Below are 57,671 nucleotides of genomic sequence, written 5' to 3' on the forward strand. Positions count from 1 at the left end.
CGAACGCGACCTCGCCCGCCAGCGCGAGCTGGAACGCTGCGGCTGGACCTTCCACCGCATCCGGGAATCCTCGTTCTACGTGGACCAGGCCCGCGAACTCGAAGCGCTGTGGAAGGCCCTGCACGAGCAGGGCATCCACCCCAGGGGTGCCGAGCCCGAGACCGTGGACCAGCCCGACCGGTTCGTGGAGGCGGCACTGGCCGAGGCCACCCCCGCGGCACCGTCCACAGCGCAGACCACACCGCAGGTCGTGACCGAGCCGCACCGCGCGACGGTCGGCGAGACCGCGGCCGCACCGACCGCGGTGGAGACACCGGAGGTGGCAACCACGGCGGAGACCGTGGACACCGTGGATGCCGTGGACACCGTGGATGCCGTGGACACCGGGGACACAGTGGGTGCCGGGGACACAGTGGGTGCCGGGGACACAGTGGGTGCCGGGGATGCCGGGCACGACGGGGACGGTGCCGGGCTCGACGAGCACCCGAGCACGCCCGCCGAGTCCGAGTCCGAGTCCGAATCCGACTCCGGTCCCGAGCCCGAGTCCGAGGTGCGTGCCGAGGCCCGTGCCGAGGAGCCGGAGCTCACCGACGAGGGCGTCGTTGCCGAGCACGCCGAGCACGTGGAGTACAGCGGCACGCTGGCGCACCCGCAGAGCCTCACGCGCAAGCAGCTCGCCGAAGGGATGTGCGAGATCGTGGCCGTCGAGGGGCCGCTACTCGGCGACAGGCTGGGCAAGCTCTACGCCCGCGCCTACGGCGGGCGACGCACCAAGGAGATCACCAAAGCCCTCCACGCCGCCATCTCCACGGCCGTGCAGGAGGGCATGCTGGTGCAGGACACGCCACTGGAGGAAAGCGGCATCAAGGACCGCACCTTCCGGCTGCCCGAACAGCCACCGGTCCACGTGCGCACCGCCGGGCAGCGCTCCATCGAGGAGATCCCGCCCGCGGAACTGGCGACCGTGCTGGCCCAGCAGGCCCGCCAACACGGCTGGCAGGACGAGAAACGGCTGTTCCGAGCCGTGCTGCAGCGGTTCGGCCGGCGACAGCTGACCGCCAAGGCGGAGCAGCGGCTGCGCACGGTCAAACCGCTGGCCACCACCGAGGAAATCTAGCCGCTCGTCGGCACGGACAAGCACACGAAAACGCCCCGCGGTTCCGGTTGTGCGGAACCGCGGGGCGTTTTCGTGCCTTCGCGGTCGGAATCCCGGTCAGAAACCGGTGCTGCCGTTGCTGGTGTTCGCGGCCAGGATCAAGAGGGCACCCCGATCGCCGCCGGAGCCTGCCCCGTCCTGGTTGGTCCGGGACGGAGAACTCGACTGATCAGCACCCGGCCCCCAGTTCCTCTCGTTGAAATGCTTGTCCACCTGGTTGACCAACGCCACGAACACGACGATGGAGACGATGACGGCGATCACTCCGGTCACGAGCCCGACGTAGCTGACGATCATGTTCGTGGCCGTGCCCTTGTGCGCGCGCACCACCGCGATGATCCCGAAGATGATCGCCAACGCCCCCAGGATGAATCCCAGGAAACCGATGATCGGAATCCAGGCAAGGCAGATCCCGACGATCCCCAGAACCAGGGCGGTGACGCCCATGCCGTTCTTCGGCGCCGCAGCCGGCTCCCCCGGCTGCTGGTTCATGTCCGTCACTATCGCTCCTCACCAAAACGCCACAGCCTCCCCAGGAACATCGGCTCGATCAGCACCCACCTTTCGAGGCATGGAGTCACGAAAAAGGCACGATCGAAACGCGCGTGCCTCCACCAGCACCGGGACACCCCGACCGCGGTGAAGGCCGGAACGCGACAACACCCCTGGCCGGAAGCAGGCGGCGCACCCCGTGGCCGTGACGACTGGAGAACCTCACCTCAGTGGAGTCCGCTCACCATGACGAACTCGCGCTGGAGGTGGTTTTCGCTGACAAGCGCTTGACCGCGGCGAAGTAGCGGTTCGCGCTCCGCGTGAACATCAGCACCGTGGCACCAACCACGCACGCGATGTGGGTCAGCCGCACGACGAGGAACATCCAGCCCCACGTGCCGCCACCGCTGAACGCCCGCACGAAAGTTTGCCCGTTGACCATGGCAACGGCCGCCGGAACGACGAGCGAAGCGAGACCGATGACGGAGAGCAGGATAGTCAGGGCAACACGGGCCCACCGTCGTCCCCTCCAGAGGCTCACGACCAGGACCGTGGCCAGCGCGTAGACGACGAGACGCACGGCTGTGCCGATCCACACGCCCGGGCCGAGCTCTCCCGCGTGCACGGCCCGGCTGACGGCGAGGATCGATTCGAAGACGCCGGCCGCCACCGCGAGCGCCCAGAGGATCGCCGCTCGCCGCACGTTGGCGGGAATGTCCATGACACCGAACTCTGCCATCTCACGTTCGAGATGGCAGGAAAACACCAAAATCCGCGCTCCGGTCACACCTTCCCGACCTGAGCACCCCGTCCCCGGCCCACGGGATCAGCCCGTTCTCACTCGCCGATTCCCTTCGTGCAGCGGTTCAGAGCTCCTCGCCGGGATCGGGGGGTCAGTGGGCGAGAGCCCCCGCCTGGTGGGCTGCTGGTGAAGACGCAGCGACCCCGGAGGTTGATGTGCTGCCACCCGAGCGGAGGCAGGCGAGCCAGTTCCCCGCCGCGGAAGGGATCGCCCTGGCGGCGGAGGTGCTCGATACGGACGCGTCTGGTGTTGCCTCATTCGTCACGGGCGGCCTGGGACCGTGCGTCCGGCTCTTCGGAGTCATTTCGAGAGCATGCGCGCAATACGCTTGCCAAAACCTCCGGAAATCGCCGCAGCGTCTCCTCTCGGAGTGACACGAAGCAGCGGGTGCCCTCAAGCCGATGCCGAGTCAACCCCGCCTCGCGAAGCGTTTTCATGTGATGACTCAAGGTGGACGGTCCTACCTCGACCTCGAAGTCCTCGCGCGGGTGCTCCCCGTGGTCGGCCAGCACCGTCACGAGCTGCAGCCGGACGGGATCGCCCAAGGCCGACAGCAGACCGGCCAGCGAGACGTCTTGCGGATCGGGGTGATGCAGCTTGCGAGGCATGGCACCATCGTAACATCGATATTCGTCGAATATCGATGTATGGTTGACCGGAGACGACCACAGACCTGACGCCGGAGGGCAGGATGGACTTTCTCGTCCGCATCGACACAGCACGCGTCCACGAGCTGCCGACCGACGAGCTCGAGGACATCACCACCCGCGAGCGCGCACGAGGTCGCGAGCTCATGGCCGAGGGCGTGCTGCGACACCTCTGGAGCGTGCCCGGCCGGAGCGCCAACATCGGCATCTGGAGCGCGGCCGATGCCGATGCCCTCAACGAGGCACTGGCGAGCCTGCCGATCCGGCCCTACGTCGACATCGACGTGACACCACTGGCCACCCACCCCATGACGGCCGAGAACCCGGCGACGTAGTGCACGACGCCGTGGCCCGGCCAGTCGGCGTGCGAACCACTGAACGCCGCACGCTCAGCCACCCGAACACCGCCCACCGCCGCCTGAAGGAGCAAACATTGACCCGCACCGCAACGCCGACCACCCCGCCGCCAGAGTGGGCGGATGCAGCCGCAACGCCCTGGACAGGCATGCAGTTGCGGGACCTGACCCTGCCCAACCGCGTGTGGCTCTCGCCGATGTGCCAGTACTCGGCCGACGAGCGCGGCGCTCCCACCAGCTGGCACCTGGCCCACTACGGCGCGAGAGCTGCCGGGGGAGTCGGAATGGTGATGGTCGAGGCCACCGCTGTCGCACCGGACATGCGCACCACTGCTGGCGACCTGGGGCTGTGGAGCAAGCACCAGGTCGACGCGCACCGGCGACTGGCCGAACTCATCCGCTCAGTCGGTTCCGTCCCGGCGGTTCAGCTGGGTCTCGCGGGGCGGAAGAGCTCGCACGGCATCCCGTGGGACAACACGGGCACACGTCACCCCGTCTCGCCCGCCGACGGTGGATGGCAGCCGCTCGCCCCCTCACCGCTGCCGTTCTCCGGACTCACAACACCCCGGTCGATGAGCGCAGCGGACATCGACCGAGTGCTCGGAGACGTCGAACGCGCGGCCCGCAACGCCCACCGAGCCGGCTACGAGGCCCTCGGGCTGCAGGGGTCGAACGGCTACCTGTTCCATCAGTTCCTCTCCCCACTGGCCAACGAGCGCACCGACGCATGGGGTGGTGACCTCGAGAGGCGACTGCGATTCCCGCTCGCGGTGGTGTCCGCCCTGCGGGCAGGGTGGCCTGCGGAGAAGCCCCTCGTGATCCGCACGCCGGTCACCGACCTGCTCGACGGAGGGGTGACCACCGACGACACCGAGGTCCTCGTCGCTCGCATGGCCGAGCTCGGCGTGGACCTGGTCGACATCAACTCCGGCGTTCTCGTCCCCGAAGCACCCCGCCCCTCCGAGCCGCTCGAGAACACCCGGTTCGCGCCACGCCTTCGGAAGCTCGGCATGCTGACCGCCACCTCCGGCTCGATCACCGAAGCACACCAACTCCACGAGGCCGTCCCGAACTCGGTGGACGCTCTGCTGGTCGGCCGGGCGATGCTCCGCGACCCCTACTGGGCGCTCCGCGCCCGCGGTGAGCCACCTGCCGACGTGTGGCCCAAGCAGTACCACTGGGCGTTCTGACCTGCTCGGCAAGCCCGCTGCCCACCGGAAACACCCCGAAACCATGCTGGAGGACCGACAGCAGACCCCGCCCCGAGCAGGAGAACGACTCAGCACCGCCCGACCGCGGCCCAGAAGGCGTTGCGGGCGCCCTCCGGCACCACCTCCGTGTCCGGCCGCCACTCGGTGGCGTGCACCAGCCCCGGCTCGACCAGCTCGAGATCGCCGAGCAGCGCGGTGAACTCCTCCACCGAACGATGGTTGGCCATGTGGGTGGTGTCGCGGTACAGCTTCGAGATCCCCTCGACCCGGTCCGGCTCGTCGTAGTGATCGGTGATGTGCGAAACCACCAGGTAACTGCCCGGAGCCACCGCCCGGCGGTAGGCCTCCACGATCTCGGCGGGCCCCTCCTCGTCACCGATGAAGTGCAGCACCGCCGCGGCCAGCACGGCCACCGGCTCCTCGAAGTCGAGCAGCCCGGCCACACCCGGCGCGGCCAGCACCTCCGCGGGACGACGCAGATCGGCCTGGGTGATCGTGGCCGTGTCGACGCCCTCGAGGATCTGACGCGTGTGGGCCACCGCGACGTGCTCGTTGTCGACGTAAGCCACCCGGGCCGACGGGTCCTGCGCGTGGGCGATCTCGTGCACGTGGCCCACCGTGGGAATTCCCGACCCCAGATCCAGGAACTGGCGAATCCCCTGCTCCAGGCAGAACCGCACCGCCCGCTGCAGGAACGCCCGATTGCCCCGCGCCCCCGGGATCATCGTCGGGGTGATCCCCACCGCCCGCTCGGCGGCCTGCCGATCCGCGGCGAAGTTGTGCGACCCGCCGAGGTAGTAGTCGTACATCCGCGCCGCGTTCGGCGTCTCCACGTCGATCCCCTCGGACCGCACCGGCTCCCCGATGTTCATGCCCCACTCCCCACTAGCGCGCTCAATCACCGTCCGGGAGCGTACACACACACCTCGCCACAGCGAAGAGCGCGCGTGAGCGGACCACCCGCGGCGGCCCGCTCACGACCGAACTCACGCCCGGATCATATGTAGGGGCGGCGATCCAGAACCGGGCGCAGCGGGCGTTCGGTCCGCACGCGTTCGGTGCCGAACAGGTGCCGCTGCACGTGGGCGAACGCCGAGACCGCACCGGTGAGCGTGTGCGTACCCATCCAGCTGTCGACGAAGTCCCGTTCGCGTTGCCCGGAATCCAGCGCCCGGGCGACGAGCACGTCAACAGCTCTGCCCACGGCCCGCCGGGTCCGCTCCGCCAGGTCGTCGTCCAGGTGCAGCAGGGCGCGGCCGAGCATGTAGACCGCGTCGAAGGTCAACCACCACGGGTTGTGCTCGTCCCACAGCCCGTCCGAACGCTGCAAACCCAGCAGCGCTTCGGCCCGCTCCTGCGGATGCCCGAGGGTGCGGTCGAGCGCCGCCCACAGGAAGTCGAAGTGGAACGTTCCCCCGATCTGGTCGAGATCACCCGTGGAGGGTTTGCCGATGCCGACCATGCCGGTGGCGGGGTCGAGTTTGCCGTTCTCGACGTAGTCGACCAGCCACTGGAACCAGTGCCGCTCGACGAGCCCGGAAACGTTGTACACCGTCGACGCCAGCCCGGTGACGATCTCACCGGCCTCGTAGCACCGCGAGCGCCAGTCGAGCACGTCGAAGAAGCGCTCGCACCAGGAGGTGTCCCGCATCGCCTCGGCGAAGGACAGCCGGTGCTTCGGCAGCACCCCGTTGTGCAGCTCCGGGCAGAACAACTGCAGCGCCCCCACCGCGAAACCGGTGTTGTGGGCGGTGGCCAGCACCGGCGTGTCATCGACGAAGTAGCCGGAACGGCAGTCCTGGTAGCGCCCGATCTCCCGCAGCCACACCTCGGCCGGACGCAACTCGTCCAGCCTGTCCACGGTGTACAGAATGCACGCGGCGTCCGCGGTGCCGTACAGCCCCGGACGCGTGGACCCCGGCGACTGCCCGTACTCGGCGATTCCCGGACCCGCCTTCGCCTCGGGCAGGAACACCTCGTTGATCCAGGAGACGAAGGGACGCAGGTCCCACGAGCGACCGGTCACCATCCTGCCACGTCCCTGATGTACTCCCGGGACAACCTGGAGTACAGGTAGGGGTCCGCCGTCCCCGGATTCTGCTCGGCCTCCACCACGATCCAACCCCGGTAGTCGTGCTCGCGCAGGGTCCGAAAGATCGGCTCGAATTCGAGACCACCGTCGCCCGGCACGGTGAACAACCCCTCGATGATCGCGAACTCGAAGCCCGTTCGCTCCTTCCTGACCTTGTCGACCACCGCGGGGCGGATGTTCTTGACATGCAGGTGCGTGACCTGTTTGACGTACTTGTCCAACGTCCGCAGCGGATCGTCGCCTGCCAGCGCCAGATGCCCCGTGTCCAGCGTGATCGGCAGGTGCACCTTGCCGCCGGACCGCTCGTCCACCCGCCGCGCGAGCTCGTCGAGATCGGCGGTGTTCTCGACGACCGTCTGGATGTGGGGGTGGTAGCCGAGACTCAACCCGTGCCGGTGCGCGATGCCGTCGAACTCCACCATCCCCCGGGCGAGCGTGTCCCACTCCCCCTCGTCGGGGGCGGGGACCGCCCGCGGGAACAGCTGCTTGGTGACCGCGGAGAAGTGCTGGGTGTACGGGTCGTCGTCGAACTTCTTGAACGGACAGCGCGTGCACTCCGCCGTGTTCACGTGCTTGGCCCCCGCCGCGGCGAGGAAGGCGCAGTAGCGGTCGAACCGCTCGTACTCCTGGTCGACGGACCTGCTCAGCAGGAAGGCGCTGAACCAGCCCGCGGCAGGCTCCAGGCCGTAACGCCGCAGCACCGCGGAGAGCCGGGCGGGATCACCGGGAAACACCGCCCCCAGCTCCGTGCCGTCGAACCCGGCGCGCGCGATCTCCCGCAGAATGGTGTCCACCCCGGTGTCGGCGCCGAGCACGGGGAAGTCGTCGTTGCGCCAGTTGATCGGCGCCCCGGCCACCTTGACGTTCCTGTCCGATGTCATCGTCACGCCGTGCCCTCCGCGTTCGCCTCGGTCTCGGTGAGCTTCTGGTACTCCTCGCCGGTGGCGTCGCGGCCCAGGGCCATGTGCGCCGCCGACTTCACCGCGATCGCCACCCCGGTGGGCGTGGGGTTGCACGCCGTGGCCGTGGGAATGACGTTGATCCCGCCCACCGCGAGGTTCTCGAAACCCCAGTGCCGCGAGTTCACGTCGACCACCGAGTCGCCGTGGTCGTTGGCCCCCATGCGAGTGGTCGACTGCAGGTGCAGCGACGACCCCGGCGGCTCGAACTGGGGCAGCTGCCCCGGCAACCAGCCGCCCAGGGACAGGGAGGCCTCCGCCAGCTCGCCGAGCATGCGGTGCGCGCGCTGTGCCGCCTTGTCCGGCATGGTGTACTCGAAGATGGGCTGCGGCATGCCCATCAGGTCCGTGTTCTCCTTGGAGAAGGTCACCCGGTTCTCCGCCAGCGGCTCGGCCATGCCGAACCACTGCAGGAACACCAGCAACCGTTGATCCACCAGCTCCGGGCCCGGTGTGGTGAAGTTGATCGGATCCTGGTGCACCTGCACGTGCCAGGGACGTTTCTCCGAGACCGGGACCCACACCTGAGGTTCGGCCGCGTTCGGCGCCAGCGCGTCGATCCCCGCGTGGCCCTCGTCGTCCCGGAAGGAGCCGACGATGTCCTCGCTCAGCACGGCAAAGCACGAGGCCACCGGCTGGTCGTTGAGATACCGGCCCAGCGCGTTGTGGCGGATCCGCGAGTTCCACAGCAGCTGGGGCCCGAATATCGGCCCCGTGGCGACGATGAACTTGTCGGCCTCGATCCGCTCGCTCTTCAGGGTATTGAAGTTCTGGACGTCGGCGGAGACGATCCGGCTGCCGGACTGCTGCGGCTTGTCGGTGTTGAGTCTCGTCACCAGGCGCTCGGACAGGATGGTCAGCCGGTCCCTGGTGTTCTCGTCGTCCCACACCGGGGCCAGGATGTCGTCGACGCCGGTCCACTTCACGTACCCGTCCTCGGCTCCGAACTCGCCCCTGCCGCGGCGTCGGGCCGCCATGGGCAGGTTCTGCACCGGGTAGTCCGCGGGCACCGGGAAGGGATAGTCCTCCGAGCGCTGGTCGAAGAAATCCTTCAGCGCCTTCTTGGTCACCTTCTGGCGCTGGAAGTTGAACTCCTCCGAACTTTTGCGCAGGAAGCTCTCCGCGACCTCGAAGAGATCGCCCCACTCGCCGTCGTTGATGAGATCGGAACGCTCCATCCTGGGGTGCGGGCGGGGCACCGCGCACGTCCACAGCGTGGACATTCCCCCGACCGCATAAGCACCCGCCGCACCGGAGAGGTTTTTCCGCGGGTCCTGCTCGGGATTGTAGAAGTTGAAATCGGCTTTCCGGTGCTGGAAGGCCGTCTTGTCCAACGTCTCCTGGTATCCACCGCCTTCCGCCACCCGCGAGAACGGCTGGACGTTCGCCGTCACCGTATCGGCGAACGTGTTCCAGTTGTCCTGGTAGACGCGGCTGTTGCGCAGGTGCTCGCCGGGCTCCTCGGACAGCTTGGTGCCTGCGTCCACCATGGTGACCTTGATATTCGAGTTCAGTTTCAGCAGCACACGAGCGTAGGTAGCCCCCACGGGGCCCGTGCCCACGATCAAAACGTCCGGTTTTTGAGCGGACTCCATGTCGACTCTCCAAAACGGGGAAACGTCTTCACTGGACGAGCGAGTGCGACGAGATGCAGCAGAACGAAGAAGAAAAAATTGCCGCGAGAATCGTTTTTTCCGAGCGCAGGCGAACCGCGCTCACATCACGAGAGGTCGCCGTCGAAAACAGTGCAGTCGAGCACCTCCACGTCGGATCGGCTCGAACAAAAACTACAAACCAGATCCCGATGGGAACAAGACGCGCAGCAAGGTCTCACCCGGAAGCACGAGAAAGCACCGCACCGAAAATGCGGAGAACAGCTCGCGAAAATCGTCGCGAAAACCCGAGAAGAGAAGAGCAGTCGACCGAGCAGAAATGATTTCGGGAAAAACAAAAACGGACCGCCGTGGAAGGCGGTTCCACGGCGGTCCGTCCGAGAACGAGGTGGTGTCTCCACCGGCGTGGCAGGCGGGCCGAGTGAGGGCTCGGCCCGCCCGCCACCGGGAAGCGGCCCTCAGGCCGAGGTCATACCGCTGGCCTCGGCAACCAGCTCGAAGGAGCGCAGCCAGGCCTCCCGCTCGGGAGCCAGCGAGGTGACCATCAGCTCGTCGGCCTGGGCGTGCTTGGCGAAACCGTCCAAGTACTCCTTGGCCTCCTCGGCGGTTCCCACCGCGGAGTAGGTCAACATCTGCTGGGCCTGCTGACCAGCGGGCGACTCCAGAGCCTCATCGGCCTCCTGCCGCGTGAAATTCCTGCGGGTGAGCAGCCGGAGCCTGCTGCGCTTGGCGGCCTGGAACTGCTCCTGAGCCTTCTCCGCGGTGTCGGCGGCGATGATGTTGACCCCGGCGATGACGTGGGGCTCGGACAGCTGCTCCGAAGGAGTGAACTGGTTCCGGTAGACCGACACGGCGTCTTCCAGCGCGTTCGGAGCGAAGTGCGAGGCGAACGAGTACGGCAACCCGAGCGCGGCCGCGAGCTTGGCCCCGAACAGCGAGGAACCCAGGATGTACAGCGGCACACCGGTGCCCTTGCCCGGCACCGCCTCCACGCCCTGCACCAGGGACTTCTCCCCCAGGTAGCCCTGCAGCTCCTGCACGTCCTGCGGGAAGCTCTCCGCGGCCTTCGGGTCGCGGCGCAACGCCTGCGCGGTCTGCTGGTCACTGCCCGGGGCCCTGCCGAGGCCGAGGTCGATGCGCCCCGGGTGCAGGGTTTCCAGAGTGCCGAACTGCTCGGCGATGGTCAGCGGGGCGTGATTCGGCAGCATGATGCCGCCCGCACCCACGCGGATCGAACTGGTGTGCGCGGCGATGTGCCCGATGATCACGCTCGTGGCCGAGGAGGCGATGCGCGGCATGTTGTGGTGCTCGGCATACCAGATGCGCCGATAACCCCACCGCTCGGCTCGCTGCGCCAGATCGATGCTCGCTCGCAGACTGTCGTCCGCCGTTTCGTCCTGGCCGATGTTGGCGAGATCGAGAATGGACAGTGGGACATCCATGGAGGTCGCACCCTTCCGCGCAGACATCGCAGCAGCCACTCGCACCGCTGCTTCGGTCAACCGGACGAACGCGCCGGGCCGAGGCGGCTATTCCCGGTATTGCCCGGATCACTCCCGTGCAGCGGGGCCACGGGCCCGCCGGAGGACGACAGCAGAGCGCACCGCGACCGGCGTGCTAGGGTTCGCAACCATGCAGCCGCAGCTAGTGCGCACGACCCCCGCCCCCGGGGTCGCGAGTACCGCGTGGTGGCCGCCGACGGCGGCCTGCTGCCTGCGCGTCTGACGCACTCCCACGGGCCGCCTCGTCGAGGTGGCCCGGGAACTCCCTCCCGGTTTCCTCCCCGGGGCGGTCCTCCAACGGCACGGAAGGACTCCCCATGAGCACCGAGGACACCGAAACGACCGGCTCCGCCGCCGAACTGATCGACCGCCTGCGCTCCGCGGACGGCCCGCCCTTCGCGCTGCTGCGCCGCTGGGACCCCGAGCACGACGAACCCGGCCCCGTCGAAGTGCTCATCGGGCCGATCACCACGGTCGAGCACCTCTCCGAGATCCCGCTGCCGCAGGGCGCTCCCGATCACGGCGCCGGGCACGACGCCCTCGCGCTCGTGCCGTTCCGCCAGATCCGCGAACGCGGCTTCGACTGCCACGACGACGGCACCCCGCTGCGGGTCCTCCGGGTGGAGGAAAGCCACCGGCTCGACACCCGCGACGTGCTCGACGCCCTGCCCGACCACGAGCTCGCACTGCACGAGGACGGTTTCGACGTCGACGACGAAACCTACGCGGCAACCGTCAAGCGGATCGTGCACGACGAGATCGCCACCGGCGAAGGGGCGAACTTCGTGATCCGGCGCGACTTCACCGCCCGGATCCACGACCACAGCACCGACTCGGCCCTGACCCTGTTCCGCAGGCTGCTGCGGGCCGAGCACGGCTCCTACTGGACGTTCCTCGTGCACGCAGGCCCCGAGGCCGACGAGCACGGCGGGCGAACGCTGGTGGGCGCCAGCCCCGAAGTGCACGTGCGGCTGGACGACGGCGAGGCGGTGATGAACCCGATCAGCGGCACCTACCGCTACCCCGACACCGGCCCCGACCGCGCAGGCCTGCTGCGGTTCCTCGCCGACCCCAAGGAGAACGCGGAACTGTCGATGGTGCTCGACGAGGAACTGAAGATGATGTCGGCGGTCGGCGACCGCGGCGGCCGCGTGCACGGGCCCTACCTGCGGGAAATGGCGCACCTGGCCCACACGGAGTTCGAGATCCGCGGCCGCACCGGGATGGACGCGCGCGACGTCCTCCGCGAGACCTCGTTCGCCGCCACCGTCACCGGAAGCCCGCTGGAGAACGCCTGCCGCGTGATCCGCCGCTACGAACCCTCCGGCCGTGGCTACTACGCCGGAGCACTGGCGCTGTTCTCCCGCGACTCCGGCGGAGGCCAGCGACTCGACTCGCCCATCCTCATCCGCGCCGCCGACATCGCCCCCGACGGGCGAGTCCGCATGCCCGTGGGGGCGACCCTGGTGCGGGACTCGGAACCCTCCTCGGAAGTCGCCGAAACCTGGACCAAGGCAGCAGGCGTGCTCACCGCGCTGGGCGTGCGCCAACGAACGGCCACCACGAACCCCGCCCGCCCCGACGGGGGCTTCACGCGGGACCCGCTGGTCGCCGCACGGCTGGCGGCCCGGCGCGACTCGCTGGCCCCCTTCTGGCTGCGCCCGCGGGAAGAACTCCCCGCCCCGACCGGACGAGCCTTGATCATCGACACCGGGGACAGCTTCACCGCCATGCTCGCGCAGGTGTTCCGCTCGCTCGGGCTGAACCCGATCGTGCGCGGCTACGCCACCCCACCGGACGAGCTGCTGGGCACGCGGGCGGAACTCACCGTGCTCGGGCCCGGCCCCGGCAACCCCGACGACCAGGACGACGCCCGCATGGCCCGACTGCGCGAACTGGCCCAGCAGCTGGTCCACGAGGCCCGAGCGGACGAGCACCCGCTGCTGGGCGTGTGCCTGGGACACCAGCTGATCGGCCGCGAACTCGGACTGCCCCTGCTGCGCAAAACGCGGCCGCACCAGGGGCTGCAGCGCGACATCGACCTCTTCGGACAGCGCTCCACCGTCGGGTTCTACAACTCCTTCACCGCTCACGCCGACGAGGACACGGCAGCGCGACTGCACACCAGCGGGATCGAACTCAGCCGCGATGCGGACAGCGGCGAGGTGCACGCCTTCCGCGCGCCGAACATCGCCGGTGTGCAGTTCCACCCGGAGTCCGTGCTCACCCTCGACGGCCGGGCGACCGTGCACGAGCTCGTCCAGCGGCTCGCGCCCGGGATCGCACCGGGACCTCTCGACAGCTGAGAACACCCGGTGGCCGGTGTGGCGCGCACACCGGCCACCGGCACGCAGCTCCACGGACCCCCGCACGTGCGGGGGCCTACGCCTACCCGCGGCCGATGCTGAAAAACCGCGCTGGTCTATCCCCGCGTGCGCGGGGCCTACGGTTATCGAGAGATCCTTACGTGGTCGGTGCGGGGTCTATCCCCGCGTGCGCGGGGCCTACCCCAGCGTTTCGCCGACGTCGTGCAGCTTCTCCGGTCTATCCCCGCGTGCGCGGGGCCTACGGTGGACTAATCACCGTCAACCGTGTCATGCGGGGTCTATCCCCGCGTGCGCGGGGCCTACACTTACTGCGCTGGGAGTTTATCAACGGCATCGAGCTTTCGGAACCACTTTCCTCCGGACGAAACACCGACACCTCAAGTCCCGGGACAGCACAACCAGGACGGCCAGGAAACGTGTCTGACCGTGCTCGGGGCGGGACGATCGCGGCGTTCGGAAACAACGACGACACGACAGATGCTGGTCCGGTGGACAGGCTCACGGCCTCGACCAAGTCGGTACCCCTGATCGGGCGGATCAAGCGTCAGCGCTACTTCAGCGCCTCGGCGAGCATCACGATGATGCCGCTGGGCCCGCGGACGTACGTGAGCTTGTAGACGTCCTCGTAGGTCGCCACGCCACGAAGCGGATAGCAACCGTGCCGCGCGGCTGTTTCGAGGGCCTCGTCGATGTCGTCGACCGAGAAGGCGACGCGGTGCATGCCGATCTCGTTGGGCCGAGCGGGCTCCGACTCGATCGCCTCGGGGTGGATGTACTCGAAGAGCTCGAGGTGACCGTGCCCGTCCGGTGTCCGAAGCATCGCGATGTCGGCGTGGTTGCCGTCGAGACCGACGGCGGTGTCGGCCCACTCACCACTGACCGCGTCGCGGCCGACGACCGTGAGCCCGAGGTCGGTGAAAAAGGCGATCGTCGCTTCGAGATCGCGAACGGCGATGCCGACATTCTCAAGTTCGATGGCCATGCGTGGCAGGCTACCCAGCCGAGCTGAGCAGCGCCGGTGACGAACGGGACTCGATCGAGCGAGCCTTCGAGCATCCACGAGCTGCTGCAACTGCTGATGATCCACCTCAAGCCGCTGCGCCATCAGCTGCATCGACTTGCGCTTGCCATCCAACAGCAGCCCACGCACATACAGCTCACCCTTGGCCCGCTACCCCCTCCGCGACAGACCGCCCAACTCTGCCTCGCGAACGTCTCCGCACGAGGCCGCACCGCCTGCATCTACTCCGGCGTCACATCGAGACCACCACACCGAAGATCAACTTTTGGCGAAGCCCTACTAGATTCTGCCCTCGCGGAGGGGACGGGCACGCACTCGGTCACCAGCCACGAGTCGTCCACCGTCCGTGGGAGATTCGTACTCTCGTCCGGGCGGAATCGCGGAACGCCCCCCACCGGTGGTCGCCGCCGTGGTGCTGGGCGTCGTCGTGGCTGCTGCTGGACAACGACCTCCTGGTCGCCAGGATGTTCCTCGGGGTCAGCACGCTCTTCCTGCCGTTCGTCGGCTTCTAGCTGCTCGCCGGAAGCAGTGGCGTGTCGTCCCCGGACACCTCAACCTGACGATCGCCGCGCAAGTACGGGGTCCCTGCTCGCTTTCGTGGTCATCGAGACGATCATGCTCGCGATCGTCTATCTGGCACTGATCGTTCACGCGACGGCGTGAGGCAACCTCCCGGTGCTCTCTCACTCGTGATCGGAGTGCTGGTTCCGGTGGTCCTCCAGAGGCTGGTCGTGGTGCACTGCCTGATCGCGCGCCATTTCCCGCCAACCGCGTCCGGAGGCGCTCCGCGAGCACGGCCTTTCCGGGCAAATCGTCGGGCCTCCGCAACTGGCTCCCCGGTCGCTCGACCCTCGCCTCCGCGGCCTCCTGGCTGGGGATCTCCGGGCTGACCGGATGATGCCCGATTGGGAGGACCGCTGCCGAGCCGTCCTCGCGACGCTTCGACGGCCGGTCGCTCAGATTCCGCCCGGCCCGAAGAAGTGGGCCAAGTGCTCCCGCAACGACTTCGCCGAAGTCCCGCCCGCCGCGTTCGTCCACGCCAGGTACCCGTCCGGGCGCACGAGCGCGGCGCTCCACGGACGCTCCTCGCCAAGCTCCACTTCGTGGGTTTCGACACGGTCCTTCCACTGCCGGGCGGCATCGGCAAGTTCGGAACGGGCGGCGGGGGTCAGCAGCAACAGCCCCGCGCCCCGGGCGAGCAGTTCCGCCACGCTCGTGTGGACGCCACCGATCCGCATTCCCAGATTGGTGAGGAAGTGTCCCTCGTGCCACGCGTCGGCGGAGTCCAGAGGTTCGTGGACCACGTCCTGCCCGCTGATCATTCCCTGCACGTGGTCGTTTGCCTGGCGCAGGTTCAGCAGTTCGCCGAAGAGCTCGCGCAGCGGGTCGAACTCCTCGCCCGGGTGCATCAGCGCGGCCTGTGCCCGCGTGTTGTCGATCACCCGGCGCGCGGTCGCGTGGCGTTCCGCGTGGTAGGTGTCCAGCAGGTCGGCGGGAGCCGAGCCGGAGGCGACCAGCGCGAGTTTCCACCCCAGGTTGAGGGAATCCTGCAGGCCCAGGTTCAGCCCCTGCCCTCCGAGCGGCGAGTGCAGGTGCGCCGCGTCGCCCGCCAGCAGCACCCGGCCGCTCCGGAACTCGTCGGCGAGTCGGCAGAAGTCGCTGAACCTGGTGAGGAACGCGGGATCACTCATGCCTACCTCGAAGCCCAGCACCCGGGACGTCCGCTCGCGCAGTTCGTCCAGGTCCACCGGCGCGCGGTGGTCGGGCAGCGGCCTGCGGAAGTCGTGCACGATCACGCGGCTGTGCCCGGCGGGGTTCGGGTTGACCAGGGTCCACCCGTGCGGGCCGTGCGTCCACCCGCCCGGGATCTCTCCCGGCCGGTCCAGTCGCACCAGCCCCAGCACGGCCGCGAAGTTGGGCGGGTGGGTGGCGGCGTCGATACCGGCCTGGCGACGTACCGTGCTCCGGGCACCGTCGGCCCCGACGACGTATCCCGCCCTGATGCGATGTTCACCGTCCGCGGCCCGCACCGTCACCTCGACCGCGCCGTCCTCCTGCCGCAGTTCGGTGACCCGTGATCCCCGCCTGAGATCGACGCCGAGTTCGCGAGCCAGTTCGTCCAGCGCCCGCTCCAGCTCGATCTGCGGCACGTTCACGAGCGGCGGCCCCTCGGAGGCGGGTGCGTGGATGGCGAGTCCGGGCAGCCCGGCGAAGTGGAACGGCGCGGAAGCGGCACTCCCGGGGTTGGTGGCCGGTGTGCGCAGGTAGCCGCGTCTGGTCAGCGACTGCACCGTCCGGGCGTGCAGGGTTCCCGCCCGGGGGTCCTGCCTGATCTCCTCCTCGGCCTCCGTCACGACCACCCTGATTCCGCGCGAGCGGAGCTCGTCGGCCAGCAGCAGGCCGACAGGCCCTCCGCCGACGACGAGGACATCGGTGTGCGTCTCGTTCAACTTCGCCCGCCTTTCGTGGTCGAGGGCGCACTCAGGTGGTGGCCGGTCGAGGGTGGTGGCTCGGGCTGAGGAACTTCTCGACCCAGCTCTCGTCGTAGTCACGCAGCACCGGCCGCCGCATGCCCGCCGCGTCGTGCGACTCCCAGACCGCACCGGGGTTGTGCACCGACCTGCCGTCCGGCGTGAACAGGTGTGGGCTGCCGCGGACCGCTCCCGACCGTGCCGTCCGCCAGTCCTCGTGAACGGCTCCCCGGTGGGTGCCGCTGCGCAGCGCGTCGGCGAGCAGCTCGGTGTCCACAGTGGAGCAGCGGTCCGCGACCTCCAGGATCGTCGGCGTGATCGTGATGCACTCGCTGCGGCGGTAGAACGCGTCGCGCAGCGCGGCGTCCAGCTCGTCGGCGGCCACCGGGCCCTGCAGCGAGGCTACGGCGCGCACCGCCTCCATGGGAGGAAGCATCGAGACGGGGTAGGCGGAGTCCTCGTTGCGCCAGCGGCGCCATCCGAGGCTGGGCAGGAAGTCCGCGATGGCCGCGATCTCCTCGTCGACGATCTCGCGCGGCGTGGGTCTGGAGTTGAACAGCTCCAGCGGGAACGCGCGGTGCTCCACCGTCACCCGCTCTCCCGCGAGACGGCGCAGGGTCTCCAGCGCCAGGGTCGCCCACGGGCACCCCGGATCGGACCAGACCGTCACGGTCACCGGCGAGTTTCCGTCAGATGTGGTGGTACGGGTGTCGTTCTCAGTGCTCATCGTCGGTGTCTCCGGGAAGTCGTACCGATTGGGAGTGCCGGAACACGTCGCCGGGGTCCCACCGAGCCTTGACCTGCTGCAGCCGGGGGTAATTGTCCTTGTAGTAGAGGTCGTGCCACGCCGTCCCGGAACGGTTGTGCCGCTCGTCGCCGAGGTCGACGTCCGGATAGTTGACGTAGCAGCCGTCGCTGAACTCGTCGGGGACGGGGACGCCTCCGCTGTCGGCGTAGGTTCGCTCGTACAGCGATCGGACCCAGGCGATGTTCTCCGCGTCCTCCTCCTCGTGCTGCCAGAAAGCCTGGTAGAGCAGTTTGTAGTGCGAGTCCCGCTGTGCGGATGCCGTCTGCGACGTCCCGACGGTGTTGATGGCACCTCCGTAGGACATCACCACCAGCATGCTGTTGGGATTGTTCGGACTCGGCGCGGTCAGGTGGTCGTACAGCACCGACGCGCGGGAGTCGGGAACGCGGTTTCGTCCGTAGGCGGACTTGTGCTCGCCGCGCAGCGTCGGGTCAGTCAGGTAGGGCGTGTTCGTTCCGATCAACCGGACGGCCCGCAGCCACGACAGTCTGCGCGTGTCGGCGAGCTCCGGCATCGGGGCGAACTCGCCCACCGGGGCGTTCATCGGGCGGGGCGTCCCCCCTGTCCCCGCCAGGACTCGTTCGAGGTGTTCCCGCAGCAGGTCCTCAGCCCCGGTCACCCCGGCATCCACCTGGGTGAGCATTCCGATGTGGCCGTTGCTGCTGTGGTTGAGCATGAGCATCCCGGACAACGCCGCCTCACGGGTGCGGGGCTCGGAGTGCTCGGAGTACCAACCGGTGAAATTGCCCAGCAGTGTGGTCAGCGCTTCGCGGTTCAGCTCCTCCCAGGGCAGCGACACCGCGTTCAGCAGCACCTCGTCCGGGGGTTGGGGCAACAGCTCCGGTGGTTCGCCGACCGCTCCCGGCGAGCGGAACAGGTAGCGGGTGACGATCCCGAAGTTGCCCCCGCCACCACCGGTGTGCCCCCACCACAGATCACGGTTGGGGTCGGTGTGTTCACGGGTGGCCGTCACCAGCCGTGCTCGTCCCTCCGCGTCCACCACCACTACCTCGACCCCGTAGAGGTGGTCCACGGTGAGACCGTGCTGCCTGGAGAGCAGGCCGTAGCCCCCACCCGCCACGTGTCCGCCCGCTCCGACCGAGTAGCACAGCCCGCCGGGCAGGGTGACTCCCCAGTCGAGGTACAGCCTTTCGTAGACGTCGAGCAACCGTGCACCGGCTTCAACGGCGAACGCCTGGTGATCGGAGTCGAAGTACACACCGTTCATGGCGGAGAGGTCCACGACGGCTTCGACCTCCGGATTGAAGACGAAGTCCTCGAAGCAGTGTCCGCCACTGTGCACCGAGATCCGGTTGCCGGCGGTGACGCTCTCCCCGACCGCCACGCGCACCTGCTCGGACGACTCCGGCAGGTAGACGACCTCCGGAGCTGCCTGGTAGCGCTGGTTCATTCCGCTGGTGAGGGTGATGAACCTGCCGTCGGTCGGAGTTATGGACCTCGGCCGCCCGGTCGGAGCGGAACTGTTGGCTGTTGGCATCGTTTCCCTTTCGCCGGCTGCGCGGGTGGTGGCGCGTCGGCGTGCTCTCGTGCCGACGCGCCCGCGGAGCCCGTCCGACATCCGTGCTGCTGCTCGAGGGTTGGTCCCCGAAGGCCGGTCCCGGGGTCGAGTCGGACGGCCTCCGAGCTCAGCGGTCCTCGACCACCTCGCCACCCGACCCCCAGTGGCTGCGTTCCACGTCCTGGATCAGTACGGTGACCGCCGCTTCGGGGCACTCGGCTATTCGCGAGACCGTGCGGGTCACCTCCTCGACGAGCTCACGTCTGCCTGTTCCGTCCACTCCGGACCACCAGTTGACCGTTACGACCGGCATGATCTTCCTTTCAGGGGAGGGATTGCTCGGGTTGCTCCGGTTGCCGCGGTGCTCGGTTCGCGGCTCCAGCCGGGTCACGGCACGGTTCCCGTCCCACGAGTTGCTCGCGTGACGTCGATGTGCCCGGTCCCGGTGGAGAACTCCCCGCGTTCCGCCCGCGGATGCCGTTCAGCCGGACGAAACGGCGGGTTCGGACCTGTTCGCGACAGCGGGGGAGGCCGTCGCCGCCCTCCGTTGCCGCCGGTCCGCGGCAGCTCCCGCCAGCGCGGTCAGCAGTGCCGCGGCTGCCAGGATCGCTCCGATCCAGCTGGGTGCGAGGTAGCCGTATCCGGCGCTGATGCCGAGACCGGCCAGCCAGGGGCCGAGGGCGTTGCCGATGTTGAACGCCGATATGTTGCTCGCGCTGGTCAGCGTCGGCGCACCCTCCGACTCGTTCATCACGCGGGTCTGCAGGGCGGGGTTGATCAGGAAACTGGCCACGCCGAACAGTCCCAGGGTGGCGATCATGGTCACGCCGTTGTGCGCGGTCGCGCTGAACAGCAGCAGCATGCCGCTCAACAGCACCAGACCGACTGTCAGGGTGGTCATCAGCCCTCGGTCGGCGAACCTGCCGCCGAGTACGGTACCGAGGAAACTTCCCACTCCGAACAGCATCAGCAGTGGGGCCACGGCCGTTTCGGGGAAGTCGGTCACGTTGGTCAACAGCGGGGCGATGTAGGTGTAGGCGGCGTACAGTCCTGCCTGGCTGAGCATCGTGGTGGCCAGCGCGAGCCAGACCTTCGGGTTCGCGAAGGCTGACAGTTCGTTGCGGATGCCGGGCTGCTCACCCTTCGGCTGGTGCGGAATGAGCGTGCTGACACCCACCAGACTGATCAGCCCGAGCACGGCGACGGCCCAGAAGGTGGCCCGCCAGCCGAAGTGCTGACCGATGAAGGTCCCCATGGGGACTCCCGCGATCGTGGCTATGGTCAGTCCGCCGAACATGATCGCGATCGCGCGGGCCTTCTTCTCCTGCGGTACCAGGTTCGCCGCCACCACGGCGCCGATGCCGAAGAACGCGCCGTGCGAGATCGCCGTGATCACGCGGGCGGCCATGAGCACTCCGTAGCTCGGTGCGGCGGCCGCCAGGCTCTCACCCACGACGAACACCACGAGCAGGGTGACCAGCGTGGCCTTCTTGGGGACCCTCGCGGTCAGCACGGTCATCGTCGGCGCGCCGATGACGACGCCGACGGCGAACAGCGATATCAGCAGCCCGGCGTCGGGCAGTGAGACTCCGAATCCCGCTGCCAGCTCGGGCAGCAGCCCGGCGATCATGAATTCGGTGGTTCCCAGGCTGAACACCGTCAACCCGAGGACGAACAGTGCGATGGGCATGGATTCTCCAGGGAGTGGGATTCCGCAGCGCGAATCCTGCGGTGCATCTTGCGTGGATGACCGGTTGCCCGCGTGCGAGCCGGGGTTCGCGTTCCCGCGGTCGCGGTGGCGCCTGCACCGGTTGCTTCCGCTCCGCGGTGTCACCCGGGGGCGGGAACGGCCGAGGGGCGGCCGTTCCCGAGCGGACGGTCACGGTCTTCGGAACTCGTTGCGGGAGGGCCTGCCCGCCGGCTCGGCTGTCGCCCACGCGGGACGGTGCCCGCCCATGTCGGTAGGGGACCTCTGGCGGGGGCCGTGCCACGAACCCCGCTTCCTTCCCAGCGAGGTGGCTGGCTCGCGCGCTCCGGGCCACCAGGACCACGCGGGTCGAGCATCCGAGCCGGAACCGGCGGTTGCCGATCGAGCTCTCAGTCGAGGGCCCGCAACCCCGCTTCGGCGATCTTGACGTCGTCGGTCCAGTGCGCGCCCGAGACACCGACGGCGCCCACGGTCTCCCCGTCGACGACGATCGGCAGTCCGCCACCCATCGGAGCGAGCCGGTCGATGGTGGTCGGAGCCGCCGCTCCCAGTACGGCGTCCGCGGAGAGCTTCTCCGACCAGGTTTCGGTGGACATCTTCGACGAAGCGGCTGTGTAGGCCTTGTCCTGGGCGACCTGGACGGCGTTGAGCTTGGCGCCGTCCTGCCGCAGGAAGGCCTTCAGCTGGCCGGACTCGTCGACCACGGCGACGGCGAATCGCTGTTCGCCCTGCTTGGCGGCCTCGTCGGCGGCACGCACGATCCGGCCCGCGAGTTCGTCGCTGATGCTCGAACGTTGCACTACCTTGTTCATTCTTGCTCCCCGTTAGTTGTTTTCGCTGGTCAACACCGAGAGGTGAACTCTCCACGTGTCCGGTCCACCGCGTCGCGGTGGGGCCGGCAGGGGACGCGCGCGGAGATGTTTCAACAGCGGACCATTTGATGGCGAATAGTACGTTAGCGGACAGTGCGGCGTGAAGCAACGCGATGTCGCAAGATCAGGCACTTTTTCTGGTACGAGCAGTCAAGGAACGAGGGGTGACCTCGTGTGAAGTACCGTTTGCACGAGGGAACCTTCAGGGCTCGTTCACCAGGGGTTTCTTGGAGTTCACATGGCGCCTTTGCAGGCGAGAGCACGGTTACCGGACAGTAGAAAAGCCGGTTGAGTGCGAAGCGAAGAGGGGGCGTGGCTTGTTTTGTTGACGCTCTGTACCAGAAAGGTTAGCGTTGCGATGGGACGTGCACGAGAGTTCGACACTGACCGTGTACTGCTGCAGGTGATGGGGGTCTTCTGGGAGAAGGGTTACGAGGCCACCTCTGTCCAGGACCTGGCCGAAGCCGCCGGGGTCGGGAGGGGGTCGCTCTACGCGGCCTTCCACAGCAAGGAGAACCTGTACGCGAAGGCGCTGCAACGATACGTCGAGCAGGTAACGGAGATCATGCGTTCGCAGCTGCTGCGGCAGATGCCCATCCGCGAAGCACTGTGGAACCTGCTCACCGGGCGGATCGAGGACGCGCTGGCTGTTCCGGGGCGTCCTGGCTGCATGCTGGTCAACGCGGTGATCGAGCGCGTCCCGCACGATCCGGGAACGCACAGGATCGTCCAGGACGCGATCACGGCTCTGCGGGAATTGCTCTCCGCCTCCCTGCACACCGCCAGGGGGCTCGGTGAGATACCGGAGGACGCCAATGTTCAGCGTATTTCCGACTTCTTCGCGATGGTGATCCAGGGGGTCCGCGTCATGAGCGCGGTGTACCCGGACGAGAAAATGCTGCAAGGGATCATAGAAACAGCGCTGACGGTCGTCCCGCTGGAGGAGAATAATCGATGAGCCGCCCCCCGGGGGAGGTTATCGGGCGGCTCGTCTTGATTTTCCTCGATGACGACCGGTTGTGTTGATGTTTCAGCCCGCCGGGATGTTCGATCCTCCCGGCGGGCCGGAACTGCTCTCGGCAGTTCTTCCAGATCATTTACCATAAAGATTCTTTCTTGTGGTGATTGGTCGTCGTCCCTGCGCAGATCCTGTTTCGTTTGTATTCTTCCTGGTGGCTCTGCTTTGGTAGTCGAGGTGGGGGCGCGGCGCCGGATGCAGGTTCACCTGCACGTGCTCGTATTGTGGCAACGGTTTCGTCCGAAATGTTCGACCGAGTCGATCCGTGCTCCGTTTGTAGTAGTGAAAAGCTGCGACGTTCGTACCGTTAATGGTCCGAACGGATTCTCGGGTATGATTTTTCGGAAAATGACGATCGTGTCTTGACGTTTCTGTTTGTCTGCCCATAGGTTTGTCGTCGGCGTCGGCGGAAGGCCGACGGGAAATGCATCTGATTGGTGTGAATCGATGACCACGGGTGTGGCGCAGGCCGCTATTGTCAAGAATTCCGATTTCGTTTACTCGTCATTCGATTGGGGGCGCGTAACAGAACCGGTGGGGCCCGCTATCGGCGCCGAGAAAGTCACGCTGAACGTCGTTGACATTCTGCCCGGCAGCGTGTGGCGGCTCGGCTGGGCGCTGGAGGAGGAGAACGTCGTGGTGGTGTTCCGCGGCGACGGCCACGGGGACGTGACTTCCGAGCGGTCCCCGCTGCGCAGGGGGGACGCGTTGTACTCCCCGACGGGGCGAACCCTGGAGCTGGGCGCGGGCGACGAAGGACTGATGGTCTACGTGTGGCGCACCGGGCTGCTGGGAGACGAACCACGCTCCCGTAGTCCCCGGATCAGCAGCGAACTGGGCAACACCGAGACGCAACTGCGCGGTTTCACCGGGACCGGTGAAGTCCAGGCCAGGGACGAGACGGCCGTCATGAACTTCGTCTTCTGGCCCGGCACCGGCAGCAACAGGCTCTGCCTGCACTGCGGAACCATGCAGCCGGGCCAGACCTTCAACGTGCACGTGCATCCGGAAAGCGAGGAGGCCTTCATCGCCTTCGAAGGGCGTGGGCAGTTCTACCTCGAGGACGGTTGGTACGAGGCGGAGGCGGGCGACGTGCTCTTCGCCCCACCGGGCGTGCCCCACGGAACCAGTTATCCGGCCGAGGACGCGGAGGCACCGAACTTCGTCACCTGCGGCGGTCCCACCCCCTTCGACCCAGTGCTCTACGCCCGCGCGGGTGTCTCGGCGGAAGTGAGGTAACCAGCATGTGCCGCATCTACGGACACTTCGGGGGCCACGTACCCGACGATCGATTACGGGCGGTCGCCCGGTTGCAGCGCCACGGCGGGCCGGACGCGCAGACCCACCACGGCGCCGACACCTGGGCCCTGGGCAACAATCGACTGGCCATAGTGGATCTCGATCACGGGGAGCAGCCGTACACCCTGGGGGACTCCATCCACGTGGTGTTCAACGGTGAGATCTACAACCACCGCGAACTGCGCGAACGGCTGCGCGGTTTCGGGTACACCTTCACCGACCACTGCGACGGCTCGATCCTGCCCGCGCTGTACCACCGCTACGGCACCGACTTCCCCGAACACCTGGACGGGATGTTCGCCGTGGCCGTGGTGGACCTGCGCGCGGAGCCCAAACTGGTGCTGGCCACGGACGAGGCCGGCATGAAGCCCCTGTACTACCACCAGGACCCCTCGACGGGCACCCTGTCGTTCTCCTCCGAGCTCCCCGCTCTGCTGAGCATGCCGGGAGTCGACCGGAGCGTGTGGACCGAAGGGCTGGACTCGTACCTATCCACCAAGACGCCCTTCGGGGAACGCACCATGTTCGCCGCGGTGAGGGTGTTGCCGCGCGCGGCCACGGCGGAGTTCACGGAGCGTTCCGGCCTGCGAGTGCACCGCAGGACCCCCGCCCCGGCCGACGTCGAGACCGGTGATCTGAACCAGGCCGGGGAACGGCTCCGCGAGGTCCTCTCCCGCGAGGTGGGGCGGCTGCGGCTCGGAGATGTCCCGGTCTCGGCCATCACCAGCGGCGGACTCGACTCCAGCCTGGTCACGGCGCTGCTGGCTCCCGGTGTTCCGGACCTACACAGCTTCAACATCGCCTACCGGGGTGATTGGCCGTTCGACGAACGTGAGTACGCCCGTGCCGTCGCCGAGTACGCCGGTACCAACTACCACCAGGTCGAGTCCGATCCGGAGGACTTCCCGGATCTGCTCGACGAAGTCGTCTGGCACCTGGGGCAACCCAACGCCGACCCGATCACGATCAGCACCTACGTGCTGTTCCGGGCGGTGCACGACGCGGGCTTCAAGGTGGCCGTCACCGGCGACGCCGCCGACGAGATATTCGGTGGTTACGGTCGGATGCGGCAGGCGCTGCGGGACGGATCGGACTGGGCCGACCGGTACGTGGAGTCGTTGGCGGCTGTCCCACGTGGATTGCGCGAGCGGTTGTACACCGCGGAGTACCGGGATCACCTGCGGCGGCAGGGAACCGCTTCGGAACGGATCAAGCACGATCTGCTGGCCGACGGCAGGGACAGGCTGGAGGCGATCACCGAGCTCGAGGTGGACGAACGTCTTCCCGCCTACCACCTGCGACGTGTCGACCACCTGAGCATGGCCAGCTCGGTGGAGGTCCGCCTCCCGTTCTGCCAACCCGAGGTCACACGGCTGGCGCGTGGACTCCCCCGAGATCTGCGAATCAGGGGTGACGAGGGAAAGCGCGCGCTCTACGCGGCGGCGAAGGGGCGGCTGCCGGATTCGGTCCTCAACCGGAGCAAACAGCCTTTCACGCTGCCGATTACCTCGATGCTGACCGAGGGCAACAAGCTCCTCGAATTCGCGAGGCAGACCCTGTCCCCCGACGAGGTCGCCGGGGACGGGCGACTCGACCCGCGGGCGGTCGGCGAGCTGATCGATCACCAGGCCGCCGAGCCCACCGACGAGAAGGCACTGGCCGTGTGGTCGTTGATGATCCACCAGGTCTGGATCCGGCGAATGGGGGCCGGAACAGGTGCACACCGGGAACTCGCGGAGGAGACCGTCTGATGCTGACCCACATAGCGGCAGCCACCGGAGCGCCCAGCTCAACGCTGGTGCTCAGTGCCGACTCACTTCCTGGTACTGAGGAGGAACTGGCCGGTGCGCTGCGAGACGCGACCGACTGGCTGTGCGAACGAGGTCTCGACGACATCACCAAGATCGCGCTGATCGCGCCCTCCCGGCATCCGCTCTTCGATCTGGACTACCGCTTCGTGCAGGTCCTGCCCGGTGCGGTGAACCGGTTCGACTTCAGGGGGAGCTGCGGTCATTCGATCCTGGCCTCGGTCGTCGTGGCGAGCCGGTTGGGCTGGATCCCGAAGCTGGCGCCCGAACACCGGATCCGCGTGCGGGTTACCAACAACAACGACCGCGTGGTCTGCGAGGTCGACGAGTCGGTCCGGGACCGGACCACCTTCACGGTGCACTTCCTGCGTCAGCAGGAGGCCCGATTGGACAGCCTGCTGCGGGACGGGCAGCCGGTGACAGGTCTTTCCACTTCGGATGGTGGTATCCGGGTCAGTCAGGTATCGGCGGGCAACCCGTACGTTTTCGTCTCCGCAGCGGATCTGGGCGTCAGCGATGTCGACGAGCTGTTCGGTGACAACGGCCGGCTCTACGACTCGCTGAGCGAGATCCGTCGTTCGGCGGCGGTGCACGCGGGACTGCCGCCGGAGGGCGCCTTCCCCAAGATCGCCGCGCTGCTGCCGGACGGCGACGCCACGCTCGCGGTACGTGCCCTCTCGGTGCCCTCGTGGCACCCCACGATCGCACTGACCGGCGCGGTGTGCCTGGGGGCCGCGACCAAGATCGAGGGCACTGTTCCGAACGTCCTGGCGGGTTCCGCCGCACGACCGGGACTTCCGCTGACCATCCGCACTCCGGGCGGAGCCACGGTGGCCTCCGCGGCCGTCTCCGGGGCCGGGCTCTCGAGCACGCTGTCCTGGGTCAGCGTGCCGCACAAGGAGGTCGTCTTCCGCGGGGCGGTGGACATCGACTCACTACGCCCACACACCAGAAAGGACGAACTGCTGTGTCTGTGACCGAACTGGACGTGCACATCGACGAAGCCTTCGCGCGAGAGCACCCGACGGGACGCGAGGAGCTTCTCCGACTGCTCGCCGAGCGGAGCTCTGCCTCGGACCTGCGTGGCAGCCCCGATACCGAGGTGCTCACCGCGTTGCGCGAGTCCGACGTCGTCGGCCTGGTGGTGCCCAAGCGGTTCGGCGGTTCGGGATCCGACTTCCTGGAGCTGAATCGCACCATCGCCCAGCTCGCCTACTACGATCCCTCGGTCGCGATCATCGCCTTCCAGCACCTGGCGGTGTGCGCGAGGATCGTCGAGCGGGGCACCCGGCGACAGCAGGAGAAGCTGCTTCCCGAGCTCGCCTCCGGACACATGCTGGCCGCCTCGGCGTGGAGCGAGTCCGGAGCCGGCGCGGACAAGAAGAACCTGTCCACCGTGGCCGAGGAGTCCTCCGACGGCAGCTGGTCCGTCAGCGGCGGCAAGGCCTTCACGACCGGTGCGGGGCTTGCGGATGTCTATCTGGTGCTCGCGCAGAGCACCGACGTGCGTGACCTCGATAGTTCCTACGGTGCCCACGGGCAGAGCTTCTTCCTGATCCCCGCCGACAATCCGGGCATTCGCCCCGACACCGGTCTCGATCTGGTGGGCATGCGTTCCTCGGCCACGGGCTTCGTCCAGCTGCACGAGTGCGTCTTGCCCGGTGACGCCCTGCTCGGGCCGCGGGACGAGGCGGGCAGCATCATCGCCGAGGTCAAGCGTTCGGGGGCCACGCTGGGGGCCGTTTCGCTGGGCATCGCCGAGTCCGCCTGCGACCTGGTGCAGGAGTTCGCCCGGAACAAGGGGGTGCTGGGGCACCAGGCGCAGCGGCACCGGTTGGTGGAGCTGCGCGCACGGGTCGAGGCCGCCCGTGGGCTGGTCGAACGTGCGGGGGCCGGAACCTCGGGCGCTCCCGGGAACACGACGTTGTACAGCAAGATCTTCGCAGCCGAGACCTCCGAGGAAGTGGTGCAGGCGCTCGCGCGCATGCTCGGGAGCACCGGCTACGTCAGCACGAACCCGATCAACCGCATGCAGCGCGACGCCAGAGCTGTCGCGCTCATGGGCCCGACCAACGATCTGAGCAGGGAACTGGTGAGTACCTCATGGACGGTGTGACTCCGAGCGAGACGTTCGACCTGCTGATTCGCGGTGCCCGCGTGGTCACCGGAGACGGTGTGCGACGGCTGGACGTCGCCGTTTCGGCGGGACGAGTCGCCAGGCTGCTGGAACCGGGGACCGAGGCGGTCGCCGCGAGCACGATCCCGGCGCAGGGACGATACCTGCTTCCCGGCCTGATCGACTCCCACGTGCACTTCCGGACACCCGGTCTCACGCACAAGGAGGACTGGGCGCACGGTTCCCGCGCGGCCGTGGCCGGCGGGATCACGACCGTGATCGACATGCCGAACACCCAGCCACCCCTGTTCGACCCCTCGGACGCCCACGACAAGCACGCGGAGATCGCGGGCACCAGTCTCGTCGACTACCGCTTTCACGCGGGGGTGGACCCGTCGGGGCTGGAACGACTGGAGCGGTTCACCCCGAGGGAGGCCACTTCCGCGAAGGCCTTCCTGGCCGGGCACCACACCGCCCCGAACGTGCTCCGTGACGCGGAGTCCCTGGAGGGGCTGTTCCGCAGGGGAGCCGACAACGGGCTCCGGTTGCTGTTCCACGCGGAGGACAGCGAGGTCTTCGACCTGCTCGACCAGTGGCACGGCGTCCCGGGGCGCTACCGCGACTACGAGCGGCTGCGGCCGCGAAGCGGTGGTGTGGTGGCGGTCGCCAAGCTGATCGAGCTGGTGCGCAGGTACGGCACACCCATCCACGTGCTGCACGTTTCGTCCCGGGAGGAGGCCGACCTGCTCAGCGCCGCACGCGCCGCCGGACTGCCGGTGAGTTTCGAGGTCACCGCGCACCACCTCTCCTTCACCGCCGAGGACACGGAACGCATGGGGGCCCGCATCAGGCTAAGCCCGGCGATCAGGGACAGGACCGATCAGGAAAGGCTCTGGTCGGCGGTGATCGACGGCGAGGCCTCCTGCTTGGGCAGTGACCACGCGCCGCACGAGCTCTCCGACAAGGTCCGCTCACCCGAGGATGCCCCGCCCGGCCTCCCCGGGGTGCAGGAGCTGTTCCCCGCCCTGTTCACCGGGCTGCGCAGGCGGTTGCCGCAGCGGCACACCGACGAGCTGCTGCGCGTCGCCGTCCGGTTGTTGGGCGAGGGCCCCGCGGGAATGTTCGGGCTGGAGCGGAAGGGGGAGATCCGGCCGGGTGCCGACGCCGATCTGGTCGTGTTCGATCCCGACGCGAACTGGATGCTCGACGAGGAGGGAGTCCGGTCACGCTGCGGCTGGTCGGCTTACCAGGGGTGGACGTTCACCGGTCGGGTCGAGCGGACCATCCGTGCCGGGCGCACGGTGTTCAGCCGCGATCGAGCGGGAGCGGCGTGGTTCGGCGAACCCGACGGCGTCTGGCTGGACGAGCGGGGAGCGGGGGAGTCCGCGACCGACCCCGGTACCGCGAACCTCGTTGGGAGTGAGCATCGTTGAGCCGCACCGTCGTAACCCTCGATTCGGGAGCGCCCGCGCGCGAGGAACCGGCACACGAGGAACTGGTCGCCGAGTTCAAGGAGGCCATGTCCTCACTGGCCGCCGGAGTGTGCGTGGTGACCACGTTGAACCAGCACGCCGAGCCCATCGGTTTCGCGGCGAGCTCGGTTGCCTCGGTCTCGGTGGATCCGCTGCTGCTGCTGGTCTGCCAGGCCAAGTCGGCGCGTTCTCACGGTGTTTTCGCCGAGTGCGAGAACTTCGCGGTCAGCGTGCTGGCGGCGGAGCAGCGGGAGCTCGCGGAACGCTTCGCCAAACCGGTGGCGGACCGCTTCAGCGGTTCCGGGTTCGTGGCCGGTGGCCGGAGGGCGCCCACTCATCCGGATGCGCTGGCGCGGTTGCAGTGCCGCCGGGTCGAGACCGTGGACGCGGGGGACCACAGCATTCTGCTCGGCAGGCCGGTGGAGATCAGTACCACCCGTGGCGACCCGCTGGTCTACCAGGCGCGACGATTCCGCCGCGTCGAGCCGTTGACCGTCGCGAGCTCGGGAGCGGGATCATGACCGGTGCGCTCGTCGCGGAGCGGTCACTCCGACTCGGCGGTGGTTTCGGTGCTGAGCTTGCGAAGCAGGCCGCAAAGCTGGTCGACCTCCTCCCGGCTGAGCGCCTCGAGCGCGTTCCTGCCCTCGGCCAGGTAGGCGTTCATCGCCCGGTTGGTCACCTCGACACCCTGTTCGGTGAGCCGGATGATGATGATCCGCCGGTTGTGCGGGCTGAAGTGCCGCTCAACCAGCCCGGCCTCCTCCAGGCGGTTGATCCGGTTGGTCATCGCACTGTTGGAAACCCGCAGATGCCCCCCGATCGTTCCAGGACACATCTCGTAGGGCTCGCCGTCGGTCCGCAGCGTGGCCAGCACGTCGAATTCCCAGCTCTGCAGATCGTACTCGGTCAGCACGGCGGACAGGCGCCGTTCGATCTGCCGGGACGCGGTGGTCAGCCACCCAATCACGGCTATCGGAGAAACGTCGAGGTCGGGGCGCTGAGCACCCCACCGCTGGACGGTCGCCTCGACGCCGTCCACTGGCATGTTCGCCGCGACAGTCATACCAGCAATTGTACTCCATAACACAGTTCGACGAAAAAATAACTTCAGGTAAGAGAACAAATACCAAGCGTGTCACCCACTGGAGGGGTAATGTCCACGTTCAACCTGCCGGAGCGCCCCGGGCCGGAACCGCGCACCAGGGGGCCGGTACCACACGGCCAGCTCGACCAGACCGCACCGACCCACCTGCAGGAGGAGCTCTGGGGGCGGATGCGCTCGTTGGCGGGCGTCTACGTCGCCCCGACTCACGTCCCCTACCCGGAGGCGCGTGCGATCCACCTCGCCCAGGACTTCGGCACCGGTTCCGACGACGCCTTCATAAAACGGGCCAGGGAGTTCGCCCACATGCATCCAGTGCAGGACAGCAGCCTGCACATGACCCTGCCGGCCACGGTCAAGAAGCTGGTGACCGAGGCGGGCTGGGGCGTACCTCACCCGATCCAGAACACCCAGCTGGTCTACGGTCCCCGCGACCGTGACGAGATCGAGGTCGTGTGGAGGATCCTGCTGCGTTCCTACAACTACGCGCGTGGGGTCGAGAGCGAGGTGTGACCGGGAATTCGTCCAAGGGCCGCGGTTTTCGTGGTGATGTTCCCGTACCGGGGCGGTGATCTCGCCGGAGATCGCCGCCCCGGGCGGTCGACAGTGGTCCGATCACGTGACACCGACTCTCGCCCTCGCACGTGCGCGCGATCGGAGCTCACCCGCACGACTCGCGTTGCGTAGGTCCGGGAGGGCCAGCTGTTGCGGGGCGGGATCTTGTGACGCCGGGTGAGGCCGGAGTGGGAGGGACGAGTCTTGCGGCGGCTGGATGAGAACCGCCAAGTCCCTCGTCCGTCGAACCGCAAGGACCGTCCCGTGGCACACAGTAATGCCCTGCTGTCTATCGAGGGTCGTCGCGTCGCTCGGTGCCAGCGTCGTCCGATCGCTCATGTCACCGCTGATATGGGGATTTCGCGGCAGTGTTCCTCGAAGTGGGTCAACCACGCTACCGTCGGTTCGGTGAACTCGGTTTGGCCGACCGGCCCTCGACGCCGCACCGGCACCCGACGACCACACCCGGCCAAACTGTGGCCCGCATCGAATCACGGCGGCGGGCCCGCACGTGGTGTGCGAACCGAATCACGAGTGATCTGGCCACCGAGGGTGCGCGCACAACTCACCGCACGGTCACTCGCCAGCCGCACCACTTGGGTCTGCACCGTCACCGGTTTATCGACACCACCGGCGCCTTGAACCGCACGCCCCGGCGGATGATCACCGCCAGCTGGGCCGGGCACATGGTCCACCTCGACGTGAAGAAAGTCGGCCACATCCGGCGGCTGGCGGGCCCACGACCGTCGAACGCCGCAAGACCGCCGGTTCCCGGCCCGGATATGTCTCCCCCGCACTCCGCGGCCGATGGCCACTCGTGACTGGCCTGCGCCGAGATGCTCCCGCACGAGAAAGCCAGCACGGCGAGCGCATGCATTCACCCACCGGGCACGCGCGTTCTTCGCCGTACACGGCACCACACTCATCCAGCGGATCATGACCGACAACGGGACCTGCTACCGCGCCGGCGACTTCGCCACCGTGCTGCGCGGAACCAGCATCAGCGCATCACCCCTACCACCCCGGCACAACGGCAAAGTCGAACGCTACAACCGGATTGGCTGAGGAGTTCCTCTACGCCCGCACCTGGCCCAGCGAACACCAGCGCACCCAGGCACTACACGTGTGGAACATCCACGACAACTACCATCGACCCCACACTGTGACCGGAAACCGGCCACCGGCCTCACGCCTGCACGCAGGCGTTACCAACCTCCAGAACTCATGCAGCTGGTCAACAACTTCCGGCTCTGCTCGCGGAACGGGTTGATGCGAATCCGGGACAGGAAAGGCAAATTCGGCCCCCAACAAGGCGAACGGATCTGCACGGCAGACGCGGAAGGCCCAGGTCCCGCCTCCGACCCGCAGCCGGCACGACGGCACCGGACCCGTCACTGATGATCATAGCGACCACCACGCCCCGCCGGGGCCGATTCGCTCGTTCCCGGTGCACCCTCCTCCCGCGAGAACGTGCCGCCAACACCCCGTCGACGACCCCGACCGTCAGCTCGGATCGGGAGCCAGCACCACGAAGTCGGCGCCGAACGGATCGGAGCACACCGCCAGCCGGCCCACCCCCTCCGTGCTCTCCGGGCCCATGTTCACGATCCCGCCGCCGTCACTCACGCGCGCCACCGCCGCGTCGCAGTCGGCGGTGGCGAAAACCGGGTGGAAATACGGCTTGCCCGCGTGCTGGTCGAAGAAGTCAGCCCCCACCTGCACGATCCCGCCGTGCGCGCGGTTCTCCTCCCCGCCCGCCGGGCGGATGATCGAATACGCGCCCTGCCCATCGGGCATGGGCACCTCCCGCGTGCTCCAGCCGAACAACGAGCCGTAGAACTCCACGGCGGCGGCCGAATCGGTGGTGAACAACTCGACCCACATCAACGAGCCCGACTCGTCGACCGCCTCCAGCCCCCGGCTGCCACGAGGCTGCCACACCGCGAACTCCGCCCCCAGCGGATCGGTGAACTGGGCCAGTCGCGCCTGGCCGTCGGCATCGAACGGCTCCACACGAACCCCACCGCCTGCCCGGCGCACCCTGCCGGCCACCTCGTCGGCATCGGCCGCGTTGAAATAGATCATCCAGGCCGGGCGAGCCCCCTCCTCGTCGAGCGACCCCAGCCCCGCCACGACCTTGCCGCGCGAGCGGAACACCCCGTAGCGGTTGCTCTCCGGATCCATCGACTCGAACCGCCAGCCGAACACCGCCCCGTAGAAGTCCTGCGCACCCGCCGGGTCCGGCACCCCCAGGTCGAGCCAGCACGGTGCTCCGGCCGCGAAATCAGTAGTGATCATGACGCTTCCCCTCGTGAGAGTGGCTACGCCGTCACTCTGACACCGAGCACCGACACTCGCGCGGCCCGAACCCGACCCCACCGAACGAGCCGCAGCGCAGGCCGGGCTGTGGAAAACTCCCAATTACAGGCAGAACTGGAAAACAGCCGGGTCAGCTCCCCGGCGGCACCACGTCGATCGAGCACTGCAGCCGGTACTCGTCCACGATGTCGGCCCCGGCCGGGATCAGACCGGTCACCGGCCCCTCACCCGTGTGCTCGGGCACCAGCGGCTGCGCCGACCCGTCGGATTCGATCACCCAGGCCGCCACGGCCCGCGTCTCCGTGTCCCCACCGGGGTACTTGATCGACACCGACCAGCCCGGCGCCGCCGACGCCACCCCGGCCACCTGGGCGCACACGTCCAGCCCCGCGAAGCCCTCCACCGTGCGCGCGTCGACCAGGCAGTGCTGCTCGGAATCGTCGACCACCATCGGCTCGCCCGCGTCGCCCCACCGCTGTACCGGCGTGAAGCGGCGCTTGCGCTCGCCCTCCACCTCGGTCTCGTAGATCGCTGCCCACCCGGTCGACGACCACGTGTCCATACCGTCCGCTCCTCCCGCGGTGCAACCGTGCGTAACCGTCGTATCACGATACCGCGATCACCGCGCGCACGAACCCGTCAGCGACTCCCCCGACCGGGCGGGAAAACCCGCCACCCGCCTCCGGCAACGACCGGACCGCCCCGCGGAGGGGTGCCACCGCGAGGCGACCCGCCGAACCGCACCGCGGCGTCGTCAGCTCGCGCTCAACGAGTAGCGGCTGGTGGCGAAGTCCAGCCCACCGCTGGACGAGGTGATCTCGAATCCGAACTGGACCTCACCCACCGTGGCACCGGAGTCGAACCAGCCGCGCTGGACGATCCAGTCCAGCACCGCCTCGACGTCCACCGTCCCCGAGCTCGTGTCACCGGTGCGCACGAAGGAGAACACCTCGTTGGAGCCGTTCGAGCCCCGGTGCACGTCCCACCGGTGCCCACCGACCTCGACGGTGTCCACCCGGGACCCGAGGGGCCCGACGGCACCGTGCTGGTTCATCCACAGCATGATCTCGTAGTCGTGGTTGTCGACCCAGATGTCGTAGGCGGTGGCGTACGAGCCCGCCTCCGGCGCGGTGACGGCGAACTCGCTGCTCAACCCGTCGATCGCGCCGACCGACTCGTCCACGGTCCTGCCCACGTGCGGGTAGGACTTGACCCCGCCGGTGTTCGGATGATCGGCCGCCACCCCCCAGTCACCGTGGGAGTTCGCCCAGATCGTCTGGGACCCGGCACCACTGCCCCAGATGTTGTTGCGCACGATGTAGTCACCATCGGACCAGGTCGCGAACTTCTCCGACGACTCCCACACGGCCGCGTAAGCCGCGCCCGCACCGAGCCCGAGCGTGGCCAGCACGGCCACGGCCACGGTGACCAACCTGGGTAATCGCATCGCTGCTACCTCCTCCTGACTCTTCCGCACCGGCGCGGCACCACCGCGCACCGCGCCCCACCGCGTTCACCCGCGCACCGGCACCTCGGCGTCGTCGCGCAGGAACACGGGAATCCGCCCCAGCGGAGCGTCCACCGTCACCACCGCACCCCCGGTGTGCCGCTGCCCGGTCCAGGCGTCCGTCCACACGGCACCGGCGGGAAGGTAGACCTCGCGATCCCGGTGCCCGGCGTGCAGCACCGGGGCGACCAGCAGATCCGGCCCGAGCAGGAAACCGTCCTCGACCAGCCAGGCCCGCTCGTCGGCGGGAAAGTCCACGAACAGCGGACGCATCGGCGGCACCCCGCTCTCGTGGGCCACGCGCATCTGCTCGCTCAGATAGGGCCGCAACCGCTCGCGCAGCCACAACGTCTCACCGATCAGCTCCAGCGCCTCGTCCCCGTAGGACCACACCTCGTTGGGCCCTCCGGTCATGTCCGGGCCGAACGGCATCCGCGGCTCCCGCACACCGTGCAGCCGGAACAGCGGGCAGAACGCCCCGTACTGGAACCAGCGCACCACCAGCTCCCGGTACTCGGGCGAGTCCGGATCCCCGCCGTGGAAACCGCCGATGTCGGTGGTCCACCACGGGATCCCCGACAGCGCCACGTTGAGCCCGGCCCGCACCTGCGCCCGCAGCGAGTCCCACGTGGCCGGGATGTCACCCGACCACAGCGCCGCCCCGTAGCGCTGGCTTCCCGCCCACGCCGAGCGGCACAGCAGCACCACCTCGTCGTCACCGGCGGCGCGGCTGCCCTCGTGGAAGGCCCGCGCCCCCTCCCGCGGGTAGACGTTGGCGACCTCCGAGCCCGGACCGGCGTGAAAGCTCAGGTTGTGCGGGTGGCCGGGTTGCAGCTCCGGCTCGCAGGCGTCCAACCAGAACGCCCGAATCCCCTTGTCGTAGTAGTTGCGCTTGACCCGCTCCCACACGAAGTCCCGCGCACGCGGGTTGGTCGGGTCGTAGAAGGCGACCGGCATCGCCGTGCCGAACCCCTTGTCGTGCCACGGGGCGTGCACCGGAACCCCGCGCTCGGTGTCCACCAGCAGCCCGTTGTCCCGCATCTCCGGGAAGTTCTCGCTCAACGGGCTCACCGACGGCCAGATCGAGACCATCAACCTGATGCCCAGCTCCTCCAGCTCGCGCACCATCCCGTCCGGGTCCGGCCACTCGGCCGGGTCGAACCGCCAGTCCCCCAGGTGCGTCCAGTGGAAGAAGTCGGTCACGATCACCGACATCGGCAGCCCCCGCCGCTTGTGCTCGCGGGCCACCGACAGCAGCTCCTCCTGGTCGCGGTAGCGCAGCTTCGACTGCCAGAACCCACTGGCCCACTCCGGCAGCATCGGCGGATGACCGGTGGCCTCGGCGTAGCGCTCCATGATCTCCGCCGGGCCGTCGCCCGCGGTCACCCAGTAGTCGATGCCCCGCGCGGAGTCGGCCACCCACCGGGTCCCGTTCTCGGCCAGCTCCACCCGGCCCACACCGGGCGTGTTCCACAGCAGCCCGTAGCCACGGCTGGACACCAGGAACGGGATCGACACCTCGCCGTTGCGCTGCACCAGGTCCAGCACCAGCCCCTTCTGGTCCAGCCTGCCGTGCGTGTGCTGGCCGAGCCCGAACAGCTTCTCGTCCTCGTAGGCGTGGAACCGCTGCTCCAACCTGCCGTAGCCACCGCCGTGCTCGAAGAACGACCGCGGGCCCGGCCACCAGAAGTGGGCGCGCCGCTCGCCGAGCAGCTCCGCGCCCGTGTCACCGCGCCGGAACGCCAGCACCGGAACCAGACCGGTGTCGGTGGGCACGAGCTCGACCACCGCGGCCAGCGCACCGTTGACGATCCGCCCGTGATCCCGCTCGATCAGCACGTCCACATCGGGCCGCTCCCGGGGAGTGAGCAGCGCCCCGGGGACATCGTCGACCACGCCGTGCCGGCCCACCCGCACCCGCAGGCCGTCCCGGCCCCACGGCTCGATCCGGATCACCTCGTGCCGCACCCGCACCTCGAGCACTCGCCCGCCCTCGCGGCTTTCCAGCATCAACAGCTCCTCGTCGTCTCAACAGGACGGCGCCGACCCGGCAGCCCCGGGCAGCGCGCCCGGCAGTGACCACCGCTGTCCCCGCGAAGCGCTCCGCAGCACTGCGCTCAATCGAAGCGCATCGACAAACCCGACGTGATCGACGCTAGAGATCGATGACGGAAAACACAAGAGCACACCACGGAAAAGCCTTGACACCACGGGACAACTGCCAGAAGTAGCGGTTGACCGGAGCAGGTTTCGGTGCCACAGTTTTCGCCATCGCGCGCTGTGTCCGAGCACAACCATCGATCGATGGTCGAATCGCTTCGACACATCGTCGATGTCTCCGGAGGTGATGCGTCCCATGCACCCCAACTCGCCGAATCCGCTCTCCCGCCGCCGCGTGCTGTCCCTGGCCGCCGGGGCCGCGGCCGGAACGGCCCTGACGGGCGTCCTGCCCGGAAGCGCCGCGGCGGCAGCACCCGGCTCGCCCGGGTTCCGCGACCCCGCGCTGCCCACGCGGCAGCGGGTGGAGGACCTGCTGGGCAGACTGACCCGCGACGAGAAGGTCGCCCTGCTGCACCAGTACCAACCGGCCATCCCCCGCTTGGGCATCGCGGCCTTCAAAACCGGCACCGAGGCGCTGCACGGGCTGGCGTGGTCGACCGACAGACACGACGACGGCGCGGTGGTCACCGCGACGGCCACGGTGTTTCCCCAGGCCATCGGACTGGCCAGCACCTGGGACCCCGAGCTGGTCGAACGCGTCGGCGAAGCCGTCGGCACCGAGGCGCGCGGCTACCACTCCGACAACCCCGACGTCTGGGGACTGCAGCTGTGGGCGCCCACCGTCAACCTGCTGCGCGACCCCCGGTGGGGGCGCAACGAGGAGGGCTACTCCGAGGACCCGCACCTCACCGGCGTGATCTCCACCGCCTACGGGCGCGGCATCCAGGGCCCGGACCCCGAGCGATTACGCGCCGCACCCGTGCTCAAGCACTACCTGGCCAACAACAACGAGGTCCACCGCCACACCACCTCGGCGATGCTGCCGCCGCGCGTCAAGCGCGAGTACTACGAGCGGGCCTTCGAACCGGCACTGTCGGCCGACGCGGCCACCGGGGCCATGTCGGCCTACAACCTGGTCAACGGCAGACCGATGACCGTCCACCACGACTTCGACGAGCTCCTGCGCGGCTGGGCGCCGCGGCCGCTGTGCAACGTCACCGACGCGGGCGGGCCCAACAACCTCACCGGCGACCAGAACTACCACGCCACCCAGCCGGAGGCCGACGCGGCGATCCTCAAGGCGGGCCTGGACAGCTTCACCGTCGACGACACCGACTCGGCGAGGACGATCAGCGCGATCAACACCGCGCTGGACGAGGAACTGCTCAGCGAGTCCGATGTGGACGAGGCCGTGCGCCACCTGCTCAGCATCCGGGTCCGGCTCGGCGAGTTCGACCCGCACGGCGGCCCGTACGGCCGGATCGGCCGGGAGGTCGTCGACAGCCCCGCCCACCGCTCCCTGGCCCGGCGGGCGGCCGCGCGGGCGACCGTGCTGCTCAAGAACGAGCACGAAACGCTGCCGCTATCACCCGCGCGGACGAACCGGATCGCCGTCATCGGCCCGCTCTCCGACACGCTCTACACCGACTGGTACTCCGGTGCCCTGCCCTACGAGGTGACCCCGCTGCGCGGCATCCGCGCCGCGCTCGGGTCGAGCACCGCGGTAACCTCGAGCGAGGGCGTGGACCGGATCGCGCTGGCCACCCCGGACGGACGGCGCGTCACCGCCACCGACGACGAGCAGCCCCTGCGGCTGACCTCCGGCGCGGGCGCCGCGACGCGGTTCGACGTCTTCGACTGGGGCCAGGGGATCGTGACGCTGCGCGCCGCGGCGAACGGCAAGTACCTCTCCTACGAACCGACTGGCCGCACCCTGGTCAACGACGCCGCACAGCCCAACGGGTGGAACGTGCGGCAGCGGTTCAAGCTGCGCGCGCACGCCGACGGCCACGTGCTGGAGTACGCCGGCTACGACGCGGACGAGTCGTGGTTCGGCGACCGCAAGTACGTCACCGTCGACGACAACGGCAGGCTGGTCGTCACCGCCGACTCGCCGGAGACGGCCACCACGTTCACCCGCGAGGTGCTCCGCGACGGGCGCGACGCGGCGGTCGCAGCGGCAGGCGAGGCTGACCTCGCGGTGGTCGTGGCGGGCAGCATGCCGCTCATCAACGCCAGGGAGACCGACGACCGCGAGAGCATGGACATCGCCCCGGAGCAGCAGCAGGTCCTGGAGCTGGTGCACCGGGCCAACCCGAACACCGTGCTGGTGCTGCAGACCAGCTACCCCGCTACGATCACCTGGGCCCAGGACACCCTGCCCGCCATCCTGTGGACCACCCACGCGGGTGCCGAGACCGGCAACGCGCTGGCCGACGTGCTCCTCGGCCGGGCCAACCCCGCGGGCAGGCTCACCCAGACCTGGCCCCGCTCGGTCGCGGACCTGCCGGACCTGCTCGACTACGACGTCATCAAGTCCGCCCGCACCTACCAGTACTCCACCGCGACACCGCTGTACCCGTTCGGGCACGGGCTATCCTACACCACCTTCGACTACGGCGCCCTGCGGCTGAGCGAGCCCGTGATCGACGCGGACGGCGCGAGCCGGGTGAGCGTGACGGTCCGCAACACCGGCCGACGCGCCGGCGACGAGGTCGTCCAGCTCTACACGCACCAACGGCAGTCGCGGAACCCGCAACCGCGGAAACGGTTGCGCGCCTTCCGCAGGGTGCACCTGGAACCCGGCCAGCGCCGAACCGTGGAGTTCACCCTGCGCGGTGCCGACCTCGCGCACTGGGACGTCACCCGACAGCGGTGGGTGGTCGAGGCGGCCACGCACGACCTGCTGCTCGGCTCCTCCAGCGCCGACGTCCGCAGCCGCCGCGCGCTGCGGGTGCGCGGCGAGACCATCCCACCGCGGGACCTGCACCGGCAGACGAGCGCGGTCGACTTCGACGACTACGCGGGCGTCACGCTCACCGACCGGAGCAAGCAGCACGGCACGGCCGTGACCCCCTCCGACGGGCAGGGCTGGATCCTCTTCCGCGACGTCGACCTCGGACCCGGCACCGGCGGGCTCACCGCGCTGGTGGCCAACGCCTCCGCCGCTGCCACGCGCCTGAGCGTGCGACTGGACGATCCGGCCGGTCGCGAGCTGGGCGCGCTCACCGCCCCCGCCACCGGTGACGAGTACTCCTACCGCACGGTGCGCTCCCGGCTGACCCGGGCGCGCGGGCGCCACGACGTCTACCTGGTCCTGGAAGGACCCGCCAGGATCGCGGCCTTCCACTTCGACCGGTGAGCACCCCCGCGCACGGGAGCCCGAGCAACCGCCCGAGCCCGCCGCGGGCTCGGGCACGCGCCTGTCGAACCGCTTCGAGCTCGGCCGGGCAGCCCGTCCGAGTCCACCCACCACCAGCGGCCGAGCCGCACCGCGCACCACGACCCGCCCGCGCCGAGGCGGGCCTTCCCGCCGCACCGAGCGCCTCACCGGGCGAGGACACGCGGGGATCCGCGCTGCGGCCGCCCCGCCTGGCCTACCATGAACCCGGCCATCACTCGATGCGCTTCGACACCCCAGCCGGGAGGACGACATGGTCTCCATCGCCGACGTCGCGCGGGACGCGGGAGTTTCCTCCAGCACCGTCTCCTACGTGCTGTCCGGCAAGCGGTCGATCTCGCCGGAGACGCGCGACCGCGTGGAGGCCAGCGTCCGCAGACTCGGCTACCACCCGCACGCCGGTGCCCGCGCGCTGGCCAGCAGCCGCACCAACGTGCTGGCCCTGGTCATGCCGCTGCGGGCCGACATCGACGTCCAGGTGCTGATGGGCTTCGTCACCTCGGTGGTCACCTCCGCGCGCAAGTACGACTACGACGTGCTGCTGCTGACCAACGACGAGGGCCCGGACGGGCTCCGCCGGGTGGCCGACTCGGCGATGGCCGACGCGCTGCTGGTGATGGACGTCGAGTCCGCCGACCCGCGGGTGCCGGTGCTGCGGTCGCTGCGCTGCCCGACGGTGCTGATAGGACTGCCCGACGAGCCGGGCGACCTGTCCTGCGTGGACCTCGACTTCTCCGCCGCGGCCAAGCGCTGCGTCCAGCACCTCGCCGACCTCGGCCACGAGCACATCGCCCTGGTCGGGCCCTCGCCCGCGGTCTACGAACGCGGCACCAGCTTCGCCGGGCGCTTCCTCAACGGATTCACCGAAGCTACCCGGGCACGCGGGCTGAACGCCCCCAGCCAACCCTGCTCCCCCTCCTACGACGGGGCCCGCGAGTGCCTCGACAGGATACTCGCCGAACAGCCGCGGCTCACCGGCCTCGTGGTGCACAACGAAGCGGTGCTCGGCACCCTGCTGTCCGAACTCCGCGCCCGGGGCAGCCGCGTACCGGAGGACATCTCGGTGGTGGCCGTGGGCCCCGACGAGATGACCGCGAACCGACCGATGCGACTGACCACGGTGCCGTTGCTGTCCGACGACGTCGGGCGGATCGCGGTGGAGATGACCATGCGCGAACTGGAGGGCGCGGCCTCCCCCGAGGTCCGTCTGCTGTCCCCCCGCCTCACCCACGGCGACAGCACCGCACAGCGGGAGTAGCCAACCGGGAGCGGGAATCCCGCCACACGACTCGCCACACCCTTCTACCCGGTCTCCCGGGCGCGCCCCGGCGCGTCGCCGTCACCGTCCGACACGTGTCCAGAGCAACACGCGCTTCCCTATTAGAGTTGTTCAAAACCGCTTCAGCACGAGGAGACACCGATGCCGGGGAAACGTCCGACCATCTCTGATATCGCCCGAACAGCGGGGGTGTCGACCGGCGCGGTCTCCTATGCGCTCAACAACCGCCCCGGAGTCTCGGACGCGACCCGGCGCCGGATCCTCGAGATCGCCGAACACCTGGGGTGGGCCCCCAGCAGCGTCGCGCGCTCGCTGACCGGCGGGCAGACCAACGCGATCGGTCTCGTGGTGGACCGCCCGGCGCGAGTACTCGGGATCGAGCCCTACTTCATGCAGCTCATCTCCGGCATCCAGGAGGCTCTCTCCGGGGGACCCACTTCACTGCTGTTGCAGGTCACCGACAACACCGAGGCCGAACTGGCCACCTACCGGCAGTGGTGGGCGGAGCACCGGGTCGACGGCGTGCTGCTGGTGGACCTGCGAGTCGAGGACCCCAGGACGAAGCTGGTCCACGAGCTCGGCCTTCCTGCCGTGGTGCTGGGCGAACCCTCCGAGACGGACGACGTGCCCTGCGTGTGGACGGACGACCAGGTGGCGATCGTCGACGTGGTCAAGTACCTGACCAAACTCGGGCACCGGCGCATCACCCGAGTCGCCGGACCGGACGAGCTCCTGCACACCAGGACACGCTCCCGGGCGTTCTCCGAAGCGGCCGAACGCCTCGGGCTGGAACAGGCGCACATCGTCACGGCCGACTACTCCGACGAGGGCGGAGCACGGATGACGCGGCGGGTGCTCACCAACGATGAACCACCCAGCGCGCTGGTGTTCGACAACGATGTGATGGCCGTGGCGGCACTGGGCGTCACGCAGGAACTCGGGCTGTCGGTGCCCGAGGACGTCTCCCTGGTCGCCTGGGACGATTCCACGCTGTGCGAACTGGTCCGGCCCGCGCTGTCCGCCGTGCGCCGTCCGATCGCCGAACGCGGCTCCACAGCCATCCGACTGCTGACCGACATCATCGCGGGCGAACCGTCCCGGGACACCAAGACCTCGGATCCGGAACTGATTCCACGGGCGAGCACCGGCCCCGCGCCGAACCGCTGATCGCGGTTTCCGTTCGGATCACGGAAGGCCGATTCCAGCTGAACTCGCCACGAACAACCCTTGACTATTAATCGCTTAAGTAGTGTGATGCAGCTAACGGGGCTTCTTCGGTTCCGGGAGTGACGGACATCCCGGGCCCACTCACCGCGGGAGTGGGCACCGACCTGAGCAGGCCCGGTTTCCAACCGAACACCCCCTCGCGGGCGCCCGATCGAACGCAAGAGCACCCGCAGGGAACGACCGGATCGAGGTTTCGATGAAGAGTCGATTAACCGCTTTGGGGACGACGCTGCTGATCGCGCTGGCGTCATTGCTCCTCGGCATGCCCCAGGCTTCCGCCGCGAGCGGTTTCCACGTCCAGGACGGACGGCTGTACGACGCCAACGGCAACGAGTTCGTCATGCGCGGCGTGAACCATGCACACGCCTGGTACCCGGACGAACTCGACTCGCTCGGTGACATCAAGGCGCAGGGCGCCAACACCGTCCGGGTGGTACTCAGCAGCGGCGACCAGTGGAACAGGACCGACGCGAACGAGGTACGCGACATCGTCTCGCGGTGCAAGCAGAACCGTCTGGTCTGCGTGCTCGAAGTGCACGACACCACCGGATACGGGGACGATTCCGCCGCCGTGGACCTGCAACGGGCCGTGGAGTACTGGAAGAGCGTCCAGAGCGCGCTGGACGGCCAGGAGAAGTACGTCGTCGTCAACCTCGGCAACGAGCCGTTCGGCAACGACACGGCCTCCGAGTGGACCGGTGCGACGAAGCAGGCGATCCGAAGCATGCGCTCGGCAGGCTTCGATCACACGCTGATGGCCGACGCCCCGAACTGGGGCCAGGACTGGTCGAACACCATGCGGAACAACGCCGGCGAGGTCCTCGCCGCCGATCCGGCGGGCAACACCGTCTTCTCGGTGCACATGTACGGGGTGTACGAATCGGCTTCCAAGATCCGCGACTACCTGTCCTCGTTCACCGAGCGGGGACTGCCCATCGTGGTCGGCGAGTTCGGACACAAGCACTCCGACGGTGACCCGAACGAGGACGCGATCATGTCCACCGCGCAGTCCCTGGGCGTGGGCTACCTCGGCTGGTCGTGGAGCGGTAACGGTGAGGGAGTCGGTTACCTCGACATGACCGAGAACTTCAACGCCGACAACCTCACCCAGTGGGGTGAGCGCATCTTCAACGGCACCGACGGTATCGCCGCTACCGCCGAGGAAGCCACCGTCTACTGATCCGACTACACGAACACCACGGCCGCGATGGTCACGGGGCGCGAGCGTCGCGTGGCCATCGCGGCGCGTGTTCCGAACGATCGCCGTGCTGAGGCGCATCCGCCCCGGCACGGCTCGCGCGACAACGCACGCTCCGGGCTGTGACATGATCGGCTCGTGGGCCACGACGAGGAATACCTGCTGGACAACCGGCAAGTCGAGGCCGGCGAACGCTTCGACGCGCTCTCGGCCCTGTTCGACCCCTCCACGTTCCGGCACTTCGAGACGCTCGGAATCGACGAGGGGTGGCAGTGCTGGGAGGTCGGCGCAGGCGGCACGAACCTCCCCGCTCGGCTCGCCGAACGCGTCGGACCCGGCGGACGTGTACTCGCCACCGACATCGACGTGTCCTGGATCGAGGCAACCGACGAGACGTTCGAAGTGCTCAGCCACGACGTCGCCCGCGACGACCCCCCGGGCGGCCCCTTCGACCTGATCCACGCCCGCCTGCTCCTCGTCCACGTCACGGACCGCGATGCCGCGCTGCGCTCCATGGCCCGGGCGCTGCGTCCCGGCGGGTGGCTGCTGATCGAGGACGCCGACCCCGCTCTGCAACCGCTGATCTGTCCCGACGAGCACGGCCCCGAACAAGAACTCGCCAACCGGTTGCGCCGCGGTTTCCGCCAGTTGCTGCAGCAACGCGGCGCCGACCTGGCCTACGGACGCAAGCTGCCACGGCTGCTGCGCGAGGTCGGCCTCGCGGAGGTCACGGCCGACGCCTACTTCCCGATCACCTCACCCCAGTGCGACGTCCTCGAGGCGGCCACCGTCCAACAGGTGCGTGCCGAGCTCACCGCCGCGGACCTCGCCACCGACGAGGAGATCGAGCGGCACCTCGCCAACATCGCTGCTGGGAAGCTCGATCTCGCGACGTCGCCGATGGTCTCGGCCCGGGGCCGCCGTCCCTTCCGGCCCTGACCGAACTCGCGGGGCTCGCCCACCGGCACCGCCCGCGCCGAAAGCGTAAAGCCGGTCGTCAACACGCTCGGAGGAGATCAGCGGGAGCGGAGCCGCCGAGAACGAGGCTCTCCTGTGAAATCCGGGAATCACGATCCCCGTGGAGTTGCGGCGACACCGGCGAGTGGGACGCATTACGCGGTTACGCTACTACCGACGGCGCGTCACCGGCCCCCGTGCTCGCCTACCCTGCCGAGGAGAGCTGCCTCATGAACCTGGCACTGTGGATCGTCACCGGCCTGCTGGCCACCGTCATGCTGATCGGCGGCGCGACGAAACTGTTCGTACCGAAGGAGAAGTTGGCCGCGACCGCCCACGGGGGATGGACCAACGACTTCGGCGTCGGCTTCGTCAAAACCCTCGGAGCCGTCGAACTCCTGGCGGCGGTGGGAATCGTTCTGCCTGCCGTGGTCGGTATCGCGCCGGTGATGGTGCCGGTGACCGCTGTCTGCTGGGTGCTGCTGATGATCGGCGCGATGATCACGCACCTTCGTCGCCACGAGCGAACGCCCGTTGCCGCGAACCTGCTCTACCTGGCCATGGCCGCCTTCGTGGCCTGGGGGCGCTTCGGGCCCGAGGTCTTCACCGGCTGATCCAACCGGTCCTCGCCCCGAGCTCAGGGGCGAGCCCTCCGGAACCAGGGCGTTTGCAGGCTCTGCCCGGTGAGGAATCCGTTGAACACTGCGCTTACCTCGGGCAGGGCGATTCCCGGTCGTGGTGTCGAGCCACGGCAGCAGAACCGCACCCGGCCACACCAGGAGTTCGTGGCCGCGGCACCCCGCGACCGCGAACGGCGTTCGCCCCGCTACCGGGCCAGACGCATGAACCGCAGGACAACCGCCCCGGACGCGGCGAACACGGCGGCACCGAGGTAGAGGGTGGTGTAGTTCTCACCGCCACCGATCATGAGCAGGGCGGGGGCCAGCATCGGGCCCACCGTCTGCGGCAGGGAGTTGGCCATGTTGAACACACCCATCCCCTTCGCGGCTTCCGTCTCGCTGTTGGGAAGCACACCGGCCACCAACGCGTAGTCCACACCGGCGTAGATGCCCTGCCCGACACCGGCGACGGCGACACCCAGAGCGAACCCCACCAGCGAGTGGGAAAACGCGATCACGGCCATCCCGGCCCCGAAGGTGAGTGCTGCCCCGGCGACGAAGACCCTGCGCCTGCCCACACGATCCGACCACCAGCCGCAGATCACGCTGCCCGACATCACCCCGATCGCGAGGATGAGCATCGACCAGGCCAGGATCCCGGCCGCCTCGGCGCTGGTGTAGCCCAGCCGGTCGATCAGGAAGTACGTCTTGTACGTGGTCAGCAAAGCGATCGCGGTGTGCATCAGGAACCGGCTGAGGAAGGCCCAACCGAAGTCGGGGTACCTGACCGGGTTGATCCAGAAGCTGTAGAAGAGGTCCTTCCAGGACCTGTCCGGCAACTCGTCCCGCGTTTTCGGCACTTCCCGCAGGAACACGGCGAAGGCCAGCACCAGCACGAAACCGACCGCAGCGGGCACGAGGAACATGGCGAGCCCGACCGTGCCGGTGAGCAGGACGAGATAGCTTCCGGTCGTCTGGGCGACCTGGTTCGTCACCCCCATGAGCCCCGAGGTGGTCCCGCGGCGGTCCTCGGGAACACGCTCGGGCAGCAGGGACATCATCGCCGCCAGGGTGGCGTTGAAACCGATCTGGGTCAGACACCACCCGATGGTCACCACGAGAATGTTGGGGGCGAGCCCGATGACCACCAGCGAAGCGGTGCCGAACAGGAGGCCGCCGAGCATGTAGGGACGCCGCTGCCCCCACCGCGAGGTGGACAGATCACTGAGGCGCCCGAAAACGGGGGTCGCCACCAGCGCGAAGAGCGCGCCGGTCCCGGTCACCAAAGCCAGCGACCCGGCCTTCCCGCCGGGATCGATCGCCGCGACGCGCAACGCGAGAGTGATCGACGACGGGGTCAGCACCGCGACCCACAGGCCGATCATGGCGAGTACGTAGAGGGTGATGAACCCCGTTCCCACATGTTGCCCGGTCAGACGAGCGTTCCTCTCGGGCTGGCCTTCCGAGCTCAGCGGCTCGGGAGGCCCCGCTTCCGGCTGCTGCGATGAGGATGTCATTACCACGTAGGAGTCCTTGTCGGATTGCGGTGTTGCTACCGTTCCCATCGCTGAACGTGTCCGGGAACGGTATGCGAGTGCGTTCCGGTCTGCGCGATCGCCAGTGGCGACCGCGTACGGCGCGGGGATGCCCACGCACGGATCCGGCACCGAAGCGCTCCGCCTTCGGCGCTGTGTCCCTCCCCGTGTTTCGACGAGGGTTCCCGGGCTGGGACCGCCGAGCGGATCACGTGGTTTTCCCCACCTCCGGAACAGTGGGACCAGAAAAGCACTTAACCCCTTAAGCGTCAAGGGTCACACCACTGATCCGTTTCGTCCGAGTGACTTCCCTCTGATGATCGCGTTACTCGCACACCTCGGCCCGACGGATCACGAACCGGAGGAAAACAGTCGTGTACAGCGATTTCGTCCGCGTGATCCCCGCAGACCACCTTCCGATTCCCACTTCGGGACCGCTCTCGACAGCCGCTGACACCGACACACGCCCCTGCTCGAGCACTGCCGCCGTGAACAGCACGTTGACGCGGGAAGAAACGGGAGCCTATATTCCGCTTAAGTCGCACTCCGGGGCGAGACGAACTGTGTACGATCGTCTCGGCGGGCCGTTTCTGGCCCGGACGGCTCCGACCGGTTCCCGCACCGGTCGAGCACACCGCGCCCGCATGTCCGGGTAGCCGCGGACTCGTACCGAGCAGTCACCCACGCTCACGGAGACGACCACGGCGCAGACCGGTCGAACCGGCACCGCAGCCACGTCCGCGGACTTCGATGCCGCCCCTCGCAGGCGAACCACGTCCACGAACACCGTTTCCCACTCCGGAGGAACCACCGTGATCCATTGGGATGCCCCCACCCACCACGACCGGCTGGCCGACGAACGGCGCGGACTGCTCCGCTTCGCCGCCGCGTCCCGGGTCCCGGAAGGAGGGTTCGGCTGGCTCGACGCGACAGGACGGCTCGCCCAGCGGCAGCCGATCACCACGTGGATCACCGCGCGGATGACGCACGTGTTCAGCCTGGCCAGCGGCTTCGACGACGTCGACACCGCGGACCTGGCCGACCACGGTGTCGCGGCGCTGCGCGAGCAGCTGCACGACCCCGAGCACGGCGGGTGGTACTCCAGCACGGACGACCCCGCGAAAGGTGCCTACGAGCACGCGTTCGTCGTCCTGGCCGCGAGCAGCGCCACAGCCGTCGACCGTCCCGGTGCCGCGGAGTTGCTGACCCGAGCGCTGGAGACCGTCGAACACCGCTTCTGGGACGAGCGCACCGGCCTGGCCCTCGAGAGCTGGGACCGGTCGTGGCAGGAGCCCGAGCCCTACCGCGGCGCCAACAGCAACATGCACCTCGTCGAGGCGTTCCTGGCCGCCGGGGACGTCACCGGCGACTCCGGCTGGCACCACCGCGCCCTGCGCATCACCGAGACCCTCATCCACCGGGTCGCCGCGGCTCACGACTGGCGGCTACCCGAACACTTCACCACCGACTGGGAACCGATCCCGGACTACAACCGCGACCGGCCCGAACACCCGTTCCGGCCGCACGGCGGCACGGTCGGGCACTGGTTGGAGTGGGCCCGGCTCCTGATCCAGCTCGATGCCGCTCTCGGCTCGGAAGCCCCCGACTGGCTGCTCGAAGACGCCCGGCGGCTGTTCGACTCCGCCGTCAGCCGGGGCTGGAACATCGACGGCCACCCCGGATTCGTCTACACCCTGGACTGGCACGACCGCCCCCAGGTCAGAGCTCGCATGCACTGGGTCGTCGCCGAAGCCGTGCTCACCGCGAACGCGCTGTACCAGCGCACAGGAGAACACCACTACATCCGCTGGTACGACACGTTCTGGGAGTACGCCCACACCCACCACATCGACGACGAGCACGGCAGCTGGCACCACGAGATCACCCCGGAGGGCCGGGTCTCCAGCACCGTCTGGTCCGGCAAACCGGACGCCTACCACGCATACCAGGCCGCACTGCTTCCTACCCTGCCGCTCACGCCCGCCCCGGCCGTGCTCGCCCGTCGACGCTCGCGGTGACTGCCCTGCTCCGCCGCGGCTACGCGGCCGCGTAGCCGCGGCGGTCGCTGTAAGCGCCCGGTGACGGTCAGCGCACGCCGTTGTCGGAGATCACCCGCGCGTAGCGGTACGCGCTCCTCTTCGGAGTGCGGCGCTGGGTGTCGTAGTCGACGTGCACGATCCCGAAGCGCTTGGCATAGCCCTCGGCCCACTCGAAGTTGTCCAGCAGGGACCAGTAGAAGTACCCGCGCAGGTCGACCCCTCGTTCCAGGGCCCGGTGCATCGCCCTCAGGTGGGCCTCGAGGAACTCGGTCCGCTCGACGTCATCCACACCGGATTCGGTGACCACGTCCGGGTAGGCCGCCCCGTTCTCGGTCACGTACAGCGGCACCTCGGGATATCTCCGGTGCAGTTCGACCAGCAGCTCGGTCAACCCTTCCGGGACCACTTCCCACCCCATGTCGGTCCGGGGCAGCCCGCGCCCGGGAAAACTCACGTGCTCCGCCCCCACCCAGGGTGCGGGAGGCCCGGATCCGGCGTCGGGACGTCCCGAGACGTTGTGGTCGTGGTAGTAGTTGACCCCGAGCAGATCCGTCCCCGCCGAGATCCGTTCCACGTCACCGTCCTCGACGACCTCGTCGAGACCGAACGGTTCCAGATCGGACAGCAGGTCCCGCGGATAGGAACCGCGCAGCAGCGGCTCCAGGAAGAAGCGGTTCTGCAGACCGTCCACCCGGCGAGCTGCTTCGACGTCGGCCGCGTTCCCCGGATCGTTCGGGTGCACGGGAAACAGGTTCAGCGTGATCCCCACACCGGCCCCGGGGGCGTGTTCCCGGACGGCCGCTCGCCCCCGGCCGTGGGCGAGCAGCAGGTGGTGCCCCGCCGCCACGGCCGCGCGCGGATCGGTTCGCCCCGGCGCGTGCACACCGGCGGCGTATCCCAGGAAGGCGGCGCACCAGGGCTCGTTGAGCGTCGTCCAGTTCGACACCCGGTCACCGAGCCGACGCAGCACACTGTCGACGTAGTCGGCGAAACGGTGCGCGGTGTCCCGGTTCGCCCAGCCACCACGGTCCTCCAACTCCTGCGGCAGATCCCAGTGGTAGAGCGTCGGCCACGGCGCGATGCCGTGCTCCAGCAACTCGTCGACGAGCCGTTCGTAGAAATCGAGCCCCGCCTCGTTGACGGCTCCGCCTGCAGGCCGAACGCGGGGCCAGGCGATCGAGAACCGATAGGCTCGCAGCCCCAGCCGGGACATCAACCGAACGTCGTCGCTCATCCGCCGATAGTGGTCCGCCGCGGGCTCACCGGTGTCGCCACCGACCACGGCACCTGGCCGTGCGCAGAAGGTGTCCCAGATGGAGGTCCCCCTTCCGTCCGCCGTGGTGGACCCTTCGACCTGGAAAGCTGCCGTGGCCGCGCCCCAGACGAAGCCGTCCGGGAAAAGGGCCGCCGGTTTCGCCTCGCCCGTGTTCGCGGCGTGGAACCGCTCGTCGTGACGCACGGGAGCACTCACCTCTCCTCTCGCGGGGATCTCTGGGGGATGTGTGGTGGTCCGCCGGTCGGCGCGGCACCGGCTGCCGCGCCGACCGGACCACGCGGGACGCGCTCACCCGTTCACGCGATCCGTTCCTCGACGGAGGACTCGTAGAGCCAACAGCGCGCCGCGTGCCCGTCACCGACGGCGAACTCGGGCGGCTGGTGCTCGCACTTCGGCATCGCGTGCGGGCACCGAGTCCGGAAAGGACACCCCCCGGCGTCGGCCGACACCTCGCCGGAGGGCCGTTCGGGGGGCGACAGCGCCGCGGAGCTCCCGCCCGGATCCGGAGCCGAGTCCCTGAGCAGCCGGGTGTAGGGGTGGTGTGGCCGCAGGATCACGTCGTCGCTGCTGCCGCGCTCGACCACCTGACCGCGGTACATCACCAGAACCTGCTCGGAGAAGTGCCGCGCGGTGGCCAGATCGTGCGTGATGTAGAGAACCGCCAAGTTCTCCTCGGTCTTGAGCTCGTCGATCAGGTTGAGTATGTCCAACCGGATCGAGACGTCGAGCATCGAGACCGGCTCGTCCGCCAACAGCACCCGCGGGCCGGGCGCCAGCGCACGAGCGATCGCGACCCGCTGACGCTGCCCGCCCGAGAGCTCGTGCGGCTGCTTGGCGATCACCCGATCCGGCGGAACCAGCGCCACCCGCTCGAGCAGGCGCTCGACCCGCTCGTCCACGGCGGACCGGCTCAACGCCCCACCATGCAGCCGCACGGGCCTGCTCAGGTGGTGCCGCACCGTGTGGAAGGGATTGAGCGAGGCGAACGGGTCCTGGAAGACCAGCTGCACCTGCCGCCGGTAGTTCTGGGTGGCCTTCCGGCCGGAGGCGAGCCGTCCGCCCTCCAGCAACACCTCCCCGGAGGTGGGCGGCAGCAGCCGCGCGAGCATTCGGGCCACCGTCGACTTCCCACTGCCGCTCTCCCCCACCAGCGCCACCGTGCTCCCGGCGGCCAGCTCGAAAGAGACGTCGTCGACGGCGCGCAGCGTCCGCTTCCGACCACCCTCGCGCAACCGGAATTCCTTGGCCAGGTCACGGACTTCGAAAGTAGTCACAGGTTCACCTCGGTTGTCTCGGTCGGGTGGAATCGTCCACGCAGCAGCGACGTCGGTGTCCCGCCTCCGTACTTTCCGGGGTCGTACGCGTGGCAGGCCACGCGATCGTGGCCGTCCGCGGGTGCCTCCGCGTGTGCGACCAGCGGTGGCTCCTCGTCCGCGCAGACCGCGCGGCGGTACGGACAGCGCTCGGCGAAGGCGCACCTGTCCAGCGGGTCCGCAAGGTTCGGGGTGTGGCCGGGGATACCGTGCAGTGCCCCGCGCTCACTGGTGATGCCGGGGAACGAGTTGAGCAGACCGACCGTGTAGGGATGCGCCGGTTCCCGGCGCAGCCGGTGAGTACTGCCCTCCTCCACCACCCGGCCCGCGTACATGATCGCGATGCGATCGCTGATCTCCAGCAGCAGCGACATGTCGTGGGTGATGAACACGACCGCGAAGCCGAGTTCGGCACGCAACCTGGTGATCTCGGCAAGGATCTCGCGCTGCACCACCACGTCCAGCGCCGTGGTGGGCTCGTCCATCACCAGCACGTCCGGCCGCAGTGCCAGCGACATCGCGATCATCACGCGCTGGCGCATCCCGCCGGACAGCTCGTGCGGATAGCTGGAGGCCCGGCGCGGGTCCACCCCGACCAGCTCGAGCAGTTCGGTGCAGCGCTTCCTGCGTTCGCGCTTACCGGTCGCGGGCTCATGGGTGGCGATGACGTCCTCGAGCTGGGTACGCACGTTCAACACCGGATTCAACGCGTTCATCGCGCCCTGGAAGACCATGGCCAACTTGTTCCACCGGAACTCGCGCAGCGCCCTGCCCCGCAGGCCCGTCACGTCGACGTCACCGCCGGGGTCGTGAAAGGTCACGCTGCCCCCCACCACGCGGGCGGGTGGCCGCAGCAGCCGATTGATCGCATAGGCCAGGGTCGACTTGCCGCAACCGCTCTCACCCGCCAGGCCGAGTATCTCTCCCCTGCCGAGGACGAGGTCGACGTCGCGGACCGCGTGCACGGAGCGTTCCGCCTCGTAGTCGACGCTGAGTCCGCTCACGGTCAGCACCGGCCGTTGTCCGGAGTCGGAGGACTGTTGCACTGAACTGTTCATCGGGAGGCCTTCCGCTGACGTGCGGCGCTGCGCAGGTTCGGGTCGATGATCTCGTCGATGGCGAAATTGATCAGGGACAGGCCGCAGCCGAGCACGGCCATCAACAACCCCGGCGGGACGAACCACCACCAGGCCCCGAGAATCAACGCCTGGCCGTTCTGCGCGTAGTACAGCAGCGTTCCCCAGGTCAGGCTTCCAAAGCCCGCCAGGCCGAGGAACGCCAGTCCCGCCTCGGTGAGCACGGCGAAGATGACGGCGAACACGAACTGCGCGGCCACCACCGGCAGCAGATTGGGCAGAATCTCGACGCACACGATGCGCCAGGAACGTTCCCCGGAGGCCTTGGCCGCGGTGACGTAGTCGCGCTCCCGGACCGACCGGGCCTGGGCCCGCAGCACCCTGGTCGGAGCCGCCCAGGTCGTCACGGTGATGACCAGGATGGTGACCAGCAGCCCTCCCCCGTCCAGGTAGTTGGCGATCACGATCGCCAGGGGGAGGCTGGGCACGACCAGGACGACGTTGGTCACCAGGGAGAACGTCTCGTCGGTCCTGCCTCCCACGTAGCCGCCGACCACACCCACCGCGATCGACACCAACGTGGCGATCGCGCCGACGACCAGCCCGACCAGCAGAGATCCCCGGGTGGCCCGGGTGAGCTGCGCCAGTACGTCCTGGCCGGTCTCGGTGGTGCCCAGCCAGTGCGCACCGCTCGGCGGCTGGAGCACGGCCCCGCTGACCGCGTGCGGATCACCCGTGAGCAGCGGGCCGACCCCACCGACCAGGGCGATGGCGAGCACGATCCCGAGTCCGGTACGCAGCTTTCCCGACTCCGGTAGTCGCCACCGGAGCGCGGGACGCCTCCTCCTGCCCACGGCAGGATCCGCCCCGGAAGTCTCGGCCGCCTCCTCGGCGGTGTGCTTGTCCACTGTCATGAGTTTCACCCAGTCTCTCGGGTCCGCGGATCGATGACCGAATGCAGCATGTCGACCACGAAGTTCGCGCCGAGCACGGTCAGCGTGATGACGAGGAAGATGGCCTGCATGAGGGGGTAGTCGTTGTTCTTGACCGCCTGCAGCAGGACGTAACCGACACCGGGGTACGAGAAAACCGCCTCGGTGACGATCGACCCGCTGACCACGAAGCCCAGCGAAACCGCGAAACCGGTAATGCTGGGCAGCACCGCGTTGCGCGCCGCGTAGGCCAGCATGACCCGGCGCGGACGCAACCCCTTGGCCTCCGCCGTGAGCACGTAGTCCGCCGAGAGCGTGGAGACCATCATGTTGCGCATCCCCAGCAACCAACCCCCCACGGAGCTGAGCACGATGGTCACCGCGGGAAGCACCGCGTGCCGGAGCGCGCTGGTCAGGAACTCCGCGTTGATCCCGGGGTCGGTGCTGTATCCGTACCCCCCTGCCAACGGCAGCAGCTCCAGCACCGAACCGAACACGTACAGCAGCACCAGGGCCAGCCAGAAGTACGGGATGGCCGCGATGAACGTGGTGAGCGGGGCGACCCCGTCCAGCCAGGTGCCCCGTCGCCATCCGGCGAAAGTACCCAGCCCGACCCCCAGCACGAAGGAGACGACCGTGGACACCCCCACCAGCACGACCGTCCAGGGCAGCGACTGTCCGAGCACCGTGGAGACCGGAGTCGGGAAGTAGGTGACCGAGACCCCGAAGTCACCGGTGAACAGGTTGCCCAGATAGGTGAAGTACTGCGCGAACACATTGGCGTCCCCGCCCTGGCCGAGGGCTGTCGCGATGGCCGAGCGCGCCTGGGGCGGCACGGGACCACCGCTCTGCTGCATCCGCGCGAGCAGGATGTCCACCGGACTGCCCGGCATCATCCTGGGAATGGCGAAGTTCAACGTGATCGCCGCCCACGCGGCGACCAGGTAGAACAACACCTTGCGACGTACGTAGGTCACGACCGACCTCTCCTCTCGGTGGCGCCGGCGACCGTCATTGCTTGACCCTCAGGTTCTTGGCCACGATGCCCAGGTCCGGAGCGAACTGGGCCGCCGCGACGGCGTACTGGTCGTTTTCGGTCGGCCAACCGGTGAAGGCCTCGGTCCGGTACTGGGTGACCGCGTTGCGCTGCAGGACGGGGATGTAGGGCAACTGCTCGGAAATAACGCGCTGCACCTCGGCGTAGGCCCGTTCGCGCTCCCGCTCGTCACGGGTGGAGCCGACCGCCTCCAGCGCCTCGTCCACTCTGTCGTCGCGGAAGCGGGCGTAGTTCGGATTGGCCTGCTCCCCGATCGGCGCGGTATTGGCGCTGTTGTAGAAGTCGTTGTAGAGGTAGTAGGGATCCGGTCCGCCGTAGAGGTTGTCGATGGCGAGCTGGAACTCGCCGTTGTTGCGGTCGGCGGTGAACGCCGCGTAGGAGACTTCCCGGGGAATCAGCTCGATTCCGATCTTCTCCAGCTGCTGGCGCAGCACGTTGGCGGTCGAGATGTAGTCCGTGTAACCACTGGTGATCTTCAGCGTCAGCGAGAGCCGCTCGCCGCGGCGGCTGACGAAGATCCCGTCGTCACCCCGCCGGTATCCGGCCTGCTCGAGGATCCGGCGCGCGCGTTGACGGTTCATCCGCATGCGCTTTCCCCGCAGCTCCGGTGCCACGTACCGCTCGTCGCGCGGCAGCAACAACATCGCCGGTGACGGCGCTTCGCTCTTGCCGTTGTAGACCAGGTCGTTGATCTGTCCGCGGTCGAAGCCGAGCGACAGCGCCTGGCGCACCGCGACATCGCTGGTCAGCCCGCGCACGGTGTTGGCGATCAGCACGGTCAGGTACAGGGGTGTGGCGACGTAGTCGTTGGTCTCGTGCCGGGAGACATAGGTGCGGTCGATCCGCGGGATGACCAGGGTCGTCCAGTCGAGCTTGCCGGCCAGCAGCGCTTTCGTGGCGGCCTGGTTCCCGCTCAGCGAGATGTAGCGCATGGCCTGGATTCCCGGTTTGCCCTCCTGCCAGTAATTCCGATTCCTGGTCAGTACGTAGTCCTGCGTGGAGAATTCCTTCAACGTGAACGCTCCCGTTCCGACCGGATCGGTGTTGGGATACGTCGCCGGATTCTCGACCTTCGACCACAGGTGCTCGGGAACCATGAACGTGTATCCCGCGATGTACCACAGCTCGGCGTAGACGGGACGACTGAAACCGATGCTCACTGTGTGCGAATCCGTGGCCCGCGCTTCCGTGATCGGCAACGCGTAGCTGTTGAGCGACTCCTCACGCCGGATCAGGTCGAAGGTGAAAGCCACGTCAGCGCTGTCGAAGGGTGCTCCGTCCGACCAGGTCACTCCTTTCCGCAGCCGGAAAGTGATCCGCTTCCCGCCGTCGGACCACTCGTAGCTCTCGGCCAGCTGCGGTGCCGGATCGTCGTTGCGAGCCTGGTTGAAGAACATCAACGGCTCGTAGATGATCCCGCGCGCGGGCGGGTTGGAGGTCGGCGTGAACGGGTTGAAGTTGTTCGTGAGCTGCCCGGTGGCGCCGGTGTAGACGATTAGCTCGGAACTTCCCCGCCCACTCGCGGCCGAACACCCCGTGACCGCGAGCGCGGCGCCCGCTCCGACCCCCTTGAGCAGTGTTCGCCGCGTGGCGTGTGCGCACATGCGGGTCCTCCCCTCGAAAGTGCTTTGCCACATCCGCCCGCAGCGGATGCCATGTTCAGTGAAGCGTTTAAGTGATGTAGCCAACATAATTACCCGAGACACAACGCGCGATCAACCCTTTCGGATCAGCCAAAGCACTTGATTGAGCAAGTCCCCGTTCCGCGCCCCTCGGCCGAACCCCACGCTCGGAGACGCGAACCCCCTCCGCGACAACGGCGGGCTCCGAAACAGCACGAGGGCACGACTCGAACACGCCCCCCGCGCGCCCACACGAACGCGGCCACCGCTCCCGAGCACCACCAAACGTGGGAAAAATTTTCGGAGTTCCACGCGCTTAGTTGACTTATTCGCTTAAGTGATTTGGTGTACCCACGAAGGAACTCTTCTTCCCCGAAGGAGAAAGCATGCGATTCCGGCCGAGAACGCTTCTCGCACTCGCACTGGTCACGACCACCCCGGTCACCGCTGCCGCCGCATCCTCGAACGAAGCCCCTCGGGGGCAGGACACGGTCGCCACCCGAACGGGAGGGCTCGCCCCCACACCCCCGATGGGCTGGAACTCCTGGAACGACTTCGGCTGCGACGTCAGCGCGGAACTCGTGCGGCAGACCGCCGAAGTCATGGTCTCCAGCGGGATGAGAGCCGCCGGGTACGAGTACGTCAACATCGACGACTGCTGGATGGCCGAGCAACGCGGCCCCAACGGCCTGCTGGTGCCCGACCCGAACAAGTTCCCGAACGGGATGAAGGCTCTCGTCGACCACGTGCACTCGCTCGGGCTCAAGATCGGCCTCTACGCCACGGCGGGCACGGAGACGTGCGCGGGCTACCCCGGCAGCCTGGGCCACGAGAAAATCGACGCCCGCACCTTCGCCGAGTGGGGCATCGACTACCTCAAGTACGACAACTGCAACAACCGGGGCGTCCCGGCCGAGAAACGCTACGGGGCCATGGCCGAGGCGATCACCGCCACCGGCGAACCCATCGTGCTAAGCATCTGCGAATGGGGCCAGGAGAAACCCTGGAAGGGCTGGGGCCGCGAGGTCGGCGGCCGGCTGTGGAGGACCACCGGAGACATCCGCGACACCTGGACCAGTTGGACCGGCATCCTGGACCAGCAGGTCGGCCTGGCGAAGTACGCGGGCCCCAACGGCTGGAACGACCCCGACATGCTCGAGGTCGGCAACGGCAACATGAGCGAGAACGAGTACCGCGCGCACTTCGCCCTGTGGGCACTGCTGAACGCCCCGCTGATCGCGGGCAACGACCTGCGCGACATGAGCGAGCCGACCAGAAGGATCCTCACCGATCGGGACCTGATCGCGGTCAACCAGGACTGGGCTGGCATCCAGGGACGCAAGATCCGCGATGACGGCGATCAGGAGGTCTGGGCCAAACCGATGTC

Annotated in this window: 47 protein-coding genes, 3 pseudogenes and 1 CRISPR repeat array (2 of these 51 only partly in view); of the genes and pseudogenes, 22 read left to right on the forward strand and 28 right to left on the reverse strand. The window is 68.4% G+C overall.

From position 1 onward, the window contains the following. On the forward strand, positions 1-1,117 hold the 3' end of the coding sequence (locus tag G9Q41_RS03035; RefSeq protein ID WP_165631332.1) for an AAA domain-containing protein. The gene continues 4,379 nt to the left of window position 1, outside the view; 1,117 of the gene's 5,496 nt are visible here — the last part of the coding sequence; its start codon lies off the left edge, out of view; it ends in the stop codon at positions 1,115-1,117. A gap of 96 nt (positions 1,118-1,213) precedes the next feature. Here the strand turns inward: G9Q41_RS03035 and G9Q41_RS03040 are convergent, their stop codons facing one another. The 3 genes from G9Q41_RS03040 to G9Q41_RS03050 form a co-directional block, all read right to left on the reverse strand. After that, complete coding sequence (locus G9Q41_RS03040; protein WP_207630377.1) at positions 1,214-1,657, reverse strand: hypothetical protein; 444 nt, start codon at positions 1,655-1,657, stop codon at positions 1,214-1,216. Between the two features lie 232 nt (positions 1,658-1,889). Beyond that, positions 1,890-2,435: a hypothetical protein gene (locus G9Q41_RS03045; RefSeq protein ID WP_165631331.1), complete on the reverse strand. Its 546-nt coding sequence runs from the start codon at positions 2,433-2,435 to the stop codon at positions 1,890-1,892. A 269-nt stretch (positions 2,436-2,704) separates the two neighbouring features. Beyond that, positions 2,705-3,058, reverse strand: coding sequence for an ArsR family transcriptional regulator (locus G9Q41_RS03050; protein ID WP_092521179.1), 354 nt, complete (start codon positions 3,056-3,058; stop codon positions 2,705-2,707). 83 nt (positions 3,059-3,141) lie between these two features. On the opposite strand from G9Q41_RS03050, the gene G9Q41_RS03055 reads away from it, so the two are divergent. Both G9Q41_RS03055 and G9Q41_RS03060 read left to right on the forward strand, forming a co-directional pair. Then, a complete protein-coding gene (locus tag G9Q41_RS03055; RefSeq protein ID WP_092521178.1) occupies positions 3,142-3,432 on the forward strand; it encodes a muconolactone Delta-isomerase family protein in 291 nt (96 codons plus the stop codon). A gap of 170 nt (positions 3,433-3,602) precedes the next feature. Beyond that, a complete protein-coding gene (locus tag G9Q41_RS03060; RefSeq protein ID WP_165631330.1) occupies positions 3,603-4,643 on the forward strand; it encodes an NADH:flavin oxidoreductase/NADH oxidase in 1,041 nt (346 codons plus the stop codon). An 89-nt stretch (positions 4,644-4,732) separates the two neighbouring features. On the opposite strand, the gene G9Q41_RS03065 is transcribed toward G9Q41_RS03060, so the two are convergent. The 4 genes from G9Q41_RS03065 to G9Q41_RS03080 form a co-directional block, all read right to left on the reverse strand. Next, a complete protein-coding gene (locus G9Q41_RS03065) occupies positions 4,733-5,536 on the reverse strand; it encodes an SAM-dependent methyltransferase (RefSeq protein ID WP_165631329.1) in 804 nt (267 codons plus the stop codon). Between the two features lie 125 nt (positions 5,537-5,661). Next, the gene (locus G9Q41_RS03070) at positions 5,662-6,693 is read right to left on the reverse strand and encodes a hypothetical protein (protein WP_165631328.1); all 1,032 of its coding nucleotides are present in this window, start codon (positions 6,691-6,693) and stop codon (positions 5,662-5,664) included. Beyond that, the gene (locus G9Q41_RS03075) at positions 6,687-7,637 is read right to left on the reverse strand and encodes a TIM barrel protein (RefSeq protein ID WP_242687101.1); all 951 of its coding nucleotides are present in this window, start codon (positions 7,635-7,637) and stop codon (positions 6,687-6,689) included. Before G9Q41_RS03075 ends, G9Q41_RS03070 begins: the two co-directional genes overlap by 7 nt. A gap of 2 nt (positions 7,638-7,639) precedes the next feature. Next, the gene (locus G9Q41_RS03080) at positions 7,640-9,310 is read right to left on the reverse strand and encodes a GMC oxidoreductase (RefSeq protein WP_165631326.1); all 1,671 of its coding nucleotides are present in this window, start codon (positions 9,308-9,310) and stop codon (positions 7,640-7,642) included. 53 nt (positions 9,311-9,363) lie between these two features. Between G9Q41_RS03080 and G9Q41_RS03085 the strand changes: the two genes are divergently transcribed. Further along, entirely contained in the window at positions 9,364-9,651 is a 288-nt protein-coding gene (locus G9Q41_RS03085) for a hypothetical protein (protein ID WP_165631325.1), read from the forward strand. 135 nt (positions 9,652-9,786) lie between these two features. Here G9Q41_RS03085 and G9Q41_RS03090 read toward each other — a convergent pair whose 3' ends face one another. Next, positions 9,787-10,770, reverse strand: a complete 984-nt coding sequence (locus tag G9Q41_RS03090; protein ID WP_092521161.1) for an LLM class flavin-dependent oxidoreductase — start codon at positions 10,768-10,770, stop codon at positions 9,787-9,789. A gap of 377 nt (positions 10,771-11,147) precedes the next feature. Here G9Q41_RS03090 and G9Q41_RS03095 point away from each other — a divergent pair, with 377 nt between their 5' ends. Then, positions 11,148-13,136 carry an anthranilate synthase family protein gene (locus tag G9Q41_RS03095; RefSeq protein ID WP_165631324.1) on the forward strand — a complete coding sequence of 663 codons (1,989 nt, stop codon included), beginning with the start codon at positions 11,148-11,150 and terminating at the stop codon, positions 13,134-13,136. Between the two features lie 113 nt (positions 13,137-13,249). Further along, positions 13,250-13,460: direct repeats of the CRISPR family, unit length 28 nt; unit sequence GGTCTATCCCCGCGTGCGCGGGGCCTAC. A gap of 247 nt (positions 13,461-13,707) precedes the next feature. On the opposite strand, the gene G9Q41_RS03100 is transcribed toward G9Q41_RS03095, so the two are convergent. The 8 genes and pseudogenes from G9Q41_RS03100 to G9Q41_RS03135 form a co-directional block, all read right to left on the reverse strand. Further along, entirely contained in the window at positions 13,708-14,139 is a 432-nt protein-coding gene (locus G9Q41_RS03100) for a VOC family protein (RefSeq protein WP_165631686.1), read from the reverse strand. A gap of 45 nt (positions 14,140-14,184) precedes the next feature. Next, positions 14,185-14,316: pseudogene (locus tag G9Q41_RS22550) on the reverse strand (transposase); the annotation flags it as partial. Between the two features lie 818 nt (positions 14,317-15,134). Then, on the reverse strand, positions 15,135-16,628 hold the full coding sequence (locus tag G9Q41_RS03110; RefSeq protein WP_165631323.1) for an FAD-dependent monooxygenase: 1,494 nt from the start codon (positions 16,626-16,628) through the stop codon (positions 15,135-15,137). 31 nt (positions 16,629-16,659) lie between these two features. After that, complete coding sequence (locus G9Q41_RS03115) at positions 16,660-17,376, reverse strand: DsbA family protein (RefSeq protein WP_165631322.1); 717 nt, start codon at positions 17,374-17,376, stop codon at positions 16,660-16,662. Then, the gene (locus tag G9Q41_RS03120; RefSeq protein ID WP_165631321.1) at positions 17,366-18,955 is read right to left on the reverse strand and encodes a BBE domain-containing protein; all 1,590 of its coding nucleotides are present in this window, start codon (positions 18,953-18,955) and stop codon (positions 17,366-17,368) included. The genes G9Q41_RS03115 and G9Q41_RS03120 overlap by 11 nt, the downstream gene beginning before the upstream one ends. Before the next feature lie 148 nt (positions 18,956-19,103). Next, positions 19,104-19,289, reverse strand: coding sequence for a tautomerase family protein (locus tag G9Q41_RS03125; RefSeq protein ID WP_092522624.1), 186 nt, complete (start codon positions 19,287-19,289; stop codon positions 19,104-19,106). A 168-nt stretch (positions 19,290-19,457) separates the two neighbouring features. Then, positions 19,458-20,666, reverse strand: coding sequence for a Cmx/CmrA family chloramphenicol efflux MFS transporter (locus G9Q41_RS03130; protein ID WP_092521135.1), 1,209 nt, complete (start codon positions 20,664-20,666; stop codon positions 19,458-19,460). Between the two features lie 407 nt (positions 20,667-21,073). Beyond that, positions 21,074-21,496, reverse strand: coding sequence for a heme-binding protein (locus tag G9Q41_RS03135; RefSeq protein WP_165631320.1), 423 nt, complete (start codon positions 21,494-21,496; stop codon positions 21,074-21,076). A 418-nt stretch (positions 21,497-21,914) separates the two neighbouring features. Here G9Q41_RS03135 and G9Q41_RS03140 point away from each other — a divergent pair, with 418 nt between their 5' ends. The 7 genes from G9Q41_RS03140 to G9Q41_RS03170 all read left to right on the forward strand — a co-directional run bounded on the left by G9Q41_RS03140 (position 21,915) and on the right by G9Q41_RS03170 (position 29,790). Then, positions 21,915-22,514 (forward strand): TetR/AcrR family transcriptional regulator, encoded by a 600-nt coding sequence (locus G9Q41_RS03140; protein ID WP_165631319.1) that lies wholly within the window; start codon positions 21,915-21,917, stop codon positions 22,512-22,514. A gap of 594 nt (positions 22,515-23,108) precedes the next feature. Continuing rightward, positions 23,109-23,813, forward strand: a complete 705-nt coding sequence (locus tag G9Q41_RS22555; RefSeq protein ID WP_207630375.1) for a cupin domain-containing protein — start codon at positions 23,109-23,111, stop codon at positions 23,811-23,813. 5 nt (positions 23,814-23,818) lie between these two features. Then, positions 23,819-25,624, forward strand: a complete 1,806-nt coding sequence (asnB, locus tag G9Q41_RS03150; protein WP_165631317.1) for an asparagine synthase (glutamine-hydrolyzing) — start codon at positions 23,819-23,821, stop codon at positions 25,622-25,624. Next, positions 25,624-26,658 carry a PrpF domain-containing protein gene (locus G9Q41_RS03155; RefSeq protein ID WP_092521130.1) on the forward strand — a complete coding sequence of 345 codons (1,035 nt, stop codon included), beginning with the start codon at positions 25,624-25,626 and terminating at the stop codon, positions 26,656-26,658. The genes asnB and G9Q41_RS03155 overlap by 1 nt, the downstream gene beginning before the upstream one ends. Further along, complete coding sequence (locus G9Q41_RS03160; protein WP_207630374.1) at positions 26,649-27,797, forward strand: acyl-CoA dehydrogenase family protein; 1,149 nt, start codon at positions 26,649-26,651, stop codon at positions 27,795-27,797. Before G9Q41_RS03155 ends, G9Q41_RS03160 begins: the two co-directional genes overlap by 10 nt. Continuing rightward, positions 27,785-29,230 (forward strand): dihydroorotase family protein, encoded by a 1,446-nt coding sequence (locus tag G9Q41_RS03165; protein ID WP_092521129.1) that lies wholly within the window; start codon positions 27,785-27,787, stop codon positions 29,228-29,230. Before G9Q41_RS03160 ends, G9Q41_RS03165 begins: the two co-directional genes overlap by 13 nt. Next, on the forward strand, positions 29,227-29,790 hold the full coding sequence (locus tag G9Q41_RS03170) for a flavin reductase family protein (protein ID WP_092521128.1): 564 nt from the start codon (positions 29,227-29,229) through the stop codon (positions 29,788-29,790). The genes G9Q41_RS03165 and G9Q41_RS03170 overlap by 4 nt, the downstream gene beginning before the upstream one ends. 23 nt (positions 29,791-29,813) lie before the next feature. Here G9Q41_RS03170 and G9Q41_RS03175 read toward each other — a convergent pair whose 3' ends face one another. Then, entirely contained in the window at positions 29,814-30,332 is a 519-nt protein-coding gene (locus tag G9Q41_RS03175) for a MarR family winged helix-turn-helix transcriptional regulator (RefSeq protein ID WP_092521127.1), read from the reverse strand. Between the two features lie 90 nt (positions 30,333-30,422). Between G9Q41_RS03175 and G9Q41_RS03180 the strand changes: the two genes are divergently transcribed. Both G9Q41_RS03180 and G9Q41_RS03185 read left to right on the forward strand, forming a co-directional pair. Then, positions 30,423-30,884 carry a luciferase family protein gene (locus tag G9Q41_RS03180; RefSeq protein WP_092521126.1) on the forward strand — a complete coding sequence of 154 codons (462 nt, stop codon included), beginning with the start codon at positions 30,423-30,425 and terminating at the stop codon, positions 30,882-30,884. Between the two features lie 306 nt (positions 30,885-31,190). Then, positions 31,191-32,196: pseudogene (locus tag G9Q41_RS03185) on the forward strand (IS481 family transposase). Between the two features lie 233 nt (positions 32,197-32,429). On the opposite strand, the gene G9Q41_RS03190 reads toward G9Q41_RS03185, so the two are convergent. The 4 genes from G9Q41_RS03190 to G9Q41_RS03205 all read right to left on the reverse strand — a co-directional run bounded on the left by G9Q41_RS03190 (position 32,430) and on the right by G9Q41_RS03205 (position 36,762). Next, positions 32,430-33,224 (reverse strand): VOC family protein, encoded by a 795-nt coding sequence (locus tag G9Q41_RS03190; RefSeq protein ID WP_165631316.1) that lies wholly within the window; start codon positions 33,222-33,224, stop codon positions 32,430-32,432. Between the two features lie 151 nt (positions 33,225-33,375). Next, positions 33,376-33,807, reverse strand: a complete 432-nt coding sequence (locus tag G9Q41_RS03195; RefSeq protein ID WP_092521118.1) for a hypothetical protein — start codon at positions 33,805-33,807, stop codon at positions 33,376-33,378. 192 nt (positions 33,808-33,999) lie between these two features. After that, a complete protein-coding gene (locus G9Q41_RS03200; protein WP_165631315.1) occupies positions 34,000-34,692 on the reverse strand; it encodes a hypothetical protein in 693 nt (230 codons plus the stop codon). Between the two features lie 66 nt (positions 34,693-34,758). Continuing rightward, entirely contained in the window at positions 34,759-36,762 is a 2,004-nt protein-coding gene (locus tag G9Q41_RS03205; protein ID WP_092522620.1) for a glycoside hydrolase family 31 protein, read from the reverse strand. 322 nt (positions 36,763-37,084) lie between these two features. On the opposite strand from G9Q41_RS03205, the gene G9Q41_RS03210 reads away from it, so the two are divergent. The 6 genes and pseudogenes from G9Q41_RS03210 (at position 37,085) to G9Q41_RS03235 (ending at position 45,428) form a co-directional block, all read left to right on the forward strand. Further along, positions 37,085-40,114 carry a glycoside hydrolase family 3 protein gene (locus G9Q41_RS03210; RefSeq protein WP_242687020.1) on the forward strand — a complete coding sequence of 1,010 codons (3,030 nt, stop codon included), beginning with the start codon at positions 37,085-37,087 and terminating at the stop codon, positions 40,112-40,114. A gap of 292 nt (positions 40,115-40,406) precedes the next feature. Next, positions 40,407-41,411: a LacI family DNA-binding transcriptional regulator gene (locus G9Q41_RS03215; RefSeq protein WP_165631314.1), complete on the forward strand. Its 1,005-nt coding sequence runs from the start codon at positions 40,407-40,409 to the stop codon at positions 41,409-41,411. A gap of 162 nt (positions 41,412-41,573) precedes the next feature. Next, positions 41,574-42,599, forward strand: a complete 1,026-nt coding sequence (locus tag G9Q41_RS03220) for a LacI family DNA-binding transcriptional regulator (protein WP_165631313.1) — start codon at positions 41,574-41,576, stop codon at positions 42,597-42,599. A 256-nt stretch (positions 42,600-42,855) separates the two neighbouring features. Then, positions 42,856-43,836: pseudogene (locus G9Q41_RS03225) on the forward strand (glycoside hydrolase family 5 protein); the annotation flags it as partial. 159 nt (positions 43,837-43,995) lie between these two features. Continuing rightward, positions 43,996-44,796, forward strand: coding sequence for a methyltransferase domain-containing protein (locus G9Q41_RS03230; protein ID WP_142077084.1), 801 nt, complete (start codon positions 43,996-43,998; stop codon positions 44,794-44,796). A gap of 248 nt (positions 44,797-45,044) precedes the next feature. Then, the gene (locus G9Q41_RS03235) at positions 45,045-45,428 is read left to right on the forward strand and encodes a DoxX family protein (protein WP_165631312.1); all 384 of its coding nucleotides are present in this window, start codon (positions 45,045-45,047) and stop codon (positions 45,426-45,428) included. Positions 45,429-45,640: 212 nt separating this feature from the next. Here the strand turns inward: G9Q41_RS03235 and G9Q41_RS03240 are convergent, their stop codons facing one another. After that, positions 45,641-46,951 (reverse strand): MFS transporter, encoded by a 1,311-nt coding sequence (locus tag G9Q41_RS03240; RefSeq protein WP_142077086.1) that lies wholly within the window; start codon positions 46,949-46,951, stop codon positions 45,641-45,643. Positions 46,952-47,781: 830 nt separating this feature from the next. On the opposite strand from G9Q41_RS03240, the gene G9Q41_RS03245 reads away from it, so the two are divergent. Continuing rightward, a complete protein-coding gene (locus G9Q41_RS03245; RefSeq protein WP_165631311.1) occupies positions 47,782-48,987 on the forward strand; it encodes an AGE family epimerase/isomerase in 1,206 nt (401 codons plus the stop codon). 67 nt (positions 48,988-49,054) lie between these two features. Here the strand turns inward: G9Q41_RS03245 and G9Q41_RS03250 are convergent, their stop codons facing one another. The 6 genes from G9Q41_RS03250 to G9Q41_RS03275 all read right to left on the reverse strand — a co-directional run bounded on the left by G9Q41_RS03250 (position 49,055) and on the right by G9Q41_RS03275 (position 56,266). Continuing rightward, complete coding sequence (locus G9Q41_RS03250) at positions 49,055-50,467, reverse strand: GH1 family beta-glucosidase (protein ID WP_165631684.1); 1,413 nt, start codon at positions 50,465-50,467, stop codon at positions 49,055-49,057. Positions 50,468-50,580: 113 nt separating this feature from the next. Continuing rightward, complete coding sequence (locus G9Q41_RS03255) at positions 50,581-51,558, reverse strand: ABC transporter ATP-binding protein (RefSeq protein ID WP_142077088.1); 978 nt, start codon at positions 51,556-51,558, stop codon at positions 50,581-50,583. After that, positions 51,555-52,655, reverse strand: coding sequence for an ABC transporter ATP-binding protein (locus G9Q41_RS03260; protein WP_165631310.1), 1,101 nt, complete (start codon positions 52,653-52,655; stop codon positions 51,555-51,557). The genes G9Q41_RS03255 and G9Q41_RS03260 overlap by 4 nt, the downstream gene beginning before the upstream one ends. Further along, on the reverse strand, positions 52,652-53,587 hold the full coding sequence (locus G9Q41_RS03265) for an ABC transporter permease (RefSeq protein ID WP_165631309.1): 936 nt from the start codon (positions 53,585-53,587) through the stop codon (positions 52,652-52,654). Before G9Q41_RS03265 ends, G9Q41_RS03260 begins: the two co-directional genes overlap by 4 nt. A gap of 5 nt (positions 53,588-53,592) precedes the next feature. Next, the gene (locus tag G9Q41_RS03270; RefSeq protein WP_165631308.1) at positions 53,593-54,582 is read right to left on the reverse strand and encodes an ABC transporter permease; all 990 of its coding nucleotides are present in this window, start codon (positions 54,580-54,582) and stop codon (positions 53,593-53,595) included. A gap of 34 nt (positions 54,583-54,616) precedes the next feature. Beyond that, entirely contained in the window at positions 54,617-56,266 is a 1,650-nt protein-coding gene (locus G9Q41_RS03275; RefSeq protein ID WP_242687021.1) for an ABC transporter substrate-binding protein, read from the reverse strand. Between the two features lie 404 nt (positions 56,267-56,670). Here G9Q41_RS03275 and G9Q41_RS03280 point away from each other — a divergent pair, with 404 nt between their 5' ends. Further along, positions 56,671-57,671, forward strand: partial view of an NPCBM/NEW2 domain-containing protein gene (locus tag G9Q41_RS03280; RefSeq protein WP_165631307.1) — the 5' end (the start) only. Its footprint extends 1,003 nt past the window's final position; only the first 1,001 of its 2,004 coding nucleotides appear in the window; its start codon is at positions 56,671-56,673; its stop codon lies beyond the right edge, outside the window.

Origin of the sequence: Actinopolyspora sp. BKK2 (assembly GCF_011291845.1) — a bacterium.
Classification (GTDB): domain Bacteria; phylum Actinomycetota; class Actinomycetes; order Mycobacteriales; family Pseudonocardiaceae; genus Actinopolyspora; species Actinopolyspora saharensis.

Coding starts and splice junctions, on each gene's coding strand:
- G9Q41_RS03265 (WP_165631309.1), bottom strand. CDS start 53,587: ATGACAGTGGACAAGCACACCGCCGAGGAGGCGGCCGAGACTTCCGGG.
- G9Q41_RS03205 (WP_092522620.1), bottom strand. CDS start 36,762: ATGCTGGAAAGCCGCGAGGGCGGGCGAGTGCTCGAGGTGCGGGTGCGG.
- G9Q41_RS03260 (WP_165631310.1), bottom strand. CDS start 52,655: ATGAACAGTTCAGTGCAACAGTCCTCCGACTCCGGACAACGGCCGGTG.
- G9Q41_RS03275 (WP_242687021.1), bottom strand. CDS start 56,266: ATGTGCGCACACGCCACGCGGCGAACACTGCTCAAGGGGGTCGGAGCG.
- G9Q41_RS03195 (WP_092521118.1), bottom strand. CDS start 33,807: ATGGACACGTGGTCGTCGACCGGGTGGGCAGCGATCTACGAGACCGAG.
- G9Q41_RS03125 (WP_092522624.1), bottom strand. CDS start 19,289: ATGCCGGTCGTAACGGTCAACTGGTGGTCCGGAGTGGACGGAACAGGC.
- G9Q41_RS03070 (WP_165631328.1), bottom strand. CDS start 6,693: ATGGTGACCGGTCGCTCGTGGGACCTGCGTCCCTTCGTCTCCTGGATC.
- G9Q41_RS03155 (WP_092521130.1), top strand. CDS start 25,624: ATGCTGACCCACATAGCGGCAGCCACCGGAGCGCCCAGCTCAACGCTG.
- G9Q41_RS03135 (WP_165631320.1), bottom strand. CDS start 21,496: ATGAACAAGGTAGTGCAACGTTCGAGCATCAGCGACGAACTCGCGGGC.
- G9Q41_RS03095 (WP_165631324.1), top strand. CDS start 11,148: ATGAGCACCGAGGACACCGAAACGACCGGCTCCGCCGCCGAACTGATC.
- G9Q41_RS03165 (WP_092521129.1), top strand. CDS start 27,785: ATGGACGGTGTGACTCCGAGCGAGACGTTCGACCTGCTGATTCGCGGT.
- G9Q41_RS03120 (WP_165631321.1), bottom strand. CDS start 18,955: ATGCCAACAGCCAACAGTTCCGCTCCGACCGGGCGGCCGAGGTCCATA.
- asnB (WP_165631317.1), top strand. CDS start 23,819: ATGTGCCGCATCTACGGACACTTCGGGGGCCACGTACCCGACGATCGA.
- G9Q41_RS03215 (WP_165631314.1), top strand. CDS start 40,407: ATGGTCTCCATCGCCGACGTCGCGCGGGACGCGGGAGTTTCCTCCAGC.
- G9Q41_RS03140 (WP_165631319.1), top strand. CDS start 21,915: ATGGGACGTGCACGAGAGTTCGACACTGACCGTGTACTGCTGCAGGTG.
- G9Q41_RS03235 (WP_165631312.1), top strand. CDS start 45,045: ATGAACCTGGCACTGTGGATCGTCACCGGCCTGCTGGCCACCGTCATG.
- G9Q41_RS03180 (WP_092521126.1), top strand. CDS start 30,423: ATGTCCACGTTCAACCTGCCGGAGCGCCCCGGGCCGGAACCGCGCACC.
- G9Q41_RS03130 (WP_092521135.1), bottom strand. CDS start 20,666: ATGCCCATCGCACTGTTCGTCCTCGGGTTGACGGTGTTCAGCCTGGGA.
- G9Q41_RS03060 (WP_165631330.1), top strand. CDS start 3,603: ATGCAGTTGCGGGACCTGACCCTGCCCAACCGCGTGTGGCTCTCGCCG.
- G9Q41_RS03055 (WP_092521178.1), top strand. CDS start 3,142: ATGGACTTTCTCGTCCGCATCGACACAGCACGCGTCCACGAGCTGCCG.
- G9Q41_RS03050 (WP_092521179.1), bottom strand. CDS start 3,058: ATGCCTCGCAAGCTGCATCACCCCGATCCGCAAGACGTCTCGCTGGCC.
- G9Q41_RS03075 (WP_242687101.1), bottom strand. CDS start 7,637: ATGACATCGGACAGGAACGTCAAGGTGGCCGGGGCGCCGATCAACTGG.
- G9Q41_RS03100 (WP_165631686.1), bottom strand. CDS start 14,139: ATGGCCATCGAACTTGAGAATGTCGGCATCGCCGTTCGCGATCTCGAA.
- G9Q41_RS03065 (WP_165631329.1), bottom strand. CDS start 5,536: ATGAACATCGGGGAGCCGGTGCGGTCCGAGGGGATCGACGTGGAGACG.
- G9Q41_RS03200 (WP_165631315.1), bottom strand. CDS start 34,692: ATGCGATTACCCAGGTTGGTCACCGTGGCCGTGGCCGTGCTGGCCACG.
- G9Q41_RS03220 (WP_165631313.1), top strand. CDS start 41,574: ATGCCGGGGAAACGTCCGACCATCTCTGATATCGCCCGAACAGCGGGG.
- G9Q41_RS03190 (WP_165631316.1), bottom strand. CDS start 33,224: ATGATCACTACTGATTTCGCGGCCGGAGCACCGTGCTGGCTCGACCTG.
- G9Q41_RS03210 (WP_242687020.1), top strand. CDS start 37,085: ATGTCTCCGGAGGTGATGCGTCCCATGCACCCCAACTCGCCGAATCCG.
- G9Q41_RS03080 (WP_165631326.1), bottom strand. CDS start 9,310: ATGGAGTCCGCTCAAAAACCGGACGTTTTGATCGTGGGCACGGGCCCC.
- G9Q41_RS03175 (WP_092521127.1), bottom strand. CDS start 30,332: ATGACTGTCGCGGCGAACATGCCAGTGGACGGCGTCGAGGCGACCGTC.
- G9Q41_RS03090 (WP_092521161.1), bottom strand. CDS start 10,770: ATGGATGTCCCACTGTCCATTCTCGATCTCGCCAACATCGGCCAGGAC.
- G9Q41_RS03085 (WP_165631325.1), top strand. CDS start 9,364: ATGCAGCAGAACGAAGAAGAAAAAATTGCCGCGAGAATCGTTTTTTCC.
- G9Q41_RS03115 (WP_165631322.1), bottom strand. CDS start 17,376: ATGAGCACTGAGAACGACACCCGTACCACCACATCTGACGGAAACTCG.
- G9Q41_RS03240 (WP_142077086.1), bottom strand. CDS start 46,951: ATGACATCCTCATCGCAGCAGCCGGAAGCGGGGCCTCCCGAGCCGCTG.